The organism is Kitasatospora sp. NPDC127121 (genome assembly GCF_042677305.1).
Lineage (GTDB): Bacteria > Actinomycetota > Actinomycetes > Streptomycetales > Streptomycetaceae > Kitasatospora.
The window spans coordinates 1-54747 of record NZ_JBHXTQ010000042.1 but is presented as its reverse complement, the minus strand read 5'-3'; the positions used below and the strand labels follow the sequence as shown (position 1 = coordinate 54747).

General features: G+C 74.1%; 52 protein-coding genes and 1 riboswitch (1 of these 53 only partly in view). Of the genes, 27 read left to right on the top strand and 25 right to left on the bottom strand.

Annotated elements, in window-relative coordinates:
* A protein-coding gene (locus ACFVHI_RS21430) for an NCS2 family permease (RefSeq protein WP_063348200.1) crosses the window boundary here: on the bottom strand, positions 1-1252 show its 5' portion. Its footprint begins 209 nt before the window's first position; 1252 of the gene's 1461 nt are visible here — the first part of the coding sequence; it begins with the start codon at positions 1250-1252; the stop codon falls past the left edge of the window.
* A gap of 162 nt (positions 1253-1414) precedes the next feature.
* Here ACFVHI_RS21430 and ACFVHI_RS21425 point away from each other — a divergent pair, with 162 nt between their 5' ends.
* From ACFVHI_RS21425 to ACFVHI_RS21415, 3 genes are all read left to right on the top strand, one after another.
* Entirely contained in the window at positions 1415-1717 is a 303-nt protein-coding gene (locus tag ACFVHI_RS21425) for a DUF2530 domain-containing protein (RefSeq protein WP_063348201.1), read from the top strand.
* A gap of 52 nt (positions 1718-1769) precedes the next feature.
* Entirely contained in the window at positions 1770-4244 is a 2475-nt protein-coding gene (locus ACFVHI_RS21420; RefSeq protein ID WP_380341688.1) for an HAD-IC family P-type ATPase, read from the top strand.
* Positions 4245-4329: 85 nt separating this feature from the next.
* Complete coding sequence (locus ACFVHI_RS21415; protein ID WP_063348203.1) at positions 4330-4587, top strand: hypothetical protein; 258 nt, start codon at positions 4330-4332, stop codon at positions 4585-4587.
* Between the two features lie 4 nt (positions 4588-4591).
* Here the strand turns inward: ACFVHI_RS21415 and ACFVHI_RS21410 are convergent, their stop codons facing one another.
* Together ACFVHI_RS21410 and ACFVHI_RS21405 are read right to left on the bottom strand one after the other, a co-directional pair.
* The gene (locus ACFVHI_RS21410; RefSeq protein ID WP_380341684.1) at positions 4592-7888 is read right to left on the bottom strand and encodes a sacsin N-terminal ATP-binding-like domain-containing protein; all 3297 of its coding nucleotides are present in this window, start codon (positions 7886-7888) and stop codon (positions 4592-4594) included.
* A 176-nt stretch (positions 7889-8064) separates the two neighbouring features.
* Complete coding sequence (locus tag ACFVHI_RS21405) at positions 8065-8946, bottom strand: DUF3027 domain-containing protein (RefSeq protein WP_063348204.1); 882 nt, start codon at positions 8944-8946, stop codon at positions 8065-8067.
* A gap of 576 nt (positions 8947-9522) precedes the next feature.
* On the opposite strand from ACFVHI_RS21405, the gene ACFVHI_RS21400 reads away from it, so the two are divergent.
* From ACFVHI_RS21400 to ACFVHI_RS21385, 4 genes are all read left to right on the top strand, one after another.
* Positions 9523-10878, top strand: a complete 1356-nt coding sequence (locus tag ACFVHI_RS21400) for an MFS transporter (protein ID WP_380341709.1) — start codon at positions 9523-9525, stop codon at positions 10876-10878.
* 72 nt (positions 10879-10950) lie between these two features.
* The gene (locus tag ACFVHI_RS21395; protein ID WP_063348205.1) at positions 10951-11481 is read left to right on the top strand and encodes a hypothetical protein; all 531 of its coding nucleotides are present in this window, start codon (positions 10951-10953) and stop codon (positions 11479-11481) included.
* 10 nt (positions 11482-11491) lie between these two features.
* On the top strand, positions 11492-12256 hold the full coding sequence (locus ACFVHI_RS21390) for a futalosine hydrolase (protein ID WP_380341679.1): 765 nt from the start codon (positions 11492-11494) through the stop codon (positions 12254-12256).
* On the top strand, positions 12249-13100 hold the full coding sequence (locus tag ACFVHI_RS21385) for a 1,4-dihydroxy-6-naphthoate synthase (RefSeq protein WP_380341677.1): 852 nt from the start codon (positions 12249-12251) through the stop codon (positions 13098-13100). Before ACFVHI_RS21390 ends, ACFVHI_RS21385 begins: the two co-directional genes overlap by 8 nt.
* A gap of 10 nt (positions 13101-13110) precedes the next feature.
* Here ACFVHI_RS21385 and ACFVHI_RS21380 read toward each other — a convergent pair whose 3' ends face one another.
* Positions 13111-13494, bottom strand: a complete 384-nt coding sequence (locus ACFVHI_RS21380) for a cold-shock protein (protein ID WP_063348207.1) — start codon at positions 13492-13494, stop codon at positions 13111-13113.
* Between the two features lie 472 nt (positions 13495-13966).
* On the opposite strand from ACFVHI_RS21380, the gene ACFVHI_RS21375 reads away from it, so the two are divergent.
* Positions 13967-14209 carry a hypothetical protein gene (locus ACFVHI_RS21375; RefSeq protein ID WP_063348208.1) on the top strand — a complete coding sequence of 81 codons (243 nt, stop codon included), beginning with the start codon at positions 13967-13969 and terminating at the stop codon, positions 14207-14209.
* Positions 14210-14256: 47 nt separating this feature from the next.
* Here ACFVHI_RS21375 and ACFVHI_RS21370 read toward each other — a convergent pair whose 3' ends face one another.
* Entirely contained in the window at positions 14257-14883 is a 627-nt protein-coding gene (locus ACFVHI_RS21370) for an HAD family hydrolase (protein WP_363377331.1), read from the bottom strand.
* A 100-nt stretch (positions 14884-14983) separates the two neighbouring features.
* On the opposite strand from ACFVHI_RS21370, the gene ACFVHI_RS21365 reads away from it, so the two are divergent.
* The 4 genes from ACFVHI_RS21365 (at position 14984) to ACFVHI_RS21350 (ending at position 18960) form a co-directional block, all read left to right on the top strand.
* Complete coding sequence (locus ACFVHI_RS21365) at positions 14984-16015, top strand: FecCD family ABC transporter permease (RefSeq protein ID WP_380341672.1); 1032 nt, start codon at positions 14984-14986, stop codon at positions 16013-16015.
* A complete protein-coding gene (locus ACFVHI_RS21360; protein WP_063348211.1) occupies positions 16012-17115 on the top strand; it encodes an iron chelate uptake ABC transporter family permease subunit in 1104 nt (367 codons plus the stop codon). The genes ACFVHI_RS21365 and ACFVHI_RS21360 overlap by 4 nt, the downstream gene beginning before the upstream one ends.
* Positions 17115-17921, top strand: a complete 807-nt coding sequence (locus ACFVHI_RS21355; protein ID WP_063348212.1) for an ABC transporter ATP-binding protein — start codon at positions 17115-17117, stop codon at positions 17919-17921. The genes ACFVHI_RS21360 and ACFVHI_RS21355 overlap by 1 nt, the downstream gene beginning before the upstream one ends.
* A gap of 67 nt (positions 17922-17988) precedes the next feature.
* On the top strand, positions 17989-18960 hold the full coding sequence (locus ACFVHI_RS21350) for an ABC transporter substrate-binding protein (RefSeq protein ID WP_380341668.1): 972 nt from the start codon (positions 17989-17991) through the stop codon (positions 18958-18960).
* Here the strand turns inward: ACFVHI_RS21350 and ACFVHI_RS21345 are convergent.
* On the bottom strand, positions 18923-19756 hold the full coding sequence (locus ACFVHI_RS21345) for a DUF6597 domain-containing transcriptional factor (RefSeq protein WP_380341665.1): 834 nt from the start codon (positions 19754-19756) through the stop codon (positions 18923-18925). The two genes, ACFVHI_RS21350 and ACFVHI_RS21345, sit on opposite strands and share 38 nt — an antisense overlap.
* A 101-nt stretch (positions 19757-19857) precedes the next feature.
* On the opposite strand from ACFVHI_RS21345, the gene ACFVHI_RS21340 reads away from it, so the two are divergent.
* Positions 19858-20301, top strand: coding sequence for a MarR family winged helix-turn-helix transcriptional regulator (locus ACFVHI_RS21340; protein WP_380341662.1), 444 nt, complete (start codon positions 19858-19860; stop codon positions 20299-20301).
* Positions 20302-20352: 51 nt separating this feature from the next.
* On the opposite strand, the gene ACFVHI_RS21335 is transcribed toward ACFVHI_RS21340, so the two are convergent.
* The gene (locus ACFVHI_RS21335) at positions 20353-21762 is read right to left on the bottom strand and encodes an MFS transporter (protein ID WP_380341659.1); all 1410 of its coding nucleotides are present in this window, start codon (positions 21760-21762) and stop codon (positions 20353-20355) included.
* 235 nt (positions 21763-21997) lie between these two features.
* Between ACFVHI_RS21335 and ACFVHI_RS21330 the strand changes: the two genes are divergently transcribed.
* Positions 21998-22612, top strand: a complete 615-nt coding sequence (locus ACFVHI_RS21330; protein ID WP_380341656.1) for a TIGR03086 family metal-binding protein — start codon at positions 21998-22000, stop codon at positions 22610-22612.
* A 60-nt stretch (positions 22613-22672) separates the two neighbouring features.
* On the opposite strand, the gene ACFVHI_RS21325 is transcribed toward ACFVHI_RS21330, so the two are convergent.
* Positions 22673-23551, bottom strand: a complete 879-nt coding sequence (locus tag ACFVHI_RS21325) for a LysR family transcriptional regulator (protein WP_380341653.1) — start codon at positions 23549-23551, stop codon at positions 22673-22675.
* Positions 23552-23621: 70 nt separating this feature from the next.
* Between ACFVHI_RS21325 and ACFVHI_RS21320 the strand changes: the two genes are divergently transcribed.
* Positions 23622-23984: a nuclear transport factor 2 family protein gene (locus tag ACFVHI_RS21320; protein WP_380341650.1), complete on the top strand. Its 363-nt coding sequence runs from the start codon at positions 23622-23624 to the stop codon at positions 23982-23984.
* A gap of 129 nt (positions 23985-24113) precedes the next feature.
* Here the strand turns inward: ACFVHI_RS21320 and ACFVHI_RS21315 are convergent, their stop codons facing one another.
* Positions 24114-24764, bottom strand: coding sequence for a hypothetical protein (locus tag ACFVHI_RS21315; protein WP_380341647.1), 651 nt, complete (start codon positions 24762-24764; stop codon positions 24114-24116).
* Between the two features lie 102 nt (positions 24765-24866).
* Between ACFVHI_RS21315 and ACFVHI_RS21310 the strand changes: the two genes are divergently transcribed.
* Positions 24867-25601 (top strand): TetR/AcrR family transcriptional regulator, encoded by a 735-nt coding sequence (locus tag ACFVHI_RS21310; protein WP_380341644.1) that lies wholly within the window; start codon positions 24867-24869, stop codon positions 25599-25601.
* Here ACFVHI_RS21310 and ACFVHI_RS21305 read toward each other — a convergent pair.
* On the bottom strand, positions 25498-26331 hold the full coding sequence (locus tag ACFVHI_RS21305) for a hypothetical protein (RefSeq protein WP_380341641.1): 834 nt from the start codon (positions 26329-26331) through the stop codon (positions 25498-25500). The two genes, ACFVHI_RS21310 and ACFVHI_RS21305, sit on opposite strands and share 104 nt — an antisense overlap.
* A gap of 343 nt (positions 26332-26674) precedes the next feature.
* On the opposite strand from ACFVHI_RS21305, the gene ACFVHI_RS21300 reads away from it, so the two are divergent.
* Positions 26675-29176 carry a helicase C-terminal domain-containing protein gene (locus tag ACFVHI_RS21300; RefSeq protein WP_063348221.1) on the top strand — a complete coding sequence of 834 codons (2502 nt, stop codon included), beginning with the start codon at positions 26675-26677 and terminating at the stop codon, positions 29174-29176.
* 20 nt (positions 29177-29196) lie between these two features.
* Here the strand turns inward: ACFVHI_RS21300 and ACFVHI_RS21295 are convergent, their stop codons facing one another.
* Complete coding sequence (locus tag ACFVHI_RS21295) at positions 29197-29448, bottom strand: hypothetical protein (protein ID WP_063348222.1); 252 nt, start codon at positions 29446-29448, stop codon at positions 29197-29199.
* Between the two features lie 213 nt (positions 29449-29661).
* Here ACFVHI_RS21295 and ACFVHI_RS21290 point away from each other — a divergent pair, with 213 nt between their 5' ends.
* Positions 29662-31299, top strand: coding sequence for a DNA repair helicase XPB (locus tag ACFVHI_RS21290; protein ID WP_063348223.1), 1638 nt, complete (start codon positions 29662-29664; stop codon positions 31297-31299).
* A gap of 326 nt (positions 31300-31625) precedes the next feature.
* Positions 31626-33677 (top strand): HelD family protein, encoded by a 2052-nt coding sequence (locus ACFVHI_RS21285; RefSeq protein ID WP_380341636.1) that lies wholly within the window; start codon positions 31626-31628, stop codon positions 33675-33677.
* Positions 33678-33734: 57 nt separating this feature from the next.
* Here the strand turns inward: ACFVHI_RS21285 and ACFVHI_RS21280 are convergent, their stop codons facing one another.
* The 8 genes from ACFVHI_RS21280 to thrC all read right to left on the bottom strand — a co-directional run bounded on the left by ACFVHI_RS21280 (position 33735) and on the right by thrC (position 40765).
* Positions 33735-34421 (bottom strand): copper homeostasis protein CutC, encoded by a 687-nt coding sequence (locus ACFVHI_RS21280; protein WP_380341633.1) that lies wholly within the window; start codon positions 34419-34421, stop codon positions 33735-33737.
* Between the two features lie 57 nt (positions 34422-34478).
* Positions 34479-35471 (bottom strand): hypothetical protein, encoded by a 993-nt coding sequence (locus ACFVHI_RS21275; protein WP_159398459.1) that lies wholly within the window; start codon positions 35469-35471, stop codon positions 34479-34481.
* On the bottom strand, positions 35468-35851 hold the full coding sequence (locus tag ACFVHI_RS21270) for a PadR family transcriptional regulator (RefSeq protein ID WP_079135692.1): 384 nt from the start codon (positions 35849-35851) through the stop codon (positions 35468-35470). The genes ACFVHI_RS21275 and ACFVHI_RS21270 overlap by 4 nt, the downstream gene beginning before the upstream one ends.
* 110 nt (positions 35852-35961) lie before the next feature.
* Positions 35962-36318, bottom strand: a complete 357-nt coding sequence (locus ACFVHI_RS21265; RefSeq protein WP_063348227.1) for a hypothetical protein — start codon at positions 36316-36318, stop codon at positions 35962-35964.
* 95 nt (positions 36319-36413) lie between these two features.
* Positions 36414-38036: a chaperonin GroEL gene (gene groL / locus ACFVHI_RS21260; protein WP_063348228.1), complete on the bottom strand. Its 1623-nt coding sequence runs from the start codon at positions 38034-38036 to the stop codon at positions 36414-36416.
* A gap of 346 nt (positions 38037-38382) precedes the next feature.
* Positions 38383-38586, bottom strand: a complete 204-nt coding sequence (locus tag ACFVHI_RS21255) for a cold-shock protein (protein ID WP_030289665.1) — start codon at positions 38584-38586, stop codon at positions 38383-38385.
* 578 nt (positions 38587-39164) lie between these two features.
* Positions 39165-39443: a MoaD/ThiS family protein gene (locus ACFVHI_RS21250; protein ID WP_063348229.1), complete on the bottom strand. Its 279-nt coding sequence runs from the start codon at positions 39441-39443 to the stop codon at positions 39165-39167.
* Between the two features lie 41 nt (positions 39444-39484).
* Complete coding sequence (gene thrC, locus ACFVHI_RS21245) at positions 39485-40765, bottom strand: threonine synthase (protein ID WP_380341627.1); 1281 nt, start codon at positions 40763-40765, stop codon at positions 39485-39487.
* Between the two features lie 17 nt (positions 40766-40782).
* Positions 40783-40919, bottom strand: a riboswitch (SAM riboswitch).
* A gap of 147 nt (positions 40920-41066) precedes the next feature.
* Here thrC and ACFVHI_RS21240 point away from each other — a divergent pair.
* Positions 41067-42068, top strand: coding sequence for a glucosyl-3-phosphoglycerate synthase (locus ACFVHI_RS21240; RefSeq protein WP_244293389.1), 1002 nt, complete (start codon positions 41067-41069; stop codon positions 42066-42068).
* 50 nt (positions 42069-42118) lie between these two features.
* Positions 42119-43585, top strand: coding sequence for a trehalose-6-phosphate synthase (locus ACFVHI_RS21235; protein ID WP_363377347.1), 1467 nt, complete (start codon positions 42119-42121; stop codon positions 43583-43585).
* Between the two features lie 70 nt (positions 43586-43655).
* Here ACFVHI_RS21235 and otsB read toward each other — a convergent pair whose 3' ends face one another.
* Positions 43656-44495 (bottom strand): trehalose-phosphatase, encoded by an 840-nt coding sequence (otsB, locus tag ACFVHI_RS21230; protein WP_380341623.1) that lies wholly within the window; start codon positions 44493-44495, stop codon positions 43656-43658.
* A 30-nt stretch (positions 44496-44525) separates the two neighbouring features.
* Complete coding sequence (locus tag ACFVHI_RS21225; RefSeq protein ID WP_063348233.1) at positions 44526-44786, bottom strand: DUF3263 domain-containing protein; 261 nt, start codon at positions 44784-44786, stop codon at positions 44526-44528.
* 67 nt (positions 44787-44853) lie between these two features.
* Between ACFVHI_RS21225 and ACFVHI_RS21220 the strand changes: the two genes are divergently transcribed.
* A complete protein-coding gene (locus ACFVHI_RS21220; protein WP_063348234.1) occupies positions 44854-45204 on the top strand; it encodes a cupin domain-containing protein in 351 nt (116 codons plus the stop codon).
* Between the two features lie 49 nt (positions 45205-45253).
* Here the strand turns inward: ACFVHI_RS21220 and ACFVHI_RS21215 are convergent, their stop codons facing one another.
* On the bottom strand, positions 45254-46534 hold the full coding sequence (locus ACFVHI_RS21215) for an extracellular solute-binding protein (RefSeq protein WP_063348235.1): 1281 nt from the start codon (positions 46532-46534) through the stop codon (positions 45254-45256).
* A gap of 293 nt (positions 46535-46827) precedes the next feature.
* Here ACFVHI_RS21215 and ACFVHI_RS21210 point away from each other — a divergent pair, with 293 nt between their 5' ends.
* Positions 46828-47775: an ROK family protein gene (locus ACFVHI_RS21210; protein ID WP_063348236.1), complete on the top strand. Its 948-nt coding sequence runs from the start codon at positions 46828-46830 to the stop codon at positions 47773-47775.
* Positions 47772-48953: an N-acetylglucosamine-6-phosphate deacetylase gene (nagA, locus tag ACFVHI_RS21205; protein WP_380341616.1), complete on the top strand. Its 1182-nt coding sequence runs from the start codon at positions 47772-47774 to the stop codon at positions 48951-48953. The genes ACFVHI_RS21210 and nagA overlap by 4 nt, the downstream gene beginning before the upstream one ends.
* 98 nt (positions 48954-49051) lie before the next feature.
* Here nagA and ACFVHI_RS21200 read toward each other — a convergent pair whose 3' ends face one another.
* Both ACFVHI_RS21200 and ACFVHI_RS21195 read right to left on the bottom strand, forming a co-directional pair.
* Entirely contained in the window at positions 49052-50092 is a 1041-nt protein-coding gene (locus ACFVHI_RS21200; RefSeq protein WP_063348238.1) for a hypothetical protein, read from the bottom strand.
* A gap of 90 nt (positions 50093-50182) precedes the next feature.
* A complete protein-coding gene (locus ACFVHI_RS21195; RefSeq protein WP_063348239.1) occupies positions 50183-51973 on the bottom strand; it encodes a diguanylate cyclase in 1791 nt (596 codons plus the stop codon).
* Between the two features lie 364 nt (positions 51974-52337).
* On the opposite strand from ACFVHI_RS21195, the gene ACFVHI_RS21190 reads away from it, so the two are divergent.
* A complete protein-coding gene (locus tag ACFVHI_RS21190; protein ID WP_380341611.1) occupies positions 52338-52874 on the top strand; it encodes a flavin reductase family protein in 537 nt (178 codons plus the stop codon).
* Between the two features lie 10 nt (positions 52875-52884).
* On the opposite strand, the gene arfB is transcribed toward ACFVHI_RS21190, so the two are convergent.
* A complete protein-coding gene (arfB, locus tag ACFVHI_RS21185; protein WP_063348241.1) occupies positions 52885-53319 on the bottom strand; it encodes an alternative ribosome rescue aminoacyl-tRNA hydrolase ArfB in 435 nt (144 codons plus the stop codon).
* Positions 53320-53411: 92 nt separating this feature from the next.
* On the opposite strand from arfB, the gene ACFVHI_RS21180 reads away from it, so the two are divergent.
* On the top strand, positions 53412-53909 hold the full coding sequence (locus ACFVHI_RS21180) for a hypothetical protein (protein ID WP_380341607.1): 498 nt from the start codon (positions 53412-53414) through the stop codon (positions 53907-53909).
* 124 nt (positions 53910-54033) lie between these two features.
* Positions 54034-54609 (top strand): TerD family protein, encoded by a 576-nt coding sequence (locus ACFVHI_RS21175; RefSeq protein WP_063348242.1) that lies wholly within the window; start codon positions 54034-54036, stop codon positions 54607-54609.
* The last annotated feature ends 138 nt before the right edge of the window (positions 54610-54747 follow it).

Genomic DNA, 54747 nt, shown 5'->3' with positions numbered 1-54747 from the left:
ACCAGTCGATCTCCTTGATCGAGCCCGCCAGGATCAGGAAGCCGACGGTGACCAGGGCCGGGGTCGCGGCCTGGGCCGGGACCATGGTGGCGAGCGGCGTGAGGAAGAGCGCGACCACGAAGAGCAGGCCGGTGACGATCGAGGCGAAGCCGGTCCGGGCGCCCTCGCCGACACCGGCGGTGGACTCCACGAAGCAGGTGTTCGCGGAGGCGGAGGTGGCGCCGCCGGCCGCGGTGGCGATGCCGTCGACCATCAGGATCTTGTTGATGCCGGGCAGGTCGCCGTTCTCGTCGAGCAGGTGGGCCTCGTCGGCGACGCCGAGGATGGTGCCCATCGCGTCGAAGAAGCAGGACATCAGCACGGTGAAGACGAACAGCACGCCGGTCAGCACGCCGACCTTCTCGAAGCCGCCGAACAGGCTGACCTTGCCGACCAGGCCGAAGTCCGGGGCGGCGACCGGGTTGCCCGGCCAGGCCGGGACGGTCAGGCCCCACTTGAGCGCCGGGACGTCGACGAGCTTGTCGATCACCACGGCGAGCGCGGTGCTGACCACGATGCTGATCAGGATGGCGCCGGGCACCTTGCGGATCAGCAGGACGAGGGTGAGCAGCAGGCCGAACACGAAGATCAGCACCGGCCAGCCGAGCAGGTGCCCGCTGCCGCCGAGCTGCAGCGGGACGGTGGTGTGCGCGGCGTCCGGCATGCGACTGACGAAGCCGGAGTCGACCAGGCCGACGAGGGCGATGAACAGGCCGATACCGATCGCGATGGCCTTGCGCAGCCCGAGCGGCACGGCGTTCATGACCCGCTCGCGCAGGCCGGTGGCGACCAGCAGCATGATCGCGAAGCCGGCCAGCACGACCATGCCCATGGCGTCCGGCCAGGTCATCTTGGGGGCGAGCTGGAGCGCCACGATGGTGTTGACGCCGAGGCCGGCGGCCAGGCCGATCGGGACGTTGCCGATCACGCCCATCAGCAGGGTGGTGAGACCTGCGGTGAGGGCGGTGGCGGTGACCAGCTGGGCGCTGTCCAGGTGGGCCCCGGTCATGTCCGTGGCGCTGCCCAGGATGATCGGGTTGAGCACCAGGATGTACGCCATGGTGAAGAAGGTGGCGACGCCGCCGCGGATCTCGCGCGGCAGGGTGGAGCCGCGCTCGCTGATCCGGAAGTAGCGGTCCAGGGCGCCGGCGGGGGGCTTGGGGGCGCTGGAGGCGGGTTCGGGCGACTCGGTGGTCGGCTGGACCACAGGCATGCGTGCGTCCTCTGTGGGGGAGCTGAGGAGGGGGGACGCCCGGGGCGACGGTGGCCGGGCGGGGAACTTTCAGTATGGTTTCCCGATCGCACACGCGCTATCTTCGCGCGTAGAAACCAGAGGGCCCCTGCGGGCCTGCCGCCGCACCGTACGCTAGGCCCCATGCCCAAGACGCCGCTGCACCCCTCGCCCCCTCCGCTGGAGGCCAACGACGTCGCCATCGTCGGCGGCGGCACGGTGCTGTGGTTCGTCGCCTTCCTGGCCCTGCTCCCCTTCCAGGGCACCCTCTCCGACCACGGCCACGGCACCTGGCCGTGGATCTGCCTCTCCGGCGGCCTGCTCGGCCTGATCGGCCTCTGGTACTGCCGCGCCCGACGGGACGCCATCGCCCGCGACCGCGCCGCCGAGGCCGCGAACCGGGCGGCCGGAGACGACGGCCAGGACCCGGCCACCCAGTCGGACTGAATAGTCCTTTAGTAGCACGCACCGGACATAAGGCACCCGTAGAGTCGGTGCCATGACGCAGCCTGCCCACCCCGCGGAAGAGCAGCCCGGCGACGCCGACCGCCCCGACGGTGCGCACCCCCTCGGGCTGCTGCCCGGCCGACGCGGCGGGCTGACCTCCGCCGAGGTGGCCGAACGCGTCGCGCGCGGACAGGTCAACGACGTCCCCGTACGGTCCAGCCGCTCCGCCAAGGAGATCGTCCGGGCCAACGTCTTCACCCGCTTCAACGCGATCATCGGCGTGATGTTCGGGATCATCCTGATCGTCGGCCCGCTCCAGGACGGCCTGTTCGGCCTGGTCATCGTCGCCAACACGGCGATCGGCATCATCCAGGAGCTGCGCGCCAAGAAGACCCTGGACAGCCTGGCCCTGATCGGCGAAGCCCGCCCCGAGGTCCGCCGGGACGGCACCGTCGAACAGATCTCCGTCGCCGAGATCGTGCTCGACGACACGGTGCTGCTCGGCATCGGCGACAAGGTGATCGTCGACGGCGAGGTCACCGAGGCGGACGGCCTGGAGATCGACGAGTCGCTGCTCACCGGCGAGCCCGACCCCGTCCTCAAACAGCCCGGCGACCAGGTCATGTCCGGCAGCTTCGTGGTGGCCGGCGCGGGCGCGTTCACCGCCACCAGGGTCGGCCGCGAGGCGTACGCGGCGCAGCTCGCCGAGGAGGCCAGCCGGTTCACCCTGGTGAAGTCGGAGCTGCGCAGCGGCATCAACAGCATCCTGCGCTTCATCACCTACCTGCTGATCCCCACCGCCATCGGCCTGATCATCAGCCAGCTGGCCGTCGAGGGCCGCGACTGGCGCGAGGCCGTGCGCCGGATGGTGGCCGGGATCGTACCGATGGTCCCCGAGGGACTGGTCCTGCTGACCTCGGTCGCCTTCGCGATCGGCGTGATCCGGCTGGGCCGCAAGCAGTGCCTGGTCCAGGAGCTCCCGGCGATCGAGGGCCTGGCCCGGGTCGACACCGTCTGCCTGGACAAGACCGGCACCCTCACCGAGGGCGGCATGGACGTCGTCGACCTGCGGGTCCTCTCCGACGGCGAGCCCGGCGCCCCCGACCCGGACACCATCAAGCACGCGCTCGGCGTGATGGCCGGCGCCGACGCCCGCCCCAACCCCTCCATGCAGGCGGTCATCGACGCCTACGGGCGCGGCGACGGCGGCGCCCCGGGGGCCGGCGGCTCCCCGGCCGCCGACGGCTGGCGGGTGATCGAGGCGATGCCGTTCTCCTCCGCCCGCAAGTGGAGCGGCGTGCAGCTGCTGGAGCCGCAGGGCGGCGAGGCCAGCTGGCTGCTCGGCGCCCCCGACGTGCTGCTGCCCGCCGGGCACCCGGCGCTCACCGAGGTCGACGAGCTGGGCGCCAAGGGCCTGCGGGTGCTGCTGCTCGGCCGCACCCCCACCCCGCTGGACTCCCCCGACCCGGCCGACGGGCTCGCCCCGCTCGCCCTGGTGGTACTCCAGCAGCGGCTGCGCCACGACGCCGCCGCCACCCTGCGCTACTTCGAGGGCCAGCAGGTGCAGGCCAAGGTCATCTCCGGCGACGCCGCGGTCTCGGTCGGCGCGGTCGCCAGCCATCTCGGCCTGCCCGGCGCCGACCACCCGCTGGACGCCCGGACGCTGCCCGCCGAACCGGACGCCCTCGCCGACACGGCCGAACGGACCACCGTCTTCGGCCGGGTCACCCCGCAGCAGAAGCGCCAGCTGGTCGCCGCCCTGCAGTCCCGCGGACACACCGTGGCGATGACCGGAGACGGCGTCAACGACGTGCTCGCGCTCAAGGACGCCGACATCGGCGTGGCGATGGGCACCGGCAGCGACGCCACCAAGGCGGTCGCCCAGATCGTGCTGCTCAACGACTCCTTCGCCACCCTGCCCTCGGTGGTCGCCGAGGGCCGCCGGGTGATCGGCAACATCGAGCGGGTCGCGGGCCTGTTCCTGGTGAAGACGGTCTACTCGGTCCTGCTGGCCCTGCTGGTGATCTTCACCCACTCGCCGTACCCGTTCCTGCCCCGGCACTCCACCGTGCTCTCCACCCTCACCATCGGCATCCCGGCCTTCTTCCTCGCCCTCGCCCCCAACAACGAGCGGGCCCGCACCGGCTTCGTGAAGCGCGTCCTGCGGCTCGCCGTGCCGGGCGGCGTCATCGCCGGCACCGGCACCTTCGTCGCCTACGCGCTGGCCCGCTCCGACCACGCGACCGACCTCAAGGCCGACACCAGCGTTGCCACCCTGACGCTCTTCCTGATCGCCATCTGGGTGCTCGCCATCGTCGCCCGCCCCTACAACTGGTGGCGCCTGCTGCTGATCGGCACCATGGGCGGCGCCTTCGCCCTGGTCCTGCTGGTGCCCTGGCTGGCGGAGTTCTTCCAGCTCTCGCTGGTGGGCACCCGCGACCCCCTGGTCGGCGTCGGCATCGCGGTGGTCTGCGGCCTGGCCCTGGAGATCGCCTGGCGCTTCATGAAGCGCCGCGTCGACTCCTGACCGGGGGCGGCGCCCCGGCCACAGACACCTCTGGCGGTCCGCCCTCCCGGCCTGCATGATGGCCAGCAGGAACGGGGGTGCCGACATGGCCCACACGGGTGGGGAAACCGAGCGCGAGACCGGGCAGGTGGAGGCGTTCACCGCCTTCCTGGCCGGCCTGCTGGCGGCCGGACTGACGGTCCTGGTCCTGGTCGGCGGCCGCTGGCTGACGAACGCCGGCGAGGTGACCGCCCCGGCGCTGCCGTGGGTGCCGACGGCCGTGAAGGCCCTGGTGGCGGCCGTCTGGCTGGCCACCACCACCGTCGTCTACCTGCGGCTCAAGCGCCGTGGGCGGGCCCGCTGAGCGCTCAGCCCTCGAAGTCCCGCGCCGCGGACAGCTCGTACGCCCGGTCCGGATCGGTGAGCACGGCCAGCACCTCGAACCGCCGGTGCCACTGCCCGACCGACCAGGCGAGCCCGGCCGCCAGGCCCTCCGGGGTGGCCGCGTGCAGCAACCCGGGCACCGGCGGGAGCTCGAACTCGTCGTCCTCGTCGGCGGCCTCGGCCGCGTCCGGGTCGTAGGGCGCCTCCGGGGCGTCCGCCTCGACGTCCCAACGCCAGTCCACGGCGGCGTCGTCGCCGTCCGGGCCGACCACCAGCAGCTCCTCGTGCTCCTCGTAGGCGACCGGGCAGCCGGGCAGCAGCTCCCGCACCACGGCGGGGACCCGGTGCAGCACCCCCTCGGAGAGCACCCGCCCGCCCGCCACCTCGCTGGCGAGCGAGACGTGCAGCCGCTCGGCGAGGTCGGCGGCGAGCGCCGGGGCGACCGGCACCAGCGGGTACGGGTGCAGGAGCTGGACGAGGTCGGGCGCGTCGGCGACGACCGCCCTGGAGGAGTCGACGACCACCGTGTGGGCCGGCCGGCGGCCGGTGTCCGGGTCGAGCGGCGGCAGCGCCCGCACCACGTCGACCGGTTCGATCCGCTCGATCTCGACCCGGGCCAACGCGCTGTGCAGGCCGTGCAGTTGGCGGTGGCCGAGGTCGGAGGCCGGATCGGTGAGCCGGTCCAGCACCTCGTCCGGGCCGTGCGGTTCGGCGAGCAGCGCGGCCAGCGTGGTGCGCACCCCGAGCGCGTGCAGGAACTGCTCGTCCAGGGTCGTCCGGGCCTCGTCGTAGAGGCCGCGCAGCAGCGGGTCGGCACCGGCGGCGCGCAGTCCGGCGGGCTCGCGGCCGTCCAGCACCGGGTGGTCGCGCAGCCACCAGGCGGTGTACGGCGGCAGGTCGGTGTAGGAGCCGTCCGGCAGCAGGGTGCGGACGGGGTTGACGACGGCGTCCCGGTACGGCGGGCGGGAGAGCGCGGCGAGCGCCTCCGGCCAGGCGTCGTCGTCGACCAGGTCGAGGTCGCGGACGGCCAGCAGTTCGGCGGCCACCGGCGGGACGCCCGCGACGTCGTCGGCCTGTAGGGCTTCGAGGGCGTCCTCGGCCCAGTCGGCGAGGCCGTCGGGCGCCTCGTCGAGCAGCCCGGTGGGGTGGCCGCCGGCCGCGCGGTCGGCGGGCGCGGTGGGGTCGAGCCGCTCCAGGTCGTCCGGGTCGAGCACCACGTCCTCGGCGCGGACGAGGACGAAGTCGGCGAGCACGCCGACGGCGGTGAGCACCTCCGGGCCCCAGCGCTCCAGCAGTTCGTCGTCCACCCAGCCGGCGTCCTCCTCGCGGGCGAGAGCCGCGAACGGGCTGCCGGGCAGGACGAGTTCACCGGCGCGGGCGGGCTCGCCCTCGTCGTCGAGCAGGGCCAGCCGGGCCAGCCAGCGGTGCTCGCCGGCGGCCGGGCCGGCGACCTTGACCAGCGCCAGGACGGCGTCCGCCAGTTCGAGCGCGGCCTCGACGTCGTCCTCGGCCACCTGGTAGGAGCGGGCGACGGCGGCCCGCACCTCGGGGGTGTCGAGCACCCCGGCCGGGGTGGCGGTGCTGGCGCCGAGCTTGGCGAGCAGCGGGTGGGCCGCCTCGGGGTGGGCGAGCCGCAGGTCGAGGGCGGCGAGCGCGTCGGCCAGCGACTCGGGGTAGCCGGGGAAGGCCGCCCAGTCGGCGTCCTCGGAGGGCAGCAGGACGCGCCGGGGCCCGGTGATGGTCCGGCCGTCGGCGAGCGGGACGGGCAGCGCGCCGAGCGCCTCCGGGTCTGCGGCACCGAGCGCCGCGTACAGGTTGCGCCACCAGGCGGGCTCGCGGTCCAGGCCGCCGAGCTGGTCGACCACGTCGGCCAGCGGCACCCGGCGCACGTTCAGCACCCGCAGCTCGGTACGGCGCTCCAGCCCGGCCGGCAGCAGCCCGGGGAAGATCGGCGCCAGCGCCTCGACCACCGAGCCGTCCGCTCCCTCCAGCAGGGTGGCGTCCCGGGGGCGCAGCGCGGGCGTGCCCGCCTCGACCGGCGCCGGGTGCGGCAGGAACGGCGTGCCGGGCAGCCGGGAGAGGACGGCCGCGCGGAGCGCGTTGTCGAGCGCGCCCTGGCCGAGCGGCCCGGGGACGAGGCCGAGCGAGCCGAGGTCGGCGCCGCGGGCGCGCAGCAGGTCGGCGTAGCTGTCGGCGGCGCGCTCGGTGAGGAAGTCGGCGAGCGCGCCGGGGGCGACGTGCCGGCGGGTGGAGTCCAGCGGGTAGGAGGCGATGAGCAGCGCGGGCAGGCCGATCGGCTCGTCGCTGGGGGTGGGCGCGTGCAGCACCGGCGCGATGCCGGGCGCCTGCGGGGTGCCGTCGGCGGCGACCGGGACGGCCCAGGTGACCGTCCAGTACGGGCGGGCGCGCTCCTCGGTGGGGCGGTCGGCGAGCAGTTCGGCGGCCAGGGTGCCGGTGGCGCCGGCGGTCTGCCAGCGGGTCCGCCGCGGCCGGCCGTCCGCGTCGTCGGTGACGGTGACCTCGGTGACGCCGTCCGGGCGGGGCTCGGCGGCGGCGCGGGTGAGCGTCCGGGTGCCCTCCGGGGTCTCCACCACGACCTCGGCGAGGCCGGGCAGGGTGAGCAGCAGCGCGTCGTCGATGCCGGCGAGCAGACGGCGGGTCAGGTCCTCGGCGGCGGCGTCCCGCAGCGGCAGCACGACCACCGTGTCGTAGCCCTCGGGGGCCGGGCCCTCCGCGGCGAACGGCAGCCGCAGCAGCGGCACGTGGCCGTCCCGGCGGCGCAGTTCCTCGGCCAGCGCGGGCTGCGCCTGGGCCAGCGAGCGGGCCTCGCCGAGCGACCAGCGCACCCCGCCGGCGGCGCCGAGCACGGCGGGCTCGTCGGTGACGGCGAGCACGGCGGCGAAGCCGACGCCGAACCGGCCGACGGCGGGCGTCTCACCGCGCTTGGAGGAGGCGCGCAGGGTGGACAGCGACTCGACGGCGGCCGCGTCCAGCGGGGCCCCGGTGTTGGCGGCGGCGAGCACGCCGTCGGCGAGGGTGAGCCGCAGCCGGCCGGGACCGTGCCCGGCCCGGACCGCGGCGTCGGCCGCGTTCTGCGCCAACTCGACGACCAGGCGGTCGCGGTAGCCGCCGAGCGCGAGTTCCTCCTCGGCGTTGGCGTCCTCCCGGAACCGGGCCGGCGAGGCGGCCCAGGCGTCCAGCACCCGCCGGCGCAGCGCGGCGCTCCCGAAGGGGTCCGCGAGGTGCTCGTCCGTGCTGCTGCCGATGATCCGAGGTTCCACTGGACCTGCCGCCTTCCGCCGCCCTGTACTTCGTACGGGGGGCATTCTCCCCCGCCCCGGCCGCTGCTCCGGACCGCGCCCCCGCCGCCGGGCGCCCGCAGGGCCCCCACCCGCACGAACGCCACGGCCCGCCCCACCGGTTCGGTGGAGCGGGCCGCAAGCGAGAACAGGTCCGGTCAGGAGTGCCCGAGCTCCTCCGCCGGGGCGTCCGGCTCGACCGAGCCGGAGGTGCGGTCCGGGTGCAGCTGCATCGGCTCGACCACCAGCTCGTCCAGGATCAGCTCGGACGGCGCCGGCGGGGCCGGGATGACGGCCGCCTCGGAGTGCCCGCCGCAGCCGTACGCGAAGGAGACGATCTGCCCGTCCGCCGGCCCGAACTCGTTGCCGCACACGCCGAAGGCCTGTCCGAGCGAGCCGCCGATCGGGATCAGGAAGCCGCAGCTGCCGCACGCGGCGGGCGCGGCCTGCGCCATCGGCGTCTGCGAGCCGTGCGCCTTCTCCCAGCGGTCGGCGGCCAGGTGCAGGCCGAGCCGGGAGAGCACCCGGCTGCGGCCCATGCCGAGCTCCTCGGCGACGGCGTTGATCCGGGCCCGGGCCGGGGCGGGCTGGATGCCCGGGTCGGTGACGACCACGTCCTCCTCCGCCGCGAGGGCGACCGCGGAGTTCGGGGCCGGCTCGTCCTCGCCGCTCCAGCCGGGTTCCAGGCGCGCGTCGTCGGCGTCGGTGGGCAGCAGGTCGCCCGGGCCCATGTCACCGGGGCGCAGCCGCTCGCTCCACGGCACCCACTGGGGGGCGAGGACGGCGTCGGCGCCGGGCAGCAGGACGACCTCGTCGAGGGTGACGTTCTTCGCGCGCGGGGCACGGGCGACGGTGACCGCCCAGTGCCAGCCACGGTAGGCGGCGTCCAGGCACTCGAAGGTGTGGGTGACGACGCGGTCGGCGTCCGCCTGGGCGCCGAGATGTGGTCCGACGGTCTCCGGGCCGACGGCCTCCTCGGCCGCCTTCCGGGCGAGTTCGACGGCCTCGGCACAGAGCCGATCGGGGGTACGGCTTCGCATCGCAGCACTCACGGCGTCGATTCTCTCCCAGTTCTTCTGTCGCCCACGGCGTGTTGCCTGTTCCGTCGCGGCTCGATAGTCCCTTGTCCATTCTGCGCGACCAGAGGCCGCCGCGGATACCGGCCGCGCCGCTCGTCCGGGCCTGCCGGCGCCCCGGCGCTCGGCACGCGGCCCCTGGGCAGGCTACCCGCCGGTCGGCGCCCCAGCACAGTCCGGGGCGGTGGCGGCCGTTCCGGGGCCGCGCCGAGGGGGGTGGATTCCCGCGTCACTGCGGCGATTCTGGGGCAGGATGGGCATGTGGCGGACGAGGACCCGTCGCAGCACGCACTGCACGCCTCGCAGGCCGGCAGCCCCGACCAGGCGGACGCCGTGCCGCGACAGCAGTCTCCGGCCCCCGCTGCGGGCGAACCGCAGCCGGGGGGCGATTTCGAGTCGCCCACCGCCCCCGTGAGCCTCGTCAAGACCGGCGCCGCGACCGCCACCGTGGCCGGCGCCGACCCGGCCGTCCACGCCCGGCAGCTCGCCGCCCTGGACGGGGACCCTGGCGAAGAGGACCCCGAGCCGAGCCGCAACCTCCTGGTCCGGACCGCCTCCGCCGCCGGCGCCCGCACCGGCCGGGTGGTGCACGGCACCGGCCGCCGGATCCGCAAGGCCACCTCCGCGGAGGGCGCGGGCGAATCCGGCCTGGCGAAGCTGATCGAACTGCACGCGCTGAACTCCTTCGGCGACATGCTGATCACCGTCGCGCTGGCCTCGACCATCTTCTTCTCCGTGCCCACCGGCGAGGCCCGCGGCCGGGTGTCGCTGTACCTGCTGATCACGATGGCCCCGTTCGCCCTGCTGGCCCCGGTGATCGGCCCGCTGCTGGACCGGCTGCCGCACGGCCGCCGGGCGGCGATGGCGATGTCGATGCTGGCCCGGGCGGTGCTGGCCTGGACGATGGCCGGGGTGATCACCGGCGGCGGTCTGGCGCTGTACCCGGAGGCGCTGGGCGTGCTGGTGGCGTCCAAGGCGTACGGGGTGGTGCGCAGCGTGGTGGTGCCGCGGCTGCTGCCGAGCCGGCTGTCGCTGGTGAAGGCGAACTCCCGGGTCACCCTGGCCGGGCTGCTGGCCACCGGGGTGGCGGCCGGGGTGGGCGGTCTGCTGCACCTGATCGGGCCGGGCTGGCCGCTGCGCGGCGCGTTCCTGGTCTTCGTGATCGGCACCCTGATGGCCTTCCACCTGCCGCACGCGGTGGACTCCGCCAAGGGCGAGCAGCGCGCCGTCCTGCACGCCGAGGTGCACGCCGAGATGCACGGCGAGCGGGCGCCGGAGGACGCCCGCGCCCCGAAGGCCTCGCTGCGCACCGTCGGCCCGTCGGTGATCCTGGCGCTGCGGGCGATGTCGGCGCTGCGCTGGCTGGTCGGCTTCCTGGTGATGTTCCTGGCGTTCCTGCTGCGCGAAGAGCCGATCGGGGGCCTGCGGCCGACGCTGGCGCTGGGCCTGGTGGCGCTGGCGGCGGGGACGGGCAACGCGCTGGGTTCGGTGCTGGGCTCCTGGCTGCGCACCCGGGGCCCGGAGGCGACGGTCACCGCGATGCTGCTGCTGGCGACCGGCGCGACGGCGGCGGCCGCACTCTGGTACGGCGTGGTGACGGTGGTCCTGGTCGCCGGCGTGGCCGGGGTGGCGGCCTCGCTGGGCAAGCTGTCGCTGGACGCGCTGATCCAGCGGGACGTCCCGGAGGCGGTGCGGACCTCGGCGTTCGCGCGGTCGGAGACGCTGCTCCAGCTGTCCTGGGTGGCCGGCGGCGCGGTCGGCATCCTGCTGCCGCTGAACGGCGTGCTGGGTCTGTCGGTGGCCGCCGGAGTGGTGGGCCTGATGCTGCTGTGGACGGTCCACACGCTGTTCCGGGTGGGCCTGCGGCGGCGCCCGGCGGCGCCCAGGGTGGCCTGAACCGGCCATGGGCAACACGCGGTGGCCGACCCCCGCGTAGCGTGATCGGCGAAGCCCGGTAGATTCTGACGCATGAGCCTCAATACCCGTGCCATCGCCGCCCTCGGCGCCGTCGTCGTGGTCGGTGCTGCCACGGTCGGCACGTCCGTCGCCATCGCGAGCGGCCAGACCGAGCACAGCTCCCACCGTGCGACCCTGACGGTCGGCAACTCCTCGATCGTCGCGGACCCGCTGTGCTTCAACGGCGGCAGCCCGATCACGGAGGACCTGCAGCAGGAGTGCCAGCAGAAGGCCACCCAGGCCCTCGCGGAGGGCACCCTCCCGACCTCCGACGTCGTGGTGAGCGACCGGGTCGGCGTCGGCGTCTCCCCGAACGTGGCCGACAAGGGCTGGTGGGCCTTCACCAACGGCGGCTCGCAGGGCCAGGGCGGGCGCTTCAGCCTGTTCTCCTACGCCAAGGGCCCGACCTTCTCCGGCTCCCAGCCGGCGAGCCAGGTGCTGAACGCCTCCGGCAAGACCCTGGTCACCGTGGTCGAGGGCGACAAGAACTCGGACAACCCGGTCGCCGTCTGGTACTTCCAGCTGAACACCCAGGACAGCTGACGCTCCCGCGATGACCGCACACGCCGTCGCGGACGAGCGCAGCGAGCAGCCGGGCCCCGACCGGGCCCGGCTGCTCGTCGTCGTCGCGGTGCCCGCCGAGGCCGAGGCCGTCCTGCGCGGCCTGCCCGGCCCGGCCACCGTGCTGCCGCTGCCCGGCGGTGCGCTGCACCGGGCCGCGGGCGCCCCGGTGGACGTCCTGGCGGGCGGGGTCGGCCCGGCCGCCGCCGCGGCCGCCGCCTCCGCCGCGCTGGGCGCGCAGCCGGCCTCGGGGGGCCGCTACGGCCTGGTCGTCTCGGCCGGGATCGCCGGCGGGTTCGCCCCGCACGCCCCGGTCGGCACCACCGTGCTGGCCGACGCGATCGTCACCGCCGACCTCGGCGCCGAGACCCCCGAGGGCTTCGCCGACGTCACCGAACTGGGCTTCGGCACCGTCCGGCACACCCCTCCCCCGGCCGCCGTCGCGCTGGCCGCCCGGGCCCTGGGCGCCGCCACCGGCCCGGTGCTGACCGTCTCCACCGTCACCGGCAGCGCCGAGCGGGCCGCCGCACTGGCCGCCCGCCACCCGGGCGCCCTGGCCGAGGCGATGGAGGGCTTCGGCGTGGCCGAGGCCGCCGCCCGGTACGGCGTGCCGGTGCTCGAACTGCGGACCGTCTCCAACCCGGTCGGCCCGCGCGACCGGGCCGCCTGGCGGATCGGCGAGGCGCTGGCCGCCCTGGAGCGGGCCTTCGCCGCACTGCCCGTCCACGAACTGATCGAGGAGGCCGGCCGTGGCTGAACGGCTGAGCATCGCGTACTCGCCCTGCCCGAACGACACCTTCGTCTTCCACGCCTGGGCGCACGGCCTGGTGCCCGGGGCGGACGCCCCCGAGGTGACCTTCGCGGACATCGACGTCACCAACGGCCTGGCCGAGCGCGGCGAACTGGACGTCCTGAAGATCAGCTACGGCGCGCTGCCCTGGGTCCTGGACGAGTACACCCTGCTGCCCTGCGGCGGCGCGCTCGGGCGCGGCTGCGGCCCGCTGGTGCTCACCCGGCCGGGCACGGACGCCCCCGCGGACCTCACCGGGAAGACGGTGGCGGTGCCGTCCGAGCGCTCCACCGCCTACCTGCTGTTCCGGCTCTGGGCCGCGAAGGCGGTGCCGGGCGGCTTCGGCGAGATCGTCGTCCTGCCGTTCCACGAGATCATGCCCGCCGTCCGGGACGGCCGGGTGGACGCCGGCCTGGTGATCCACGAGGCCCGGTTCACGTACCGGCAGTACGGCCTGCACAGCCTGGCCGACATGGGCGAGGCCTGGGAGCAGGAGACCGGCCTGCCGATCCCGCTCGGCGCGATCGTCGCCCGGCGCTCGCTCGGCACCGAACGGCTGCGCGCGCTCACCGACACCGTCCGCGCCTCCGTCCGGCAGGCCTGGGCGGACCCGAGCGCCAGCCGGGAGTACGTGCTGGCGCACGCCCAGGAGATGGACCCGGCCGTCGCCGACCAGCACATCGCCCTGTACGTGAACGAGTTCACCGCGGACCTCGGCGAGGAGGGCTACGCGGCCGTCCGCGCGCTGCTCACCCGGGCCGCCGCGGAGGGGCTGGTGCCCCCGCTCGACCCGGGTGCGCTGGCGTTCTGATCCCCCTCGGTCAGACGTCGAACTGGTCGGCCACCGCGCGCAGCAGGCCGGCCAGCTTCTGGCCGGTCGCCTTGGCCGGGTAGCGGCCGTGCTGGAGGCCCGGCAGCACCGCGTCCAGCGTGGTGATCAGGTCCTGGACGATCGGCGCCATGTCGTCGGCGCTCTTGCGCTGGGCGGCGGCCACCGACGGCAGTGCGTCCAGCAGTTGCACGGCCATCGCCTGGTCGCCGCGGTGGCCGGCGACCACGCCGAACTCGACCCGCTGGCCCGGCTTCAGCACGGTGACACCGGCGGGCAGCGCCTTGGTGTGGACGAAGACGTCGCCGCCGTCGTCGCGTGACAGGAAGCCGAAGCCCTTCGTCTCGTTGAACCACTTGACCTGGCCGGTGGGCATCTCGACAGTCCTCGAATGGGTGTGAGGGATCCCGGCCCTGGCCGGGGATCACTGGGTGGTGGGGAAGGCAGCCGACCTCGGCTCGGCGCCCGCGGGCGCTCATGGTCAGCACGCTGTCAGGAGCAGACTAACGGTCCGTCACTGCCTCATCCGCGTTCCGCGAAAGATCCGCGTTCCAAGGCCCGTTGGGGGCGGTACGGGCGCGGCGTTCTCGCGATCACGGGCGACCCGGTACTGGCACAGCCGGGGCGCGGCTCAGCACGGTCCATCGGCTCACACCCCCGGGTCTGAGGAAACGGGGCGCACGTGTCGCACCCCTCGGCACCCCCTGCATACCCCCGCCCAGCAGGGATCAAAACGTTCAGCTTCCGAGAAACTGCGCAACGTGACCGGACCGCTCCGGTGGCGGGGCCCGGCGGCCGCTCTGCCAGACTGGACCGACCGCCCGACCAGCCCCGAGGAGCGAGCAGACGTGAGCAGCCAGAGCGCCGACCCCGGCGACGTGTACGTCAAGGCCGGGACGATCGTCTTCGGTCTGGGCGCGCTCGCCACCCTGGTCACCTTCGTCCCGCTGTTCCTGCACCTGACGCCGCTGCCGACGGCCGCGTACTGGCTGAGCATGCTGATGCCGGCGGGCTTCCTGGCCGCGCTGACCGGGCTGTTCCTCAACGCGCGGGCCCAGCGCCGCCGGGTGGAGTCCGCGGCCGCGTCCTAGAACGCGACCCCGGGACCCGGCCCCAGGGCATGCCCCGGGGCCGCGGCTCAGCCGGCCAGGTGGGCGTCGAGCCAGGCCGGGAACCCGGTGAGGTCCGCCAGCACCACGTCCGCCCCGGCCGCGCGCAGTTCGTCCGCGCTGTACGGGCCGGTGGCCACGCACACCGCGACGGCGTCCGCGTGCCGGGCGCCCCGGATGTCGCCGAGGTGGTCGCCGACGTAGACGCTCGCGCCGTACTCGCGCAGCGCCTCGCCCTTGGTCTCCGCCCAGAGGTCGCCGACCAGCGCGTCCGCGTGCAGCCCGGCGTGCTCCAGGTGCAGGCGGGCGTTCGGCTCGTACTTGCCGGTGATCACCGCGACCCGGCCGCCGTGGTCGCGGACCGCCTCGACGGCGGCGTGCGCGCCGGGGAGGGCGACGGTCGGGGCGAAGGCGAGGTCGCGGTAGAGCTCGCGGTAGCGGGTGGCGGCGCGCTCCACCTCGTCCTCCGGGAACCAGTTGCGGATCTCGTCCAGCAGCGGCGGGCCGAGCCGGGTGACCACCAGGTCGGCGTCGATGCGGGCGCCGGTCTCGGCCGCGAGCGCCAGGTAAGTGGCGTGGATCCCCGGCCGGGTGTCCAGCAGCGTCATGTCGAGGTCGAAGCCGACGGTGAGCGGGGCGGTGCGGGTCTCGGGCATGCCGCCAGGCTATCCAACGGGCGGTGCGGGGAGCCGGGGCAATTTGCCCCGGCTTCCGACGGGAACTTAGGTTTACCTGAGTTGTCTGCGGAGAGGGCCCATGACCGACACCACCGCGCCACCCGGCGCGCGACGGACAGCGCGCCGCCGAATACTGTGGCTCGCCGCCGCGCTGGCCGTCCTGGCCGCCGCGGTGCTGCTGAGCCTGGCGGTCGGCAGCCGCACCATCCCCTTCGGCGACACCCTCGACGCCCTGCTGCACGGCGGCGACACGGCCAACGCCGTCGTCGTCCGCGAGCTGCGGGTGCCGCGCACCGTCGTCGGGCTGGCCGTCGGCGCGGCGCTCGGCCTCGCCGGGGCCGTCATGCAGGGCCTCACCCGCAACCCGATCGCCGACCCCGGCATCCTCGGCGTCTCCCAGGGCGCGGCGGCCGGCGTGGTCCTCGCCATCTCCGGCTTCGGCGTCTCCACCCTCACCGGCTACGTCTGGTTCGGCTTCGCGGGCGCCGTGATCGCCACCGTGCTCGTGTACGGCCTGGCCGGGCGCGGCCGGGGCGGGGCCACGCCGATCAAGCTGGCGCTGGCCGGCTCGGCGATGTCCGCGTTCATCGCCTCGCTCAACACCATGGTGCTGACGACCGACGCGGCCACCATGGACCAGTTCCGCTTCTGGCACGTCGGCTCGCTCTCCGGGCGGACCTCGGACGTGGCCTGGCAGCTGCTGCCGTTCCTCGCCGTCGGCACGGTGCTGGTGGTCGCGGTGGCCCGCGGCCTGGACGCGCTCGCGCTCGGCGAGGACACCGCCAAGGGCCTCGGCGCCAAGACCGGCCTGGTCCGGGCGATCGGCGCGCTCGGCGCGACGGTGCTGACCGGCTCGGCCGTCGCGGCCGCCGGGCCGATCGCCTTCATCGGCCTCGCCGTCCCGCACGCGGCGCGGGCCGTCGCCGGCGCGGACCACCGCTGGGTGCTCGCCTTCTCCGCCGTCCTCGGCCCCACCCTGCTGCTGCTCGCCGACACCCTGGGGCGGGTCCTCTTCCCGCCGTCGGAGGTCCCGGCGGGCGTGATGACGGCGCTCGTCGGCGTCCCGGTCCTGGTCGCGCTGGTGCGCCGCCGGAAGGTGGTCGCGTCATGAGCGCGCAGGGCGGGCGAACCGTCGGGCGCGGCGCCGTCTCCCCGCGCGGGTACGCCGTGCTGCGGGCCGGGCGGGCGTCCGTGCTGCTGCACCGCCGGTCGGCGGTGGTGGCGCTGGGCCTGCTGGTCGCGCTGGCCGGGACGGTCGTCGCCTCGCTCTGCCTGGGCGAGTCGGCCGTGTCGCCGGTCGAGGTGGTGAAGGTGGTGCTCGGGCAGCCGAGCCCGCACGAGCTGGTGGTCGGCGAGTTCCGGCTGCCCCGGGTGGTCGTGGGCCTGCTGGTCGGCACGGCGCTGGGGCTGGCCGGGGCACTGATCCAGACCGTCGCCCGCAATCCGCTGGCCAGCCCCGACGTGGTGGGCGTGACCTGGGGCGCGACCGCCACCGTCGTCGGGCTGATGGCGTACGGCGTGGTCGGCTCGACCGGTCAGGCCCCGTACGCGGCGGTCGCGGGCGGGCTGGTGGCCGGGCTGCTGGTGTACGCGCTGGCATGGCGGCGCGGCCTGCACGCGCAGCGCTTCGTGCTGATCGGGATCGGGATCAGCGTGGCCCTGTCCTCGCTGACCTCCGTGTTCCTGACCAAGGGCGACGGCTTCCAGGCGCAGGCCGCGAAGGTCTGGATGACGGGCAGCCTGAACGGCGCCGGCTACGACCAGGCCGGCTGGCTGGCCTGGGTGCTGCTCGCCGCCGTGCCCGTCGTCCTGTGGGCGGCGCGGGCGCAGCGCTCGATCTCCTTCGACGACGCGACGGCCGTCGGTCTGGGCCTGCGGCTGGACCGGATCCGCCTCGGCATGGCGCTGCTGGGCATCGTGCTGGCCTCGTGCGCGGCGGGCGCCGCCGGGCCGGTGGACTTCGTGGCGCTGATGGCGCCGCAGATCGCGCTGCGGCTGGTCCGGTCCGCGCAGGTCCCGCTGTTCTGCTCGGCGCTGACGGGCGCGCTGGTGGTCGTGCTGGCCGATCTGATCGCCCGGCGGCTGATGGCGCCGACCGAACTGCCGGTGGGCGTGGTGACCGGCATGGTCGGCGCGCCGTACTTGATGTGGCTGCTGATCCTCCCCCGAACTCCGTTCGGGGGTACCCCCATCCGTCGTGGAGGTTCCTGATGTCCGCTCACCGACTGGAGGCCCGGGGCCTCACCCTGGCCTACGAGGCGCGCACGGTCGTCGAGGGCCTGGACGTCGGCATCCCGGACGGGCGGGTGACGGTGATCGTCGGCCCGAACGCCTGCGGCAAGTCGACGCTGCTGCGGGCCCTGGGGCGCCTGCTGAAGCCGGTCCGGGGCGCGGTGCTGCTGGACGGCGAGGAGCTGGCGCGGATCCCGACGAAGCGGATCGCCCAGCGGCTGGGGCTGCTGCCGCAGTCGCCGACGGCGCCGGAGGGCATCTCGGTGGCGGACCTGGTCTCGCGGGGCCGCCAACCGCACCAGAGCTGGTGGCAGCAGTGGTCGCCGGAGGACGAGGCGGCGGTGACGGAGGCGCTGGAGCGGACGTCCACGGCGGAGCTGGCCGAGCGCAGCATGGACGAGCTGTCCGGCGGCCAGCGGCAGCGGGCGTGGATCGCGATGGCGCTGGCGCAGGGCACGGACATCCTGCTGCTGGACGAGCCGACCACCTACCTGGACATCGCGCACCAGGTGGAGGTGCTGGACCTGGTCCGCCGGCTGAACGTCGAGCGCGGCCGCACGGTGGTGGCGGTGCTGCACGACCTCAACCAGGCGGCCCGGTACGCGGACCACCTGGTGGCGATGCGGGACGGCCGGGTGGTGGCGCAGGGCGCGCCGACCGAGGTGGTGACGGCGGAGCTGGTGCGGGAGGTGTTCGGGCTGGAGTCGGTGGTGGTGCCGGACCCGGTGACGGGCACGCCGTTGGTCGTTCCGGGGGCCCCGTGGGCGGCGGCCGTGGACGCCTGACGGAAATTCCACACCAAACCGGACATAATCGGCGCGCCCCCGAAGCCTCACCGCCTGAGGACCGCCGATGCACCGGATCGCCCGCCGTTCGTTCCTCGCCGGTCTCGGCGGGGCCGCGCTCGCGGCCTGCACCACCCGGCGGCCGGCGCCGCCGACCGCCGACGGCCTGGGCGCGGCCGCCTCGCCCACCCCGGTACCGCCGGTCACGGTGGACACGGCCACCGGGCCGGTGCTGGTGCCGGGCGAGCCGCTGCGAGTGGTCGTCCTCGACACGGACGTGCTGGACTCGGCGCTGACCCTCGGCATCACCCCGGTCGGCGCCGCGCTGCCGGCCGCCGACATCCGGTTCCCGAGCTACTGGCCGGCCTCCCGGGTCGCCGGGATCCACCGGGTCGGCCTGGCCGGCGCCCCGGACCTGGTCGCGATCCGGGCCCTGCGGCCGGACCTGATCCTCTCCAACCAGGCGCGCGACGGCGACCGCTACGACCAACTGCGGGAGATCGCGCCGACCGTACTCACCCAGACCACCGGCGCGCCGTGGAAGGCCGACTTCCAGGTGCACGCCCAGGCGCTGAGCCGGGAGGCCGCGGCGGCGGCCTTCGTCTCCTCGTACCAGCGGCACGCCAACCAGGTGGTGCAGGCCCTGTCGGCGGCGAAGGCGTCCGGCCGGAAGGTGAGCCTGGTGCGGTTCGTGGAGGGCGGCGGGATCCGGCTGTTCGGGAAGCAGAGCTTCCCCGGGATCGTGCTGTCGGACGCCCAGGTGGGGCGGCCGGACGCACAGAACGTCGACCAGTCCGACGTCGAGATCCCGCTGGACCAGATCGCGAAGGCGGACGGCGACCTGCTGCTGTACGCCACCTCCGGCGACCCGGCCCTGGCCGGCACCGACGCCGCGCTGGAGAGCCCGGGCTGGCAGGCGCTGGGGGCGGTCAAGGCGCACCGGGCGTTCCCGGTGGACGACCAGCTGTGGTTCCAGGGGATCGGGTACACCGGCGCCAACTTCATGCTGGCCGAGCTGCAGCGCTTCCTGGAGGCGTGACCCGCCGCGCGGCGTCGGCGTAGCGGGCCGGGGAGGTGCCGACGGCGGCCGTGAAGTCGCGGGTGAGATGGGCCTGATCCGCGTACCCGAGTTCGGCCGCGAGCGCCGCCAGGTCCAACGCGCCGCCCGCGTCGGCGCGTTCGGCGGCCTCGTGGAGGCGGGCGCGGCGCAGCACCCACTTCGGGGAGGCGCCGACGTACTCGGCGAACAGCCGCTGGAGCCGGCGGACGGTGAGGCCCAGCTCCCGCGCCAGGTCGTCGACCCGGCACAGGTCGGGTGTGCCGGTGATCCGCTCCACCATGGCGGCGACCTCCTGCGCGACCGGGTCGGGCGCGGGCAGCCGGGGCAGCAGGAAGGCGTCCGCGAGGGCGGCCTGGTCCCGCAGCCGTTCACCGAGCACGTCCTCGTTGAGCCGGTCCGCCTCGGGGCCGAAGTAGGCGGCCGCGGGCACCGACCGGTCCGCGAGCCCGGCCACCGGGTGCCCGGCGAACGAACGGAACGCGCCCGGCCGGAACTTCACTCCCAGCACGTGCCCGGCGCCCTCCAGGCGGCGGACGAAGAGCGACCGGTCGACCCCGTAGACGCGGGCCCTCGGGGCCTCGAAGACCAGGTGCACGTTCGGGTGGGCGAGCACCTTCTGCTCGTACGGGGGCCGGCCGCGCCGGTCCCAGCGGACCAGCCAGTAGAACTCGACGAAGCGCGCCACGGCGGGGGCGGGCGCGCGCCGCTCCACCCTGATCGCCTCCGCCGCACGGGCGGGGTGGAGCACGCCGCGTCCGAGGTCGGGAGAGTCCATACCCACCAGGCTAGGCCTTGTCCGGTATGGACTCTCCGGGCCCGCGACGCCCGGGTTCCGGCGCCGGTCGGGGTGGCTGCACCCTGCCATAAGCTGGCGCGGTGAGTAGCGAACCGGCCCCGCCCGAGGACACCGCCGTCGAGCTGATGCGCGCGATGACGCGGCTGCGGGCACGGCTGCGCACCGAGGCCCCGATCGACGACCTGCCGTGGAACTGGTCGCACCTGACCACCCTGCACCGCGTCGTGCAGCAGGGCCCGGCGACCGTGACCGAACTCGCCCAGGCCGAGCACGTGCGCCGCCAGTCCATGGCGGAGACCGTGGCCGCGCTGCGGGCCGGCGGCCTGGTCAGCGCCGCCAAGGACCCGAACGACGGGCGCAAGTCCCTCTTCAGCGCGACCCCGGCCGGAGCCGACCTGTGCGAACGGATCCCGGCGGCCCGAGAGACGTGGCTGGCCGAGGTGATCGGCTCCACCCTCCGGGCCGGCGAGCGCAAGACGCTCGACCGGGCCGCCGAGATCATGAACCGCCTGGCGGACAGCTAGCCCCTGTCCGGTTCGCCTGCGGTGGCTAGGTCCTGTCCGGTCGGACAGGACCTAGGACTCGGCGAGTCGGCGGTCGCAGACGGTCAGGGCGAGGAGGAGTGCGGAGATCGCGACCAGCACCCAGGCGATGGAGTGCAGGCCGCCGTCGTCCACCCGGTCGTGGAAGGCGGTGCCGGTGATCGCCGCCGAGGCGATGGAGCCGAGGTAGCCGAAGGTGCGCAGCAGCCCGGAGGCGGTGCCGACCGTGGCGGCGGGGGCCTCCTGGTAGAGGACGGTCTGGTTGGCGACCGTCCCGGCGCCGGAGGTCAGTCCGAACACCGCGCTGACGGCGACGACCGCCGCCATCGGGGTGCCGCCGCCCACGAACAGCACGGCCACGGCGCCGAACAGCAGCAGCACCGAGCAGACGATCAACGGCAGCCGCACGCCCGTCCGTCGTGCCACCACCCGGGCGGCCACGGCGCTCAGGACGCCCATCGGCATCAGCGCCAGGCCGGCCTGGTAGGCGGACAGCCCGCGGGCCGCCTCCAGCCACTGGGTGAGCCCGTAGAGGATCACGTACGTCCCCATCAGCGTCAGGCCGTTGCGCACGTAGGCGCGGGTCAGGGCCCCGTTGGAGGCGAGCAGCCGGACGTCGAGGAACGGGTGGGCGGCGCGCAGTTCCCAGCCGACCAGCGCGGTGGCGAGGACGAGGGCGGCGGCGAGCGCGGGCCAGTCCGGGCGCGGCAGGGCGGCGAGGAAGACCATCAGGGCGGTCAGCGAACCACCGAAGCCCAGCATGCCGGGCAGGTCGAGGCGGGAGGCGAGGGCGCGGGGTGAACCGGGGCGCACCGGGTCGGGGTCCGGCGCGATCCCGACCACCGCCAGGACCAGGGCGACGGCGGCGACCGGAATGTTGATCCAGAAGGCGGTCTGCCAGCCGAACCAGCCCACCAGCAGCCCACCGAGGGCAGGGCCTACGGCGACGGTGGCGGCGCCGGTGATCGCCAGACCGCCGAGCACCCCGCGCGGCGGGGCCTGGTAACCGGCCTGTTCGGCGCGGCGGCGGATCAGCAGCATCGCGGCCGGGTAGCCGGCCGAGGTGCCCGCGCCGATCAGCACCCGGGCCGTGATCAGGGCGGCCATCGAGTGGGCCAGCGTGCCGACGATTCCGGCCGCGAAGACGAGCACGATCCCGGCGATGAAGATCCGCCGGGGCCCGAACTCCTCGGCGAGCCGCCCGGCGGCGGGCTGGGCCAGCGCGCTGGTGAGGTACAGGCAGGAGATCAGGACCGCGGTGTCCCCGACGGGGAGGTGCAGGGCGGCCGCGATGGCTACCAGCGCGGTCGCGATGATCGAGCTGTTGACCGGGTTGAGCGAGGCCCCCAGGTACAGCGGGGCCACGAAGCGCGGGCCGAAGGGGTTTCCGGCGGGCGCCGGGGTCGTCTGCCGCGGGGTGCGGGTGTCGCCGGGGAGAGGCATGCCGGGTTCCTTCCGCTTCCTCCGGGACCTCTGCGACAGGGCGGGGCCTGCTGGGGAGATCCCGGCGGAGATAGGCAGGCTACCTGCTGAATATTAGCAGTCTGCCTGCCTATTTTGAACCGTTCGCCGCAGTCGGGGCGGGCCGCCGCGAGCCCCGGCCCGACGCTCCTGGCCAGGGCGCCGACCGTCGCGTTTCTTCAAGACCCGGCAGCCCCGACCGGCGCAGGATCGGGGCATGAACGATCACCCCACCCCGGACACCCACCCGCCGCACCCCCTGCACCCCCTGCTGGCCCGCGCCGCCGCGGCCGCCGCACGCGTCGCCGACGGCGTCCCGGCGGGCCACCCGCTGGACGGCCCGACGCCCTGCACGGACTTCGACACCCGCGCGCTCGTCAACCACTGGGTGCTCTACACCTCGCACGGCCTGGAGCACCGGGCCCGCCGCACCGAACTGCCCAAGGCGCTGGTCGACCACGACTTCACCGCCGACCCCGGCTGGCCCGCCGCCTACGCGGCCCAGCTGGACCGCGCCGTCGAGGCCTGGGCCGACCCGGCCGCCTGGGCGGGGGACGTCGACCTCGGCGGCTCCCCGGCACCGGCGGAGGGCGTCGCCCGGATGCTGATCGCGGAGCTCGTCCTGCACGGCTGGGACGTCGCCCGGGCGACCGGCGGTCCGATCGGGATCGACGAGGAGCTCGCGCAGCTGGTGCTGGAGGTCGTCGGGGAGAACGCCGAGCTGTACCGCCAGTACGGCGGGTTCGCCGCCCCGGTGGCGGTGCCGGACGGCGCCCCGGCGCTGGACCGCGCGCTGGCCGCCTCCGGGCGCGATCCGCGCTGGAACGCCTGAGCGGCTGAGCGGCTGAGCGGCTGAGCGCTCAGCCGGTTAGCCGGTCAGCCGGTCAGGCCCTCAGCCCGTCGCCCGCAGGGACGCGCGGAGCCGGGCGTGCAGCAGGCGCACGGCCGGCGAGTGCTGGCCGGGTCGGGCGACCAGGCCGAGGCGGGCCCGGACCGGCGCATCGGCGACGGGGACGGTCCGGAGGCCCTCGCCGGCGGCGGAGGAGGGGCTGAGGACGGCGACGCCGGCCCCGCGCTGGGCGAGCCGGAACAGCGTGGCCGGGGAGCTGGCGTCGATGTCCACCCGCGGATCGAGGCCGAGTTGCAGGCAGGAGTGCTCGTAGGCGGCGCGGATGCCGGTGCCCGGGGAGAGGCAGAGGATCTTCTCGGACGCGAGGTCGGCGAGCCGGAGGGAGGGGCGGTCCAGGCGGTGGCCGGCGGGGACGATGGCGGCGATCGGCTCGTCGACGACGACGGTGACGTCCAGGCCGGGGTCGGCCTCCTTGGCGAAACCGATCAGCGCCAGGTCGAGGGCGCCGGAGAGGACCTGCGCCTGGAGCAGCTCGGAGTGGCCCTCGTGCAGGCTCAGTTCGATGCCGGGGTGGGTGCGGCCGAGATCGGCGACGACGTCGAGGAACGGCGGGATCGCACACCCCATGATCATCCCGAGCCGGACGCGGCCGCGGACGGCGTCGGCGAACTCGGCGGCGGTGTGCTGGATGGCTTCGAGCGTGGCGAGGGCGTCCTTGGCCAGCGGCAGGACGGCCTCGCCGGCGGGGGTGAGGCGGACCCGGCGGCCGGAACGGTCGAGGAGCAGCTGTCCCAACTCGCGTTCCAGCTTGCCGACCTGGGTGCTGATGCCGGACTGGCTGACGTGCAGGCGGGTCGCGGCGGCGGTGAAGGAGCCCTCGTCGACGACGGCCGCGAAGTAGCGCAGCTGGTGCATCTCCATAACCAATGATGATAGCTGGGATCTGATCCATCTGTTGGACGGATGGCGGAGTGCTCGGGAGGATGGAGGCATGACGACGACGAAGACTGCGCGTGAGATTTCCGAGACCTACTTCGCGGCCTGGCAGGCGGGCGACTTCGAGACGCTGCGGGGGCTGCTGGCGGAGGACGTCGACTTCGTGGGGCCGCTGGCCACGGTGTCGGGGGTGGAGAACGCCTTGGCCGGGTTGAAGGGGCTCGGGCAGGTCTTGGAGAAGATCGAGGTGCACGCCCGGGTGGTCGAGGGGGACGACGTGATCACCTGGTTCGACCTGCACACGAGCGTCGCACCGCCGGCGCCGACGGCGAACTGGAGCCACGTGGAGAACGGGCGGATCACCCGGATCCGGGTGACCTTCGACCCGCGGGAGCTGCTGGCGGGCTTCGCCCGCTGAGCGGCTGGGGCGCACCGCGCCGCCGGGCTGAGGGGCTGGGCGATCCGCCGCCGGACCAAGCGGGGCCAAGCGGTCCGACCCGCCGGGCCGGATCGCCCAGCCCGGCGGGTCGGATCGCGGCGGCCCCGACTACCGTCGCGCCAGCCGGCCGCGGACCGCCCAGGCCGCCGCGCCGAGGGCGAAGCCGTAGACCGCCACCAGGCCGTGCCCGTTGTCCTGGGCGAGCCACATGGCGAGGCCCAGCACCGGGACGCCGACGGCCAGGGCGCGCTCCTTGGGCAGGCGGGTGCGGGTGAGGGAGGCGAGGGCCAGGGTGGCGCCGAGGAAGTAGGTGGCGCCGGAGCTGCCGGCGAAGTTGCGGGGGTCGATGCTGGGGCCGTCGCCGAAGCCGAGCAGGTCGTCGATCCGGCCGGGCAGCAGGACGCCCGCGAGGAAGAAGGCGAGGGTGAGCGGGCCGCCCCAGTACCACTGGGCGAGCGCGGCGACGGCGGCGAGGGTGGCGAGGTTCCACAGGCCGCCGCCGAGGCCGCCGTTCTGCAGGAAGACCGAGGTGAACTCGCGCCACCAGCCGGACTTGGCGGGGTCGGCGTCGAGCGCGTCCATGGCGCCGGACCAGAGCAGCTGGAGCAGCACGCCGCCGACGGCGAGCGTGGTCAGGGCGACCGCCGCCCACGGGATCGGCCGCCCCCGCAGCGTGTCCCGGCCGACCGCGCCGAGCCCGCAGTTGACCATCATGACCATCAGCGCGGCCGTGGTCACGTTGAACAGGATCGCCCCCATGACTGCCCCTCCCCCATTGCATTCCAACACCGTTCGAAAACCGGGCAGGGCAAAGCTAGCACAGCTTTCGAACGGTGTTGGAAAACGTTGTACGGTGGAGCCATGAAGCTCACCAAGGAGCGCATCGTCGATGCGGGCATGGCCGTCTTCGCGGAGGTCGGCTACCACAACCTGTCCATGCGCCAGGTCGCCGACCGCCTCGACGCCCACGCCGGCAGCCTCTACTACCACGTGCGCGGCAAGGACGAGTTGCTCACCCTGATGGCCGACCGCGTCTGCCGGCAGGCCTACGACACCGGCACCGGAGCCCTCGCCGCCCTCGGCCCCGACGCCACCTGGCGGGACCGGGTCGAAGCCCAGGCCACCACCCTGCGCCGCAGCATCCAGCAACACCCCGGCGGCGCACTGCTCCTCGCCGAGAGCCCCGGCGTCCTCAGCTCCGGCGGCCTCTCCCTGATGGAACGCCTGCTGCGCACCCTCCTCGACGCCGGCCTGCCCACCGTCCACTGCGGCATCGCCGCCGACATCCTGCTCAGCCACGTCACCGGCTTCGTCCTCCAGGAACAGAACCAGCCACCGGCCCCGCCACCCGTCAGCGCCGAGCTCTACGCCGACCTGTGCGCGCAGTTCCCGCTGATCATGGGCGAGTTGATCCCCCGGATCAGCCAGGACGAGAAGTTCACCCAGAGCATCCGGCTGCTCTGCACCGGCTTCGCCGCCCTCGTCCCGGGCCTCAGCCCTGCTGCGGCGGGCGACGGCGCAGGCTCAACAGCAGCAGCACCACCGCCGACAGCACCGCCGACAGGCGCAGCACGCCCGGGGCCGCCGACCAGCTGATCTGGCTGAACTGCGCACCGGCCTGCACGCCCGCGCCGCCCTGGGCGCCCGGCTTGGCCTGCATGGCGTGCAGGGTGGCCGCGCTCATCGTGATCAGCGGGATCCCGAGGATGACGAACTTGCGTGTCAGATCGGAGAGTTGGCGGGACAGGTAGCCGAGGGCCCAGCCCACCAGCATGGCCGGGAAGAAGCTCATGGCGGCGCCGCCGATCAGCAGCCCGCAGGAGAGCAGGACCAGCAGGGACGGCCGCCGGGCCCCGACACCCGCGCTCGCGCCCGCGCCCGCACTTGCGTCCGCACCGGCACCGGCCTGGCCGGCGGGGGCGGCCGGCTGCGCCTTCGCCTTCCCCGCGGCGGCCGCCCTCCCCTTGGCCTTGCGCAGCTTCTTCCCCTTCCCCGAAGCCGCCGCAGCCGCCCCCGCCGCAGCCCCCGCCGGATCGGCAGCCTGCGCGCCCGCCGCACCCGCCCCGCCCCCGGCGCGCTGCTCGGGGATCGGCTTCGGCGGAGCCTGCGGCGAGTCCGAGAAGTTGAGCAGCACCAGATCCCAGCCGTTCGCGCCGGAGCTGTACACCTGGGGCGGCGGGATGGAGTCCGAATCGTCCTCGGGCCCGTCGAAACGCGACTTGTCCAGCTGTACGGGCGGCGCCCCGGCCCCCGGGGCGCGCGGCGTCCGGGGCGGATCCAGCGGCACCGACGGAGTCCCGCCGCCCGGCGCCGCCGTGTCGTACACGCTGTCCCCGTCGGAGGCGCCGGACGGACCGGAGGCCCCGGACCCACCCGACGCACCCGGACCGCCCGAACCGCCCTTGTCACCGGTAGCACCGGCCCCGGCAGACCCGCCGGAGGCCCCCGCCCCGCCCCCCGAACGGCCGCTCCACGGCCCGCTCCTGCGCCACCACTCGCCGTCCGTCATCACCGACACCCCGCCTCGCGCCCGAACCCCGGCCCACCGAACCACCCTCGGCCGTGACGCTACCCACCCCGCCCCCGCCCACGCGAGTCCTGAGGACCGGTCCACCACGGGCCGCCGCACGGACACCCCGCCGTCCGCCCGCCCGACTAACCTAGGTCGAATGACCACACAGCAGGGCCCTCAACGCCAGGGCAGGTCCGCCGCCGGCCCCCGCACCCTCGCCGAGGAGTTGCGCGCCCGCCCCGACGACGCGCTCGCCGCCCTGCTCCGCTCCCGCCCCGACCTGCTCAACCCCGTCCCCGGCGACCTCACCCAGCTGTCCGCCCGGCTCTCCTCCCGCGCCTCGGCGCTGCGCGCCCTGGAGCGCCTGGACCGCTTCACCCTGCAGGTCGCCGAGGTCCTGGCCACCGCCCCGGACGGCACCGGCCTGGCCACCGTCCGCACCCTGCTGACCGGCCCGGCCAAGGTCAAGCCGCACCCCGGCGCGACCCCGCTGACGCCCGCCGACCGGTCCGCCGTCGCCGCCGCCCTCCCCCGGGCCATCGCCACCCTGCGCGACCGGTCCCTGCTCTGGGGCCCGGACAACGGCCTGCGGCTGGTCCTCGCCGTCCGCGAGGCACTCGCCCCGACGGCCGCCAACCCCGGCCGCACCGGCCTCGGCCCGACCCTCTCCGACGCGACCGTCGGCATGTCCCCGGCCCGGCTGCAGCAGCTGCTCGCCTCCGCCGGACAGCCCGCCACCCCGGACCCGGTCACCGCCGTCGACGCGCTCGCCGCCCTGCTGAACGACCGCGCCCGCTGCGCGGCGCTGCTCGACACCGCCCCCGAGGCCGCGCTGCGGCTGCTGGAGCGGCTGGTCTGGGGGCCGCCGACCGGCACCGTCCCGGACGCCACCCGCCCGGTCACCGCCGAGGACGCGCAGAGCCCCGTCGAGTGGCTGCTCGCCCGCGGGCTGCTGCTGCCCAGCGGGCCGGGCAGCGTCGTCCTGCCGCGCGAACTGGCCCTGCACCTGCGCGGCGGCCGCACCCACCGCGCCGTCGAGCCGGTCCAGCCCGAGCCCGCCCCGGCCGCCGCCCCGCGCGATCCACAGGCTGTGGACGGCGCGGCGGCCGGCCAGGCCCACACCGCCGTCAAGACCGTCGAGGAACTCCTCGACACCTGGGGCCTCACCCCGCCGCCCACGCTGCGCGCCGGCGGCCTCGGCATCCGCGACCTCAAGCGCACCGCGCAGGCCCTGGAGACCACCGAGCAGCAGGCCGCCTTCTGGCTCGAACTCGCCTACGCCGCCGGGCTGCTGGCCCCCGACGGCGAGGCCGACGAACGCTGGGCCCCGACCCCGGCCTACGACGGCTGGCTCCAGCGGGACACCGCCGAACGCTGGTCCGTCCTCGCCGCCGCCTGGCTCGCCGCCACCCGCGTCCCCGCCCTCACCGGCACCCCGGACGGCAAGGGCAAGCCGCGCGCCGCCCTCGGGCCCGAACTCGACCGCACCCTCGCCCCGTCCGTCCGCCGCGCCACCCTCGCGCTGCTCGCCGAACTCCCGCCCGGCACCCCCGCCACCGCCGCCGAGCTCCTGCCCACCCTGCGCTGGCAGCGCCCGCTGCGCGGCGGCCCGACCGGCCCGGACGGCCACGAGCTGCGCGACGACCTCACCGCCTGGACCCTCGCCGAGGCCGAACTCCTCGGCGTCACCGGCCGCGGCGCCCTCGCCGCCCCCGCCCGCGCCCTGCTCACCGCCGAATCCGACCCGGCCGAGGTGCTCGCCCCGCTGCTGCCGCAGCCGCTCGACCACGTGATCCTGCAACCGGACCTCACCGCGATCGCCCCCGGCCCGCTGCTCACCCCGCTCGCCCAGGCCCTCGCGCTGTGCGCCGACATCGAGTCCAAGGGCGGCGCCACCGTCTACCGCTTCACCCCGGTGTCCGTGCGCCGCGCCCTCGACGCCGGACGCACCGCCGCCGACCTGCGGGCCTTCCTGGAGCAGCACTCCCGGACGCCCGTCCCGCAGCCGCTCGGCTACCTGATCGACGACGTCGCCCGCCGGCACGGCATCCTGCGGGTCGGAGCCGCCTCCTCCTACCTGCGCTGCGACGACCCGTCCCTGCTGAACGAGGTCCTCGCCGACCGCCGCTCCGCCGACCTGCGGCTGCGGCTGCTCGCCCCCACCGTCCTCGCCGCCCAGGCCGCCCCGGACGTCCTGCTCGCCGCCCTGCGCACGATGGGCTACGCCCCGGCCGCCGAGTCCGCCGAGGGCGACGTGCTGATCACCCGCCAGGACAGCCACCGCACCCCGCCCCGCACCGCCCCCGCGCCCGTCCCGGACGGCCCGCCGACCCCCGACGACACCCTGCTCGCCGCCGCCATCAAGGCCATCCGGGCCGGCGACCGCGCCGCCACCGTCAACCGCCGTGACTCCACCCCCGACCCGCGCCAGCTGCCCCGCACCGCCGCCGCCGAGACCCTCGCGGCCCTGCAGACCGCCGTCCTGCTCGGCGAACGGATGTGGATCGGCTACCTCAACGCCGAGGGCATCGCCAGCCAGCGGATCATCGACCCGGTCAAGGTCGAAGGCGGCTTCGTCACCGCCTTCGACCACCACGCCGACGAGCTCCGCACCTTCGCCCTGCACCGCATCACCGGCGTCGCGGAACTCGACGAGTAACCCCGGCGGCAGGGCCGGGCTCAGTGCCCCTGCGACTCCTTCATCTTCTCCTTGACGGCCTTGTCCGCCAGGCTGCCGATCTCCCCCTGCCCGACCGGCAGCGAGCCGCCGCCGACCTGGTCGGCGATCAGGAATCCGGGCGCGGCGAGCAGCCCGCCGGGCCCCTCCCCGATCCCCGCGAGGGCGTGCGCGGAGCCGACGGACGAGGCGGTGGCCGCGAAGGCCGTGCCCATCAGGGCGAGAGCGGTGAGAACGCGCTTCGACTTCTTCATGCCCGGCTCAACGAGCGATGCGCACCGTGGTCACCCGGAGCCGTCGCCCGGGGCGCGGGTACCGGCGCGGTCGCGGTCGCGGGCGCGGTCACCCGTACGAATGGAAGAAGCCCGATCACGTTTGGAAGGGGCCCGCTCACGTTCGCCGCGCAATGCGCGACACTGGAGGGTCTGCGTCAATCCAGCCTGTCAGCCAGTGGAGGGCTTCCCCGCGTGAACGACGGACCGCTCATCGTCCAGAGCGACAAAACTCTTCTCCTGGAGATCGATCACCCCAAGGCCGCCGAGTGCCGCCGCGTCATCGCGCCGTTCGCCGAGTTGGAGCGCGCCCCCGAGCACGTGCACACGTACCGGGTGACGCCGCTCGGGCTGTGGAACGCGCGGGCGGCGGGGCACGACGCCGAGCAGGTGGTCGACGCCCTGGTGACGTACTCGCGCTACCCGGTGCCGCACGCACTGCTGGTGGACGTGGCGGACACCATGGGCCGCTACGGGCGGCTCCAGCTGCTCAAGCACCCGACGCACGGGCTGGTGCTCGCCACCACCGACCGGCCGGTGCTGGAGGAGGTGCTGCGCTCCAAGAAGATCGCCCCGCTGGTCGGCGCCCGGGTCGACCCGGACACGGTGGTGGTGCACCCCTCCGAGCGCGGCCAGATCAAGCAGGTGCTGCTCAAGCTCGGCTGGCCGGCCGAGGACTTCGCCGGGTACGTGGACGGCGAGGCGCACCCGATCGAGCTGGACGAGGACGGCTGGCGGCTGCGCCCGTACCAGGCACAGGCCGTCGAGGGCTTCTGGCACGGCGGCTCGGGCGTCGTGGTGCTGCCCTGCGGCGCCGGCAAGACGCTGGTCGGCGCGGCCGCGATGGCGCACGCCAAGTCGACGACGCTGATCCTGGTCACCAACACCGTCTCGGCCCGCCAGTGGAAGCACGAGCTGGTCAAGCGCACCTCGCTCACCGAGGAGGAGATCGGCGAGTACAGCGGGACGCGCAAGGAGATCCGCCCGGTCACCATCGCCACCTACCAGGTGATGACCACCAAGCGGAAGGGCGCCTACGCGCACCTGGAGCTGTTCGACGCCCGCAACTGGGGCCTGGTGGTCTACGACGAGGTGCACCTGCTGCCGGCGCCGGTGTTCAAGTTCACCGCCGACCTCCAGGCCCGCCGCCGCCTGGGCCTGACCGCGACGCTGGTGCGCGAGGACGGCCGCGAGGGCGACGTGTTCAGCCTGATCGGGCCCAAGCGCTTCGACGCGCCGTGGAAGGAGATCGAGGCGCAGGGCTACATCGCGCCCGCCGACTGCTGCGAGGTGCGGGTCACCCTGACCGACTCGGAGCGCCTGGCCTACGCCACCGCCGAGCCCGAGGAGCGCTACCGCTTCTGCGCCACCACGGCGACCAAGCGGCGGGTGGTGGAGGCGCTGGTGAAGAAGCACGAGAAGGACCAGACGCTGGTCATCGGCCAGTACATCGACCAGCTGGACGAGCTCGGCGAGGTGCTGGACGCGCCCGTGATCAAGGGCGAGACCAGCAACGCCCAGCGCGAGAAGCTGTTCGAGGCGTTCCGCAACAAGGAGATCGGCGTCCTGGTGGTCTCCAAGGTCGCGAACTTCTCGATCGACCTGCCCGAGGCCACCGTGGCCATCCAGGTCTCCGGGACGTTCGGCTCCCGCCAGGAGGAGGCCCAGCGCCTGGGCCGCGTCCTGCGCCCGAAGGCGGACGGCCACTCGGCGCACTTCTACTCGGTGGTCGCCCGGGACACCGTGGACCAGGACTTCGCCGCCCACCGGCAGCGCTTCCTGGCCGAGCAGGGCTACGCGTACCGCATCATCGACGCGGACGACGTGCTGTAGGGCGTGCGGCAGGGCACCCCGGCCCCGGACACCGTCGCGCCCGAGGAGGACCACGCGCGCGGCGGTGCCCGGGGCGGTGCCGCCGCGGTGCGCGTCCTCCGGGTCGTACGGGGGCCGGGACCTGCGGGCCCGGGACCTGCGGGGCTGGAACCCCGGGCCGCACGGGTCTAGGATCGTCCGTCTGCCCCCTCCCGAACCGTGGTACCTGCTGAAGTCGCGCAGGCAGCCGGGGGAGGCGCCGACCGCACGGCAACCGGTCGGCCGTACCCACCGTGAGCTCCATCGATCCGCTGCGCCCGGTTCCGGCGCAGCCGGGAAGGTTCGCTGTGCCCGCCACCCCCACCACCGACCCCCTCCAGCGCGAACGCGACCACCTGGCCGCGTCCCGGTCCGCGCTGCGAGCGATGCGCGAGGACGTCCAGTCGCTGGACCTGCGCGACGTGACCGGCACCTGGGTGTCCGCCGCCGTCCTCCAGAACCAGATCGAGGCCCGGATCGCCGCCCTCGCCGACCTCTCGCACACCCCGCTGTTCTTCGGCCGCCTGGACTACCTGCACGCGATCAGCGAGGAGCTGAGCGAAGGAGGAGGCGGCGAGAACTTCTACATCGGGCGCCGGCACGTCCACGACGCCGACGGCGACCCGATGGTGATCGACTGGCGCGCGCCGGTCTCCCAGCCGTTCTACCGGGCCACCCGCACCGAGCCGCTGGACGTCGAGCGCCGCCGCCGCTTCGGCTACACCGCCGGCGAGCTCACCGCCTACGAGGACGAGCACCTGAGCGACCCGGCGGAGGCGGACACCGCCTCCGCCCTGCTCGCCGCCGAGATCGAGAAGCCCCGTGTCGGCCCGATGCGCGACATCGTCGCCACCATCCAGCCCGAGCAGGACGAGATCGTCCGCTCCGACGTGACGGGCACCATCTGCGTCCAGGGCGCCCCCGGCACCGGGAAGACGGCCGTGGGCCTGCACCGCGTCGCGTACCTGCTGTACGCGCACCGTGAGCGCCTCGCCCGGACGGGCACGCTGGTGATCGGGCCGAACAACGCCTTCCTCTCCTACATCGAGCAGGTGCTCCCGGCCCTGGGCGAGCTGGACGTCGCCCAGGCGACCGTGCAGCAGCTGGTCGGGCACGTCGAGGTGCGCGGCGAGGACGACCCGCAGGCGGCCCGGCTGAAGGGCGACGCCCGGATGGCCGAGGTGCTGCGCCGGGCGGTGCGCGCGGGCATCGCGCTGCCCACCGAGCCCTGCGTGGTGGTCCGCGGCTCCCGCCGCTGGCGCGTCCAGGCGCACGAACTCGCCTCGATCATCGAGGAGCTGAAGGGCCGCGAGGTGCGCTACGGCGCCGCCAGGGACGCCCTACCGCAGCGGATCGCGCACACCGTGCTGCTGAAGATGGAACAGTCCGGCGAGGCCCCCGACGACCGGGTGCAGGACGCGGTGGCCCGCAACGCCGCGGTCAAGGCGGTGGCCAAGGAGTGCTGGCCGGCGGTCGATCCGGCGAAGCTGGTGCTGCGGCTGCTCTCCGACCCGGAGTTCCTGGCCGCCTGCGCGGAGGGCGTGCTGACCCCGGAGGAGCAGCAGGCGGTGCTGTGGCCCAAGCCGGGCCGCTCGGTGAAGACGGCCCGCTGGACGCAGGCCGACGCCGTCCTGGTCGACGAGGCGACGGACCTGGTGCAGCGCACCCCCTCGCTCGGGCACGTGGTGCTGGACGAGGCGCAGGACCTCTCCCCGATGCAGTACCGCGCGGTCGGCCGCCGCTGCACGACCGGCTCGGCGACCGTCCTCGGCGACCTCGCCCAGGGCACCACCCCGTGGGCGACGGCGAGCTGGCCGGACGCGCTGCGCCACCTGGGCAAGCCGGACGCCCACGTCGAGGAGCTGACCAAGGGCTTCCGGGTACCGGAGGAGGTCATCGCGTACGCCTCCCGGCTGCTCCCGGCGATCGCCCCGGGCCTGGCCCCGGCGACCTCCGTGCGCGACGCCCCCGGCTCGCTGACGATCCGCCGCCTCCCGGACGGGGAGGCCGTGCCCGCCGTCCTGGCGGCCTGCCGCGAGGCGCTGGAGCACGAGGGCTCGACCGGGCTGATCGCCGCCGACGCCCGGATCCCGGCGCTCGCCGAGGCGCTGACCGCGGCCGGCCTGCCGTACCTGTCCCCCGGCGCCGAGACCAGCGCCGAGGCCCGGCTGACGCTCGTCCCGGCCTCGCTGGCCAAGGGCCTGGAGTACGACTACGTGGTGCTGGACGAGCCGGCCGCGGTGGTCGCGGGCGAGCCGGACGAGCGGACCGGCCTGCGGCGGCTGTACGTGGCGCTCACCCGTGCCGTCTCCGGCCTGACGGTGCTGCACGGCGAGCCGCTGCCCGCGCAGCTGCACTGAGGAACCGGGCAGCGGGGGCCGGCCCCACCGGGACCGGCCCCCGCCCGCCGCGCGCGCTCAGGCGTCGATCAGGGCCCGCCACTCGGCGACCTTGGCCGCGTCCACCGGCGTCCGCCAGCCGTCGGCCCGCACCGCGCCGCCGACGTGGAAGCCGTCGAAGCCCTCGGCCCGCAGCCCCTTCAGGTGTTCGGCCCGCAGGCCGCCGCCGATCAGGATCCGCTGCCCGTACCCGGGCTCGCCCGCGCGGGCGAGGTCCGCCAGCAGCACCTCGTGCCCGGCGTCGACGCCGGCGGCCGCGCCCGAGGTGAGGAAGGTGTCCAGCCCGGGCAGCGCGCCGACGGCGGCCCGCAGGGCGGCCCGGTCGGCGCTGTGGTCGATCGCCCGGTGGAAGGTCCAGCGGCAGCCGGCCACCGCCTCGGCGACGGCGGCGGTGGCGGCCAGGTCGACGGCACCGTCGGCGTGGAGGAAGCCGAAGACGAACTCCTCGGCGCCCTCGGCCCGCAACGCGGCGGCCAGGGCGGCCAGTTCGTCCAGGCCGCCGGGCGCGAAGCCGTCCTGGATCCGGAGCATTACGCGCAGCGGGATGTCGACGGCGGCCCGGATCCGGGCGAAGTCCTCGACGGGCGGGGTGAGCCCGTCCGCGGCCATGTCGGTGACCAGTTCGAGCCGGTCGGCGCCGCCCGACTCGGCAGCCTGGGCGTCCTGGGGCGTCAGCGCGATGACTTCGAAAATTGGTCTAGACATATCAGTAGGTTGCCACATCCGGCCGGGCCCGGCGAGCACTTCGCCCCAGCCCCCGGGTCACGCCAGGCTGCGCCCCTTCCCGGAGCCCCCGCCGAACCGTCCGCCGAGCCCGTCGCCGGTCCCGATCCGGCGCACCGCCACCGCGGCCGCCACCAGGAGCAGCAGCACCGGCGCCGCCATCGGCAGCACGTGCCAGAACCCGCGGCCCTCGCGCCAGATGTTGAACAGGCCCGCGAACATCGTCAGCGACAGCACCGCGACCCCGACGGCCGCCGGCAGCACCCGGCCGCGCAGCGCGGTGAAGGTCAGCAGCAGCGGCCCGATCAGCAGCACCGCGAACCACTGCATGTCCAGCGGGAAGGTCGAGTCGCCCCAGTGCTGGAGCGCCACCAGCAGCCCGCCCCCGAGGACCGAGGCCAGCGCCAGCCCGCCGGAACGCCAGGAGGCCCTGGGCAGCAACTCCGTCGGCGCCGCGGCCAGCAGCAGCGCCCCCAGCACGAACGGCATGGTGGCCACGCTGCTGTCCCCCACCCCCCAGAGGTCGAACTCCGGCGGCAGCACGACGGCCTTCGCCAGCACGAACAGCGCGGAGACGGCCTGGACCAGCGAGATGACCCGCACCGCCGTCCAGCGCCCCGTCACGACGGCCACCGCGAGCAGCAGCGCGATCACCGGCGGCGCGATGGTCAGGGCGTACGTGAGGTACGAGTCGTCCCAGGTCAGCCGATGGGCGGCCCGCTCCGCATCGCTCACCCACGGCACCAGGGCCGCACCGGCCAGCGCCCCGGCGACCATCGGCGCGGCCAGCGCGAGCACCCGCCCGGCCAGCGAGGAGCCGGTCAGCCCGAGCCGCACCCGCAGCCCGTACGCGGCCAGGTCGAACGCCTCGCGGGCGACGGCCGAGCGGCCGGCCTCCGCCGTGGTGTCGGCGAACACCGCGGCCAGTTCCTCGCCGCGCTCCCGGCGGTAGCGCGGCGGGTAGAACTGCAGCGCCGCCCGCAGCGCGGTCGAAGGCGCCCCCATCGTCGGCGTGGTCATGGGTGTGGTCATGCGAAGAACCCCCTCATCATCGACTTCCCCTCCGGCTCCGGCTTTCCCTGCAGCGCCGACAGGACGTTCGCGAGACGGCGCTCCGCCTCGGTGGCGACGGCCCGCAGCCGCTCCGCCTCGGAGGCCAGCGCCTCCCGGCCGACGCTGGTCAGCGCGTAGCTGCGCCGCGCCCTCCCGTCCACGACCTCCTCCGCGGCGACCTCGATCAGCCCCTGCTGGAGCAGCCGGTCGAGGGCGCCGTACAGGGTGCCGGTGCGCATCTTGACCCGGCCCTCGGAGATCGCGGCGATCTCCTGGATGAGGGCGTAGCCGTGTCTCGGGGCGTCCGCCAGGGCGGTGAGCAGCAGCAGCGTCGGCTCCTGCATCGAGCGTTCAGTCATACGACTACATATATCGTCAACCTACCTATAGGTCCAGTACTCCCGCCGCCCGGTCCACCACGCGGACCACGAGTCGGCTGGGAGCGGACCAGGAGCGGGCCAGGAGCTGGCTAGGAGAGCTCCCCCACCGGCGCGACCACCGCACCCTGCTTGCCGCACACCCAGTGCGGCTCCGGCCCCAGCTCCGGCTCCACGCCGAGCGCGTGCGGGTCCCCGTCGGCTGCGCAGGCGGTGCACAGCGGCCAGCGCCCGTACGCCTCCAGCAGCGCGTCCTGGACGTCCTGGGCGACCAGCCCGAGCACGTACTCGGTGCCGTCCGGCCACTGCTCCAGCCACCAGCGGCGGTGCGTCACGGCCTGCTCCACCAGGGAGACGACGGCGGCGTCCGCCACGTCCCGCGCGGTGAGGTCGGCCAGGATCAGCGCCCGCGCGTTGTGCAGCGCGGTCTCGATGTCGTCGGAAGCCATCTGTCCATTCTCCGGTAGAACGCCGTGTGGGCGGCCCCCCGAAGGGGACCGCCCACACGATCAGGAACCAACTGATCCGATCGGTGCGATCAGGATCAGAAGTCCATGTCACCGCCCGGCATGCCGCCGCCGGCGGCCGCAGCGGCCTTCTCCGGCTTGTCGGCGATGACGGCCTCGGTGGTGAGGAACAGCGCCGCGATGGAGGCGGCGTTCTGCAGCGCGGAGCGGGTCACCTTGGCCGGGTCGATGATGCCCTCGGCGATCAGGTCGACGTAGGTGTTGGTGGCCGCGTTCAGGCCGTGACCGGCGGGAAGGTTGCGCACCTTCTCCACCACGACGCCACCCTCCAGGCCGGCGTTGGTCGCGATCTGCTTGATCGGGGCCTCCAGCGCGACCTTGACGATGTTGGCACCGGTGGCCTCGTCGCCCTCCAGCTCCAGCTTGTCGAAGGCGACCGAGGCCTGCAGCAGCGCGACGCCACCACCGGCGACGATGCCCTCCTCGACGGCGGCCTTCGCGTTGCGGACGGCGTCCTCGATGCGGTGCTTGCGCTCCTTGAGCTCCACCTCGGTGGCCGCGCCGGCCTTGATGACGGCCACGCCGCCGGCCAGCTTGGCGAGGCGCTCCTGGAGCTTCTCGCGGTCGTAGTCCGAGTCGCTGTTCTCGATCTCGGCGCGGATCTGGTTCACGCGGCCGGCGACCTGCTCGCTGTCACCGCCACCGTCGACGATGGTGGTCTCGTCCTTGGTGATGACCACCTTGCGGGCGGTGCCCAGCAGGTCGATGCCGGCGTTCTCCAGCTTGAGGCCGACCTCCTCGGAGATCACGGTGCCACCGGTGAGGATGGCGATGTCGCCGAGCATGGCCTTGCGGCGGTCGCCGAAGCCCGGGGCCTTGACGGCGACGGACTTGAAGGTGCCGCGGATCTTGTTCACGACCAGGGTCGACAGGGCCTCGCCCTCGACGTCCTCGGCGATGATGACGAGCGGCTTGCCGCTCTGCATGACCTTCTCCAGCAGCGGCAGCAGGTCCTTGACCGAGCCGATCTTGGAGTTGGCGATGAGGATGTACGGGTCCTCGAACGTCGCCTCCATGCGCTCCAGGTCGGTCGCGAAGTAGGCGGAGATGTAGCCCTTGTCGAAGCGCATGCCCTCGGTGAGCTCAAGCTCCAGACCGAAGGTGTTGCTCTCCTCGACGGTGATGACGCCTTCCTTGCCGACCTTGTCCATGGCCTCGGCGATGAGCTCGCCGATCTGGGTGTCGGCGGCCGAGATGGAGGCGGTGGAGGCGATCTGCTCCTTGGTCTCCACGTCCTTGGCCTGGGCCAGCAGCTGGTCGGAGACGGCGGCGACGGCCTTCTCGATGCCGCGCTTCAGGGCCATCGGGTTGGCGCCGGCGGCGACGTTGCGCAGACCCTCGCGAACCAGGGCCTGGGCGAGCACGGTGGCGGTGGTGGTGCCGTCACCCGCGACGTCGTCGGTCTTCTTGGCGACCTCCTTGACGAGCTCCGCGCCGATCTTCTCGTAGGGGTCCTCGAGCTCGATCTCCTTGGCGATGGAGACACCGTCGTTGGTGATCGTGGGGGCGCCCCACTTCTTCTCCAGCACGACGTTGCGACCCTTGGGGCCGAGCGTGACCTTCACTGCGTCGGCGAGCTGGTTCATGCCACGCTCAAGGCCGCGGCGAGCTTCCTCATCAAAGGCGATGATCTTGGCCATCAGAAGTGGTCCTCCGGGACACGGTCGACTGCTCGGACCAAGGGGTGCCCGCGACGGACGGCCCTGGTGTGCGGGGGTCCTTTCCCCTACCGCTCCCGGGGGCCTCACCGACCCGGTCCGCTGTCACTCTCACGCTGTGAGTGCTAACGCCAATGATTAGCACTCCGGGTGGTCGAGTGCAAGCCCAATCGCGATCCCGCGAGCCGTCCGGGGCGCTCCCGCCGACCCGCGCAACTCCCCGCCGGGGAACGCCGACGGGCCCGCACGACGTGTGTCGTACGGGCCCGTCGAGAAGCGAGTGGTCACCAGCCGTGGGCCGCGCCGAGCTCCTGGGGTCGGAAGGGGGTCACACCGCGGCGCGGACCATGTCCGCCTGCGGGCCCTTCTGTCCCTGGGAGATCTCGAACTCGACCCGCTGGCCCTCCTCGAGGGTGCGGTAGCCGTCCATCTGGATCGCGCTGTAGTGGACGAAGACGTCCGCACCACCGTCGACCGCGATGAAGCCGTAGCCCTTCTCCGCGTTGAACCACTTGACGGTGCCCTGAGCCATTCCGAACTCCCCTAGTGCTGTGCTGGCCCTTCACGCGCCCGCAGGTCGCGGGCCCGGGTCTGGTTTGAAGGCCGGCCCGGGGAACCCCCCCTGGGCGCAGCCGTGCACGCCGCAGTCCTCCGCCGGGGGTGCCTGACGGCGCCCTGTGAGCGGGTGATTACGTCGACCGCGGCTGAATGTATCCGGATCGACGCCCTCTGCAACAGGGTCAGCTGCGGGGAATTCCGGCACCGCGCCAAGGGGCAGGACGGGCGAAAGCGGGAGGAATTCGGCATTTCACGCCGGACATAGCGGACGGATTACTACAAATCCCCGCGGGAATTCTGACATCTGCCTGACATGTTTCACGGCCCAGGCATCCGACCGGTCTCAGCGGCCGGACGACCGTCCGGCGATTCGCGGGTGAGGATGAGGGGAAGCCCTGTTCCCAACCGAGCCACACTCTACTCCGACTTGACCCCGCCATATTCCCGCCGAAATGCGGCCGGCCGTCCGTGCGTACGGAGAACGGAATTCCGTACGCGCGAACGGCCGGTCGGACGAACGGCTCGGGCGGAGTGCCCGGATCGGGGCGCGGCTCAGCAACCGCCGGCCACCGCCGGGATGATCGAGACGCTGGCGCCGGCCGCGATCCCGGTCGCCAGGCCCTCGGCGAAGCGCACGTCGTCGTCGTTCACGTAGACGTTGACGAAACGGCGCAGCTTGCCGGCGTCGTCCAGGATGCGGGCGGCGATCCCCGCGTGGTTCTTCTCCAGGTCGGCGATGACCTCGCCCAGGGTGGCGCCCTCGGCGGCCACCTCGGCGGCGCCGCCGGTGTAGGTGCGCAGGATGGTGGGGATACGGACGTTGGCGCTCATGGTTCTCCTAGCGGGTGCGACCCAGCGGGGTGGGGGGTGTTTCAGGCGGACGCGAGGCCGGCGTCGTGGAAGGACGCCAGGGTCGGGCGGATGACGGCGGTCATCCCGGCCCCGGCGACGGCGTCCAGGGTCTTCAGGCCGTCGCCGGTGTTGATCGCGACGGTCTCCTTGGCCGGGTCCAGCTGGCCGGTCTCCACCAGCTTCTTCAGCACGCCGACGGTCACCCCGCCCGCGGTCTCGGCGAAGACGCCCTCGGTCCGGGCCAGCAGCCGGATCGCGTCCACCACCTCGGCGTCGGTGACGTCCTCGACCGCGCCGCCGGTGCGCCGGGCGATGTCCAGCACGTACGGGCCGTCCGCCGGGTTGCCGATCGCCAGCGACTTGGCGATGGTGTCCGGCTTGACCGGGCGGATCACGTCCTGGCCGGCCTTGAACGCCGCCGACACCGGCGAGCAGCCCGCCGCCTGGGCGCCGAAGACCTTGTACGGCCGGTCCTCGACCAGGCCGAGCCTGATCAGCTCCTGCAGCCCCTTGTCGATCTTGGTCAGCTGGGAGCCGGAGGCGATCGGGATGACGATCTGCTCCGGCAGCCGCCAGCCGAGCTGCTCGCAGATCTCGTACGCCAGCGTCTTGGAGCCCTCGCCGTAGTAGGGGCGCAGGTTGACGTTGACGAAGCCCCAGCCCTCGCCGGCCGGGTCGCCGATCAGCTCCGAGCAGAAGCGGTTCACGTCGTCGTAGTTGCCCTCGATGCCGACCAGCTCGCCGCCGTACACCCCGGCCATGACGACCTTGCCCTGCTCCAGGTCGTGCGGGATGAACACGCAGGACTTGAAACCGGCCCGGGCGGCCGCCGCGCCCACCGCGCCGGCCAGGTTGCCGGTGGAGGAGCAGGAGAGCGTCGTGAAGCCGAAGGCCCGCGCGGCCTCGATGGCGCAGGCCACCACGCGGTCCTTGAACGAGTGGGTCGGGTTGCCCGAGTCGTCCTTGATGTGCAGCTGCGCGGTGAAGCCCAGCTCGCGGCCCAGGTTGTCCGCCTTGACCAGCGGGGTCCAACCGGGGTTCAGGTTGGGCTTGGTGGCGACGTCGGCCGGGACGGGCAGCAGCGGCGCGTAGCGCCAGATCGAACTCGGGCCGGCCTCGATCCGGCGGCGCAGCTCCTCGGCGCCCTCGCTGCCGAAGTCGTACGCGATCTCCAGCGGGCCGAAGCACTCCAGGCAGGCGAAGCTCGGACCGAGCGGGAAGCGGGTGCCGCACTCCCGACAGGACAGCGCGGTGGCGGGGCCGAGGTCCACGGATGCGGGTGCGACAGTGTCGATAGCCATGATGGCGGAGGCCTCTCTCCTCATCTTCCCCGTGGCACGGTCGCGCCACAGGCCGGAATTGGCACCTGTCCCGCCGGGGCCTGTCGACAGACAGCCGCGCGAGAAGGTTGCCGGGACGTCAACGGGCCGTTCCCTCAGTCCCTCTGGATGAGCTTGTGAAATTGTGGTGGTGCTCAACGGCGACCCCGACGTGCAAAGGTCCGGCCGCTGTACGAAGACTGTATCCGAAGGCGTCAACCCCGAACGGGATCGTCCGCCACGCGAGATGGCGCGTCCCACCGACCCCGCCGAGGAGAGTCCCGTGCCCGCCGAACCGACCCCCGCGCTGCTCCCGCAGGCGGCGTCCTGGCTGCGCCGCCGCTCGTGGAGCGCGGTCGACCGGCCGGTGCACGCCCTGCTGGAGGCCAAGCGCCGGACCGGCCACACGGTCAGCGTGGTGCTGCCCGCGCTGGACGAGGAGGCCACCGTCGGCGACATCGTCCGCACCATCCGCCGCGAGCTGATGGAGCGCCTCCCGCTGGTCGACGAACTCGTCGTCATCGACTCCGGCTCGGCCGACGCCACCGCCGCCGTCGCCGCCCGGGCCGGCGCCCGGGTGGAGTACCGCGACGCGATCCTGCCCCGGCTGCCCGCCGTCCCCGGCAAGGGCGAGGTGCTCTGGCGCTCGCTGCTGGTCACCCGCGGCGACATCGTCTGCTTCGTCGACGCCGACCTGCGCGAGTTCGACCCGGCCTTCGTCTCCGGCATCCTCGGCCCGCTGCTCACCGAACCGGACATCCAGCTGGTCAAGGCCATGTACGACCGGCCGCTGGAGACGGAGGGGGCGGTGGTCCCGGCCGGCGGCGGCCGGGTCACCGAACTGGTCGCCCGCCCGCTGCTCAACCTGCACTGGCCGGAACTCGCCGGTTTCGTCCAGCCGCTCGGCGGCGAGTACGCGGCCCGCCGCGCGCTGCTCGAACGGCTCCCCTTCCCCACCGGCTACGGCGTCGAACTCGGCCTGCTGGTCGACGCGCTGGAGACGGTCGGGCTGGACGCCCTGGCCCAGGTGGACGTCGGCGTCCGGCACCACCGGCACCAGGACGGCCAGGCCCTCGGCCGGATGGCCGCCACCATCTACCGCACCGCCCTCGAACGCCTCGACCGCACCCACCGGCTGAAGGCCTCGGCCGACCTCGTCCACCCGCTGCTGACCCAGTTCACCCGCGACCCGCAGAGCCGGGAGTTCACCGCCCACACCCACCCGGTGACCGCCCTGGAACGCCCGCCCATGCACACCGTGCCCGAGTACGCGACCCGACACTGAACACCCACCGAAAGGGTTTGCCGCTCCGGAGCCCAGGCAACGTACCAACCATGGGCGATCTCACGACCGAACGTTCGAGTGCGACCGGCACCGCCCCCGTCCTGGTGGCCTCCAATCGGGGACCGGTGTCGTTCAGCACCGCGGACGACGGCACGCTGACCCTCCGCCGCGGCGGCGGAGGCCTGGTCTCCGGCCTCTCCGCCATCGACGACCCCGACGCCGTCTGGGTCTGCGCCGCCCTCGGCGCCGCCGACCGACAGGCCGCCAGAGAGGCCCCGGACGGCCGCCTCGACCTCGCCGGGCACGACGTGGGCGGCCAGGCCGTCCGCATGCTGGACATCGATCCCGACACCTTCGCCCGCGCCTACAACGGCGTCGCCAACTCCACCCTCTGGTTCGTCCACCACCTGCTCTACGCCACCCCCACCGCCCCCGCCTTCGACGCCGGGTTCCGCACCGAGTGGGCCGCCTACCGCGCCTACAACGCCGCCTTCGCCGAGGCACTGGCCGCCGAGGCCGCCCCCGGGGCCGCCGTGCTGGTCCAGGACTACCACCTCTCGCTGACCCCGGCCCTGCTCCGCGCCGCCCGCCCCGACCTGCGGATCGGCCACTTCTCGCACACCCCGTGGGCCCCGCCCGAGTACTTCCGGCTGCTGCCCGACGACGTCGCCGAGGCCGTCCTCACCGGCATCCTGGGCGCCGACCGGGCCGGCTTCCTGACCCGCCGCTGGGCTCTGGCCTTCGCCGACTGCTGCGCCGACCTGCTCGGTGCCGAGGTCGACCGGGACGCCATGACCGTCACCCACGCCGGCCGCACCACCCGGCTCGGCGTCCACGCGCTCGGCGCCGACGCCGACTTCCTGCGCGAACGCTCCCACCGCCCGGACGTCGACGAACGCCTCGCCGCCCTCCGCGAGGCCGTCGGCGGGCGCCGCACCATCGTCCGGGTCGACCGCACCGAGCTGAGCAAGAACATCGTCCGCGGCCTCCAGGCCTACCGGCACCTGCTGCGCACCCGCCCCGAATGGCACGACCGGGTGGTGCACATCGCCTTCGCCTACCCCTCGCGCACCGACCTCGCCGAGTACCGCGCCTACACCGCCCAGGTCCAACGGCTCGCCGAGGACATCAACGCCGAGTTCGCCACCCCCGCCTGGCAGCCGCTGATCCTGCACGTCGACGACGACTTCCCGCGCTCCCTGGCCGCCTACCGGCTCGCCGACGTGGCCCTGGTCAACCCGATCCGGGACGGCATGAACCTGGTCGCCAAAGAGGTTCCGGTGGTGTCCGACCACGGCTGCGCCCTGGTGCTCTCCCGCGAGGCCGGCGCGTACGCCGAACTCGCCGAGGACGCGCTCACCGTCAACCCGTACGACGTCATCGCCACCGCCGACGCCCTGCACGCCGGCCTCACCATGCCCGAGGAGGAGCGCGCCGACCGCACCAAGCGCCTCGCGGCGGCGGCCACCGCGCTGCCCCCGCAGCAGTGGTTCCTCGACCAGCTCAACGCGCTGTGAACCGGCTCGGCGCGCTGTGAACCGGCTCGGCGCGCGCTGAACCGGCCCGCTCAACGCGCTGCCGCCCGGTTCAGCCAGCGCCGACGGCCGCGCCGAGCGCCGCGAGCAGTTCCACCACGCCGGCCGGGCCCGCGACCACCAGGTCCGCCCGGTCGGCGAGCTCGCGCACCGGCGCGTCCCCCACCGCGCCGCTGCACACCAGCAGCCCCGCCACCCCCTCGCCGCGCAGCTTCTCCACCGCAGCGAAGGCCGCCACGTCCCCCAGGTCGTCCCCCGCGTACAGCACCGAGCCGGCCCCGCGCTCGCGCAGGAAGCCGGTCAACGCCGCGCCCTTGTCCACCCCCGGCGGCCGCAGCTCCAGCACCAGCCGCCCAGGCTCCACCACCAGCCCGTGCCCGGCCGCCAGCTCGCCGACCGGCGCCCGCAGCAGCTCCAGCGCCTCCTCGGGCGCCGCCGTGCGCCGGGTGTGCACCGCCAGCGAGCGCCCCTTGTCCTCCAGCCACGTCCCCTCGGGCGCCCCCGCCGCCGCCAGCAGGCCCGGCAGCGCCGCCCGCGCCCCGGCCACCCCGGGGTACACCGGCGGCGCGGTCACCTCGCCGCCCTCCCAGCGCTCGGCGCCGTAGTGCCCCAGCACCACGACCCCGGGCAGCCCGTCCAGGCCGCCGTACTCCGCCGCCAGCGCGGCCGGCCGCCCGGTCACCACCACCACGGCCCGCACCGCCGGCACCAGCGCCCGCAGCGCGGCCGCCGCCCCCGGATGCGCCCGCGCCCGATCAGGATCCGCCACGATCGGCGCCAGCGTCCCGTCGAAGTCCAGCGCGATCACCGCCTCGCCCGGCGCCGCCAGGATCGCCCGCAGCCCGTCCCGCCCGGCAGCCGTGACCGGCACCCACTTCTCGTCAAAGCCCATGCCCGAGCCCTACCCCGCGACCCCCTCCCGCTACCGCGCGGACCGCCGGGCCTCCCGGATCCGGCGCAGCCGGTTCACCAGCACCGGGGCGTGCGCCAGTGCCTCCGGCCGGTCCAGCAGCGCGTTCAGCAGCTGGTAGTACCGGGTGGAGGAGAGCCCCAGCTCCTCCCGAATCGCCCGCTCCTTGGCCCCGGCCGTCCGCCACTGCCGCCCCTCCAGGGCCAGCACCGCCAGGTCCCGCTCACTCAGCTCACCCACCAGGACACCTCCGCCATCACTACGGAGTGTCATTCTCCCGCGTGAGCCGGACACACTGTGCGCCCTCCGGCGCCCGGCCGCCCCGGCTAGCGTCGGCGGTATGACCACGCCCAGCTTCGCCGTGCACATCCCCACCGCCGACCTCGAACCCGACCCGCTCGACCCGGCCCAGATCGTCTCCGGCACCCCGGAGGTCTCCGGCCTGGTCCTCTCCGAGTCCCCCGACGGCCGCCAGCTGCGCGGCATCTGGCAGATCACCCCGGGCGTGGTCACCGACGTGGAGGCCGACGAGCTGTTCGTGGTGCTCAGCGGTCGGGCGACCATCGAGGTCGAGGGCGGCCCGACCCTGGAGGTCGGCCCGGGCGACTGCGCCGTGCTGCGCGAGGGCGACCGGACCACCTGGACGGTCCACGAGACGCTCCGCAAGGCCTACGCCATCACGCTCCCCTGACGAGCCCGCCCCTGACGCCCCCGCCCCTGGAGAGCGCCCCGGCCCGGGTTCACCTGCGGACCCGGGCCGCCTCCTTGACCGCCGCGTCCTGCAGCCCGGCGAGCGCCTGCTTCGGGTCCCCGGTGACGGCCTGCCCGATCCCGGCCTTGATCCGGTTGCTGACGTCGCCCCAGGCCGGGTCCCCGAACGGGTAGAAGCTGGCGTTGGTCAGCCCGACCGCGAACTGCTTGAGGTCCTCGTGCTTCGGGTCGGACGTCATCTGGTTGAACGCGTCCTGGGTGACCGGCAGCAGGTTGTACTGCTCGTCGAACTTCAGCTGGAACTCGCGGGAGTAGGCGAAGGACAGGAACTTCTTGATCTCGTTCTTGTGCCCGTTGGCCTTGAACGCCATCATCCAGTCCGCGACGCCGAGGCTGCCGGTCTTGCCCACGCCGTCCTTCTTGGGGATCGGCGCCGTCCCGAAGTCGATCTTCCCGGCGGTGGCCATCCGCAGCAGCGTCGGGTGCCCGTTCAGCATCGCGACCTTCCCGGCCGCGAAGTCCTGGAAGACCGGGGTGCGGTTCATCTTGCCCGGGTCCGGATAGGTCAGCCCGGTGGCCACCAGGTTGTTCTTCAGCCAGCTGAAGGTGGCCTGGTTCTGGGTGCTGTCGATGGTGTAGTTGCCGACGTCGTCGGAGAGGCTGCCGCCGCCGCTCAGCGTCCACAGCATGGACTCGGCCGGTGCCTCCTCCGGCCCGAGCGGCAGCCCGTACGGGGTCACGCCCGGCACCTTGGCCTTGATCTTCTCGGCGTCCTGGCGCAGTTCGTTCCAGGTGGCCGGCGGCTGGGTGATGCCGGCCTGGCGGAAGACGGCCTTGTTGTAGAAGAGCACCCGGGAGGAGGAGACGAACGGGATGCCGTACTGGGTGCCGAGCACCTGCCCGGCGTGCGCGAAGGTGTCCAGGAAGTTGGCCTGGGTGTCCATCGAGAGCACGTCGGCGGCCGGGTACAGCCGGTCCGCCGCGACCTGGTCGGCGAAGCCGCCGGTCTGCAGCAGGTCGGGGGACTTGCCGGCCGCGATCATGTCGTCGACCTTCTTGCCGATGTCGGTCCAGCTGTCCACCTCGACGTCGACCTTGATGCCGGGGTTGGCGGCCTCGAAGCCGTGCGCGATCTCGTCCCAGTAGAGCTTGGAGCTGGTGTCGGCGCTCTCCCCGTAGTCGGCGGCGACCAGCTTGAGGGTGACCGGCCCGTCGTTCTGCCCGCCGCAGGCGCTGACGGCGGTGAGTACCAGTGCTCCGGCCAGCGCGGTGCCGAGGACGCGGGTGGGAACGTGGGCGCGCCTGTTCAACGCGGGTACCGCCTTCAGGGGAGAACTGCGACCGGACGGGGAAATCCGGGAGGGGGGAGGCGCAACACTGCCAAACCCACCGGGCGGTGGTCCACACCACTGTGCCGAGCCCGCTGAGTAGTTATCGAAGTGCGGACGTCATTGCACGATGCGCAACAGAAGGTGAACGGAAGGCGTCCGACGCAAAGCCGCTCACACCGACCCCATCTGCGACAAAGCTCACCTACTTTGGACCAGACCAATCCGACAACTGGACTAGACCTCTTCTACCCGACCAAGGGAAACTGTCCTCCGTGAAGCACGTCATCGCACTCGATGTAGGCGGCACCGGCATGAAGGCCGCGCTGCTCGCCCAGGACGGCTCCGTGCTGTTCGAAGCACGCCGACCGACCGGGCGGGAGCACGGCACGGACGCCGTGGTCGCCGCCATCCTCGACTTCGCCGCCGACCTGGCGGACGAGGGCCGGGGCCGCTTCGGCGTCGCCCCGCTCGCGGCCGGCGTCGCCGTCCCGGGCACGATCGACGAGAGGAACGGCATCGCGGTCTACTCGGCCAACCTCGGCTGGCGGGACCTCCCGCTGCGCAAGCTGCTGGGCGAGCGCCTGGCCGGGCCCGACGGAGCCGCCATCCCCGTCGCACTCGGCCACGACGTGCGCTCGGGCGGCCTGGCCGAGGGCCGACTCGGCGCCGGCCGGGGCGTCGACCGCTTCCTGTTCATCGCGCTGGGCACCGGCATCGCCGGTGCCATCGGCATCGGCGGCCGGATCGAGGCCGGCGCGCACGGCTACGGCGGCGAGATCGGCCACGTCGTGGTCCGCCCGGGCGGACCGCAGTGCGGCTGCGGCGCCCGCGGCTGTCTGGAGACGCTCGCCTCCGCCTCCGCCGTGTCCCGCGCCTGGGCCGCGGCCAGCGGCGACCCCGACGCCGACGCGGCATCCTGCGCCGCCGCGGTGGACGCCGGGGACGACCGCGCGCTCGCGGTCTGGCAGGGCGCCGTCGACGCCCTCGCCGACGGGATCGTGCTCGCCCAGAGCCTGCTCGACCCGTCCACGGTGATCGTCGGCGGCGGGCTGGCCGAGGCCGGTGACACGCTCTTCGGCCCGCTGCGCACGGCGGTCACCGAGCGCCTGACCTTCCAGATGCCCCCGAAGGTCGTACCCGCCATGCTCAAAGACACCGCCGCGTCCCTGGGCGCGGGCCTGCTCGCCTGGGATCTGCTCTCCATGGAGGTGACCGCGTGACCACCGCGGACCGTGACCGTACCGCACTGGCCGGCGCCCGGCTGGTCCTGCCCGGCGGCGTCGTCGAGGGCGGCCGCCTGGCCGTCGAGGGCGACCGGATCGCCGGCCTCGGAGGCGAGAGCGGGCCCGGCGACCTCGACCTGACCGGGTACACCGTCGTGCCCGGCTTCGTCGACCTGCACGTGCACGGCGGCGGCGGCGCCTCCTACGCCTCCGGCATCGCCGAGGAGGCCCTGCTCGCCGCCCGTACGCACCTGGAGCACGGCACCACCACCACGGTCGCGTCCACCGTCACCGGGGAGATCGACGAGGTCGCCCGCCAGGCGTCCGTGCTGTCCGAGCTGGTCGAGGACGGCGTGCTGGCCGGCATCCACTTCGAGGGCCCGTTCATCTCCCACAACCGCTGCGGCGCCCACCGGCCCGACCTGCTGCGTGACCCGGACCCGGCGCTGGTGCGCAAGCTGGTCGACGCCGCCCGCGGCCACGCGAAGATGGTCACCCTCGCCCCCGAACTGCCCGGCGGCCTGGACTCGGTACGGATGCTCGCCGACCTCGGCGTGATCGCCGCCGTCGGCCACACCGACTCCGACTACGCCACCACGCTGGAGGCGATCGACGCCGGCGCGAGCGTCGCCACCCATCTCTTCAACGCCATGCCGGGCATCGCCCACCGCGCCCCGGGCCCGATCGTGGCGCTGCTGGAGGACGAGCGGGTCACCGTCGAGCTGATCAACGACGGCGTGCACCTGCACCCGTCCGTGCTCGACCTCGCCTACGGCACCGCCGGGGCGTCCCGGGTCGCCCTGATCACCGACGCCATGGGCGCGGCCGGCATGGGCGACGGCCTCTACCCGCTCGGCCCGCTCCAGGTCGAGGTCAAGGACGGCGTCGCCCGGCTGGTCGAGGGCGGCGCCATCGCCGGCTCCACGCTCACCCTGGACGTCGCCTTCAAGCGCTCGCTCACCGTCAACGGCCTGACGCTGAACCAGACCGTCGAGTCGCTGTCCGCCACCCCGGCCCGCCTGCTGGGCCTCGCCGACTCGATCGGCTCGCTGGAGACGGGCAAGCAGGCCGACCTGGTCGTGCTCGACTCCGAGGGCTACGACCTGGTCGCCGTCATGCGCCGCGGCCGCTGGGTCCTCGGCGGCGAGCGCTTCGACGTGGTCAAGCCCGCCTGACGGAGCGCCGGAACGCCGACGGCCGCCCTTCCCCCACGGGGACGGGCGGCCGTCTCGCGTTCCGGCTCAGCCGCTCAACCGGTCAGCTGCTCAACCGGTCAGCCGGTCGCATTCGGTTCGAGGGTGATCTGGTCGATCAGGATCGACCCGGAGGGCACGGTGAAGGTGATGCTGTTCGTCCCGGCCTGGAGCTGCGGGAGTATCCAGGTGTTGAACCAGGAGGACGCCGGGTCCTTGCCGGGCACGTAGTTCTTGAAGAGCAGCCCGCTCGGCCAGTCCTTGCCGTTCACCGAGGCGGCGCCCTTCAGGTCCCCGCCGGTGTTGTTGTAGTGCACGTTCAGCTTGTAGGTGCCGGCCGCGGCGACCTCGCCGTTCCAGGTCACCGAGCCGCCCGGCTGGAGCGTCAGGTAGCTGCCGTCGGCGGACTTGGTGCCCTTGACGCCGTTGCCGGACGGCGCGTTCTGGGCCTGGAGCTGGCCCGAGTCCACGGTCAACGGGCCGGCCGGGGCGGTGGTGCTCGCCGAGGCCGAGGCGGTCGGGGACGAACTGCCGGTCGCCGGGGTGCTGGGGGGAGCCGCGGCGGTGGTCTGGGCGCCGCCCTTGGCGGTCTTGTCGCCCTCCGGGTCGCCCTTGGAGAGCGCGATCCCGGCGCCGATCGCTATGGCCGCGACCACCGCGACCGCGCCGATCACCGCGCCCTTGCTCCGGCCGCTGCTCGACCGGTCCTCCCCCGGCTGCGGCCGGGAGTGCTCGGCGTAACGGGTCTGCTGGGTGGGCGCGGTGCCGTGCTCGGGCTGCTGTTGCTGCGGCGGGTACGGCTGCTGGCCGCCGGGGTAGCCCTGCTGCGGCCCCGCCTGCTGGCCGTACTGGGGCTGCTGCGGCCGCGGCTGGTAGGGCTGCTGCCCGTACTGGGCCCGGCCGACCTCCATCGGACGGCTGTACGACGTCCGGGGCACGCCCTGCTGTGGCTCGGCCGGCTGCCCGGAGGCACCCTCCGCCGGGCGGTAGAGGTAGCCGAACGGGTCGTCGTCCTGCGGGGCACCGCCCTCGGGCGCTCCGTTGTTGCCGGCGGTCGTCACGGTGGTCAACTCCCCCATCCGGTTCGCGCCGCCGGGATGCGGGCCGCCGGCGCAGATCATGGACGCTGTCGTACCCGGGAACCCTACCTGTCCTTTGTGACAGCCGGAAAAGAGCCCTTGACAACCCGTGGGTAACCAGGACCGGCGGGCTCAGCCCGCCCGTCGGTGCGAGCGCTCGCCCCGCGCGCCGCGCACCGCGCCGCCCCGGGCCCGCTTCTCGTCGTACATCCGCTCGTCCGCGGTGTGCAGCACCTCCTCGATGCTCATCCCGCAGCCCGCCCAGCCGACGCCGAGGCTCACCCCCACCCGCATCGCCCGGCCGTCGATCCGCATCGGCGGGATGATGGCGCCCCGCAGCCGGTGGGCCAGGTCCTTGGCCTCCTCGCGGCCGATCCCGTCGGCCAGCACGACGAACTCGTCGCCGCCGAGCCGGGCCACCGTGTCGCCGTCCCGGACGGCCTGGCTCAGCCGCCGGGCGACCTCGACCAGCACCGCGTCGCCCGCGTTGTGGCCGAACCGGTCGTTGATCGACTTGAAGCCGTCCAGGTCGCAGAAGAGCACCGCGAGCCCCTTGTCCAGCGACGCCGCGACGCCGGAGCGGAACGGTGCGGACCACGCCTCGCCGCCCGGGCCCTGGTCGGCCGGGACCACCGCGTGCACGTGCTCCCCGTAGCCCGGGGCGAGGCCGTACGGCGGGCCGCCCTCGGGCGTCCCGTAGCCGTGCACCGGCCCGCCGTACGGGTCCGCGCCCTCCAGCCGGTCGTACGCGGCGTGCGCGCTGTAGGAGTCGGCCGGGTAGCCGTACGGCGCCGGGTAGGCCGGCTCGCCCGGCCCGGCGGGGGCCCCGACGGTCTGCGGCTCGGCGCAGAGCCGGCGACCCAGCCGGGCCTTCAGTTCGGCGCCGTTCGGCAGGCCGGTGAGCGCGTCGTGGCTGGCCCGGTGGGCGAGCTGGAACTCGTGCCGCTTGCGGTCCTCGATGTCCTCGACGTGGGTGAGCAGGAAGCTTGGGCCCTCGGCCGCGTCCGCCACGATCGAGTTGCGCAGGCACACCCACTGGTAGCCGCCGTCCCGCCGGGACAGCCGCAGTTCCGCCCGGCCGCTCTCGGCGCTGGTGCGCTCCAGCAGCGCCCGGTCCTCCGGGTGCACGAGGTCGGCGAAGCTCTGCTGGCGCAGCACCGCGCGAGGGCGGCCGAGCAGGCGACAGAGCGCGTCGTTGACCCTGGTCAGCTGGCCGCGCCCGGCGCCGTGCAGTTCGGTGATGGCCATCCCACTGGGCGCGTACTCGAAGGCCTGACGGAAGCTCTCCTCGCTGGCCCGCAGGGCCTGCTGCTCCTTCTCCAGGCGGGCCAGCGCGCGCTGCATCTCGGCCCGCAGCCGGGCGTTGCCGATCGCGATGGAGGCCTGCAGCGAGAACATCTCCAGCGCCTCGCGGGTCCACGCCCCGGGCCGCTTGCCGCTGCGCGGGCGGTCCACCGAGAGGACGCCGAGCAGGTCGCCGCCGGCGCTGTACATCGGGGCGAGCAGCCCGTCGGCGGGGTGCCAGTCGTTGGCGTAGACGGGCAGCGGGCCGTCCCCGATCCAGCGCGGGATGTCGCTGGCGACGGCCCAGCCGCGGTCGTACGGCAGGAAGCGCAGGGTGCCCCAGTGGTCGCTGACGCCGAGCAGCCGGTCCCAGGACTCCCGGGAGCCGACCTGGCCGAGCAGGACGGAGGGGCCGCCCATGGTGCTCTCCTCCAGCTCCCAGACGGCCGCGACCACGAGGTCCCCGTCCGGGCGGACCAGGCTGACCGCGGCGGCGTCGAAGCCGAGCCCGTGCACCGCACCCTCGACGACGGCCTGCAGCGTGCCCGCCAGGCTGCGGGCAGCGTTGAGGTCCGCCACGACCCGGTGCAAGGTGCGGAGGGTCGCGAGACGGACGTACGGCTCCGACTCGGCTTCCATGCGGGGGCTCCCCGGCTGCTTCGGATAGTTCTTGATTGGTTATCGTCCGATTGCCAGAAGAACTGAATCACAGGGAGCACAGCGTTCGGCACGCTCGGTCAGCAATAGGCCATCACTTGTGACTTAAATCACACGACACTAATGCACCCTTAATCAGCTCATCCGCCCCATAGCGGGACATAAAGCGCTATCGGAATATTTCCTTTGGTCGACCGCATTGGCCTCACACTGAAGCCCGCTGCCGCCTGGCAGGCCCCTTGCTTCACTCCTGAGGGTGAGTCCCGAACCCGGCCGCAACCCCGCCCCGTGCGCCGCTGGTCCTACGACCTCGGCCCGATGCCGATTCCGGCGGCCGCCGACTACCGTGCGGTACGTGTACTCGTCCCCGCAGCCCGAAGCTGCCTCCCACGCCACGCCCGACGAGTTCCGGGCGGCACTCTCCCAGCTCGCCTCCGGCGTGAGCCTGGTGACCGTCCACGACCCGGAGGACGGCGAGGACGTCGGCATGACCGCCACGTCCTTCCTGTCCGTGTCGCTGGAGCCGCCGCTGGTCCTGATCTCGGTCCGCGAGGACTCCCGGATGGACGAGGTGCTCTCCCGCACCGACACCTGGGCGGTCTCGCTGCTCACCGAGGGGCAGAAGGCGCTCGGCTCCCGCTTCGCCATGAAGGGCCGGCTCAGCGACCGGCTGCTGTTCGCGGACACCCCGCACCACCGCGGCCCGCGCTCCGGCGCCCCGCTGATCGACGGCGCGCTCGCCACCGTCGAGTGCCGCACCGAGCAGCGGATACCGGCGGGCGACCACACCCTGCTGCTCGGCCGCGTCCTGGAGGCCGCGGTGCCCAGCCCGGCCGGCCGGCCGCTGCTCTACTTCCGCGGCGGCTACCGCGCCCTCGGCTGAGCCGCCCCGGCTACTCGCCGCCCCGCGGCGACTGCCGTCCCTGCTTCAGCTCGGAGCGGCGCCGCTTGTTGGACAGCCGGCGCTCGACCATCCCCCGGCTCGGCCTGGTCGCCCGGCGGGACTTCGGCGGCGGCGCGCACGCCTCGGTCAGCACCGCCGACAGCCGGGCCGCGGCCGCCTCCCGGTTGCGCCACTGCGAGCGGAACTCCGAGGCCTGGATCACCAGCACCCGGCCGTCCACCAGCCGCCCGGCCAGCCGCTCCAGCGCGCGCTCGCGCCACACCTCGGGCAGCGCCTTGGACGCCGCCAGGTCGTAGCGCAGCTCGACCTTGCTGTCGGAGGTGTTGACGTGCTGGCCACCGGGGCCGGAGGAACGCGAGAAGCGCCAGACGAGCTCGGCGTCGGGGACGACCACCGACCCCCGTACGCGGATGGGCTCGGGCATGCGTCCATCATCCCGCGCCCGCACCGCCCGGTCACCCGGTTATCCGCGACGGCCGACGGCCCGGTTCCGCACCACCGCCCGCAGCCCGGACAATGGCGTACGTGATCGAGCTCGGCTACTCCCTCTCCAACCGCTTCCCCGACCCCCCGCAGACGGACTACCGCTCCGCCCCGGTGCGGTCCCTGCGGTACGACCTGTTCTGCGGCGACGTCTACCTGGACGCCGAGGGCGCCGAGCTGTCCACCGGCTGGGGGTGGGTGCCGGTGCTCGACTTCGCCTGGGCGCTGTGCGACATCGTCGAGGAGCTGGACCGCGACCCGGACGGCGGCCGGGCCGCCCGGGTGCAGACCGCCGACCTCGACTTCACCCAGAACACCGAGCTGCTGCGGTTCGCCCGCCGCTTCAACTGGGTCGAGATCACCTCGACCTGGCTGCCGGACGAGCCGCCCGCCGTGGTCCGCCACGGCGAGCTGCGGCGCGAGGCCCGGGACTTCCTCCAGGACACCCTCGCCGACCTCTTCGATATGCACCCCGAGCTGGCCGACAATCCGAACATCTGGTCGCTGCAGGGCCGGTTCCCCCGGATCTGACCAGGGCATTGTCAGACCTTTGCCAGCGGATTGGCATCCACGAAGAATTCACGGACTTCGCGGAACCAACCCACCGGAGTATGGCGTTGTCCCGGAAAAAGCGAACGAAAGGACTTCAATCGCCATGCCAGTGAGCCTCTCCAAGGGTGGCAACGTCTCGCTGACCAAGGAGGCCCCGGGCCTGTCCGCGGTCAGTGTCGGCCTGGGCTGGGACGTCCGGACCACGACCGGCACCGAATTCGACCTCGACGCCAGCGCGATCGTCCTGAACGCGGACGGCAAGGTGCTCTCCAACGGGCACTTCGTCTTCTTCAACAACACCAGCAGCCCGGACAACACCGTCGTGCACACCGGTGACAACCGCACCGGCGAGGGCGCCGGCGACGACGAGTCGCTCAACGTCAACCTGGCCGGCCTGCCGGCCGAGGCCGTCAAGATCACCTTCCCCGTCACCATCTACGACGGGGTCGCCCGCGGCCAGAGCTTCGGCCAGGTCCGCAACGCGTACATCCGCGTGGTGAACGCCGCCGGCGGCGCCGAGATCGCCCGCTACGACCTCTCCGAGGACGCCGCCACCGAGACCGCCATGATCTTCGGCGAGCTCTACCGCAACGGCGGCGAGTGGAAGTTCCGCGCCGTCGGCCAGGGCTACGCCTCCGGCCTGGCGGGCATCGCCCAGGACTTCGGCGTCCAGCTCTGACACCCCGCCGGGCCCCTCCCGGCCCGGCGCACCGCCGGAACGAAAGCGGCGGGGGGGGAGGGGGGGGCCGCGGGGTAGCCCCCGGGAGGGGGGGAGGCGGGGAACAGGGCGGGGGGCGCGGCGCGCCCGGGGGGTGAG

Bases quoted from the DNA above. Each gene is read 5' to 3' on its own strand.
- ACFVHI_RS21315 (WP_380341647.1), bottom strand. From the start codon at position 24,764: ATGGGGGCGATCCTGTTCAACGTGACCACGGCCGCGCTGATGGTCATG.
- ACFVHI_RS21380 (WP_063348207.1), bottom strand. From the start codon at position 13,494: ATGCCCACCGGCCAGGTCAAGTGGTTCAACGAGACGAAGGGCTTCGGC.
- ACFVHI_RS21415 (WP_063348203.1), top strand. From the start codon at position 4,330: ATGGCCCACACGGGTGGGGAAACCGAGCGCGAGACCGGGCAGGTGGAG.
- ACFVHI_RS21395 (WP_063348205.1), top strand. From the start codon at position 10,951: ATGAGCCTCAATACCCGTGCCATCGCCGCCCTCGGCGCCGTCGTCGTG.
- ACFVHI_RS21175 (WP_063348242.1), top strand. From the start codon at position 54,034: ATGCCAGTGAGCCTCTCCAAGGGTGGCAACGTCTCGCTGACCAAGGAG.
- ACFVHI_RS21335 (WP_380341659.1), bottom strand. From the start codon at position 21,762: ATGCCTCTCCCCGGCGACACCCGCACCCCGCGGCAGACGACCCCGGCG.
- arfB (WP_063348241.1), bottom strand. From the start codon at position 53,319: ATGCCCGAGCCCATCCGCGTACGGGGGTCGGTGGTCGTCCCCGACGCC.
- ACFVHI_RS21235 (WP_363377347.1), top strand. From the start codon at position 42,119: ATGGGCGATCTCACGACCGAACGTTCGAGTGCGACCGGCACCGCCCCC.
- ACFVHI_RS21360 (WP_063348211.1), top strand. From the start codon at position 16,012: ATGAGCGCGCAGGGCGGGCGAACCGTCGGGCGCGGCGCCGTCTCCCCG.
- ACFVHI_RS21265 (WP_063348227.1), bottom strand. From the start codon at position 36,318: ATGGCTTCCGACGACATCGAGACCGCGCTGCACAACGCGCGGGCGCTG.
- ACFVHI_RS21325 (WP_380341653.1), bottom strand. From the start codon at position 23,551: ATGGAGATGCACCAGCTGCGCTACTTCGCGGCCGTCGTCGACGAGGGC.
- ACFVHI_RS21425 (WP_063348201.1), top strand. From the start codon at position 1,415: ATGCCCAAGACGCCGCTGCACCCCTCGCCCCCTCCGCTGGAGGCCAAC.
- ACFVHI_RS21310 (WP_380341644.1), top strand. From the start codon at position 24,867: ATGAAGCTCACCAAGGAGCGCATCGTCGATGCGGGCATGGCCGTCTTC.
- ACFVHI_RS21280 (WP_380341633.1), bottom strand. From the start codon at position 34,421: ATGTCTAGACCAATTTTCGAAGTCATCGCGCTGACGCCCCAGGACGCC.
- ACFVHI_RS21200 (WP_063348238.1), bottom strand. From the start codon at position 50,092: ATGATCTGCGCCGGCGGCCCGCATCCCGGCGGCGCGAACCGGATGGGG.
- ACFVHI_RS21345 (WP_380341665.1), bottom strand. From the start codon at position 19,756: ATGGACTCTCCCGACCTCGGACGCGGCGTGCTCCACCCCGCCCGTGCG.
- otsB (WP_380341623.1), bottom strand. From the start codon at position 44,495: ATGGGCTTTGACGAGAAGTGGGTGCCGGTCACGGCTGCCGGGCGGGAC.
- ACFVHI_RS21370 (WP_363377331.1), bottom strand. From the start codon at position 14,883: ATGCCCGAGACCCGCACCGCCCCGCTCACCGTCGGCTTCGACCTCGAC.
- ACFVHI_RS21195 (WP_063348239.1), bottom strand. From the start codon at position 51,973: ATGGAAGCCGAGTCGGAGCCGTACGTCCGTCTCGCGACCCTCCGCACC.
- ACFVHI_RS21365 (WP_380341672.1), top strand. From the start codon at position 14,984: ATGACCGACACCACCGCGCCACCCGGCGCGCGACGGACAGCGCGCCGC.
- ACFVHI_RS21255 (WP_030289665.1), bottom strand. From the start codon at position 38,586: ATGGCTCAGGGCACCGTCAAGTGGTTCAACGCGGAGAAGGGCTACGGC.
- ACFVHI_RS21390 (WP_380341679.1), top strand. From the start codon at position 11,492: ATGACCGCACACGCCGTCGCGGACGAGCGCAGCGAGCAGCCGGGCCCC.
- ACFVHI_RS21405 (WP_063348204.1), bottom strand. From the start codon at position 8,946: ATGCGAAGCCGTACCCCCGATCGGCTCTGTGCCGAGGCCGTCGAACTC.
- ACFVHI_RS21350 (WP_380341668.1), top strand. From the start codon at position 17,989: ATGCACCGGATCGCCCGCCGTTCGTTCCTCGCCGGTCTCGGCGGGGCC.
- ACFVHI_RS21295 (WP_063348222.1), bottom strand. From the start codon at position 29,448: ATGAAGAAGTCGAAGCGCGTTCTCACCGCTCTCGCCCTGATGGGCACG.
- ACFVHI_RS21180 (WP_380341607.1), top strand. From the start codon at position 53,412: ATGGCGTACGTGATCGAGCTCGGCTACTCCCTCTCCAACCGCTTCCCC.
- ACFVHI_RS21355 (WP_063348212.1), top strand. From the start codon at position 17,115: ATGTCCGCTCACCGACTGGAGGCCCGGGGCCTCACCCTGGCCTACGAG.
- thrC (WP_380341627.1), bottom strand. From the start codon at position 40,765: ATGGCTATCGACACTGTCGCACCCGCATCCGTGGACCTCGGCCCCGCC.
- groL (WP_063348228.1), bottom strand. From the start codon at position 38,036: ATGGCCAAGATCATCGCCTTTGATGAGGAAGCTCGCCGCGGCCTTGAG.
- ACFVHI_RS21270 (WP_079135692.1), bottom strand. From the start codon at position 35,851: ATGACTGAACGCTCGATGCAGGAGCCGACGCTGCTGCTGCTCACCGCC.
- ACFVHI_RS21220 (WP_063348234.1), top strand. From the start codon at position 44,854: ATGACCACGCCCAGCTTCGCCGTGCACATCCCCACCGCCGACCTCGAA.
- ACFVHI_RS21320 (WP_380341650.1), top strand. From the start codon at position 23,622: ATGACGACGACGAAGACTGCGCGTGAGATTTCCGAGACCTACTTCGCG.
- ACFVHI_RS21275 (WP_159398459.1), bottom strand. From the start codon at position 35,471: ATGACCACACCCATGACCACGCCGACGATGGGGGCGCCTTCGACCGCG.
- ACFVHI_RS21250 (WP_063348229.1), bottom strand. From the start codon at position 39,443: ATGAGCGCCAACGTCCGTATCCCCACCATCCTGCGCACCTACACCGGC.
- ACFVHI_RS21300 (WP_063348221.1), top strand. From the start codon at position 26,675: ATGACCACACAGCAGGGCCCTCAACGCCAGGGCAGGTCCGCCGCCGGC.
- ACFVHI_RS21225 (WP_063348233.1), bottom strand. From the start codon at position 44,786: ATGACACTCCGTAGTGATGGCGGAGGTGTCCTGGTGGGTGAGCTGAGT.
- ACFVHI_RS21420 (WP_380341688.1), top strand. From the start codon at position 1,770: ATGACGCAGCCTGCCCACCCCGCGGAAGAGCAGCCCGGCGACGCCGAC.
- ACFVHI_RS21330 (WP_380341656.1), top strand. From the start codon at position 21,998: ATGAACGATCACCCCACCCCGGACACCCACCCGCCGCACCCCCTGCAC.